This window comes from Endozoicomonas sp. ALD068 (genome assembly GCF_049310145.1).
GTDB lineage: Bacteria > Pseudomonadota > Gammaproteobacteria > Pseudomonadales > Endozoicomonadaceae > Endozoicomonas_A.
Window position 1 is genome coordinate 2,479,876 of the sequence record NZ_JBLYNU010000004.1, and the last position, 57,671, is coordinate 2,537,546.

At 47.5% G+C, this 57,671-nt stretch carries 28 protein-coding genes, 4 tRNA genes and 1 riboswitch (2 of these 33 only partly in view); of the genes, 17 read left to right on the forward strand and 15 right to left on the reverse strand.

Annotated elements, in window-relative coordinates; all coding sequences use genetic code 11:
• From ACO6V5_RS08675 to ACO6V5_RS08700, 6 genes are all read right to left on the reverse strand, one after another.
• Window positions 1-2,500 carry the 5' portion of a PEP/pyruvate-binding domain-containing protein gene (locus tag ACO6V5_RS08675; protein WP_422133438.1) on the reverse strand. It extends 1,085 nt beyond the left edge of the window, so 2,500 of the gene's 3,585 nt are visible here — the first part of the coding sequence; its start codon is at window positions 2,498-2,500; its stop codon lies beyond the left edge, outside the window.
• A 93-nt stretch (window positions 2,501-2,593) separates the two neighbouring features.
• Complete coding sequence (locus ACO6V5_RS08680) at window positions 2,594-6,256, reverse strand: DUF4116 domain-containing protein (RefSeq protein ID WP_422442402.1); 3,663 nt, start codon at window positions 6,254-6,256, stop codon at window positions 2,594-2,596.
• Between the two features lie 283 nt (window positions 6,257-6,539).
• Window positions 6,540-10,235: a PEP/pyruvate-binding domain-containing protein gene (locus tag ACO6V5_RS08685; RefSeq protein ID WP_422412862.1), complete on the reverse strand. Its 3,696-nt coding sequence runs from the start codon at window positions 10,233-10,235 to the stop codon at window positions 6,540-6,542.
• A 77-nt stretch (window positions 10,236-10,312) separates the two neighbouring features.
• Window positions 10,313-10,807 carry a hypothetical protein gene (locus ACO6V5_RS08690; RefSeq protein ID WP_422133435.1) on the reverse strand — a complete coding sequence of 165 codons (495 nt, stop codon included), beginning with the start codon at window positions 10,805-10,807 and terminating at the stop codon, window positions 10,313-10,315.
• 296 nt (window positions 10,808-11,103) lie between these two features.
• Window positions 11,104-14,337 carry a PEP/pyruvate-binding domain-containing protein gene (locus ACO6V5_RS08695; RefSeq protein ID WP_422412860.1) on the reverse strand — a complete coding sequence of 1,078 codons (3,234 nt, stop codon included), beginning with the start codon at window positions 14,335-14,337 and terminating at the stop codon, window positions 11,104-11,106.
• Window positions 14,338-14,411: 74 nt separating this feature from the next.
• Window positions 14,412-18,188 carry a PEP/pyruvate-binding domain-containing protein gene (locus ACO6V5_RS08700; RefSeq protein WP_422412858.1) on the reverse strand — a complete coding sequence of 1,259 codons (3,777 nt, stop codon included), beginning with the start codon at window positions 18,186-18,188 and terminating at the stop codon, window positions 14,412-14,414.
• 333 nt (window positions 18,189-18,521) lie between these two features.
• Here ACO6V5_RS08700 and ACO6V5_RS08705 point away from each other — a divergent pair, with 333 nt between their 5' ends.
• The 10 genes from ACO6V5_RS08705 to ACO6V5_RS08750 all read left to right on the forward strand — a co-directional run bounded on the left by ACO6V5_RS08705 (window position 18,522) and on the right by ACO6V5_RS08750 (window position 26,265).
• The gene (locus ACO6V5_RS08705) at window positions 18,522-19,202 is read left to right on the forward strand and encodes a response regulator transcription factor (RefSeq protein WP_422412856.1); all 681 of its coding nucleotides are present in this window, start codon (window positions 18,522-18,524) and stop codon (window positions 19,200-19,202) included.
• Window positions 19,203-19,408: 206 nt separating this feature from the next.
• Window positions 19,409-21,361: an acetate--CoA ligase gene (gene acs, locus ACO6V5_RS08710; protein ID WP_422412854.1), complete on the forward strand. Its 1,953-nt coding sequence runs from the start codon at window positions 19,409-19,411 to the stop codon at window positions 21,359-21,361.
• 147 nt (window positions 21,362-21,508) lie between these two features.
• Window positions 21,509-21,585, forward strand: a tRNA-Met gene (locus tag ACO6V5_RS08715).
• A gap of 46 nt (window positions 21,586-21,631) precedes the next feature.
• Window positions 21,632-21,708: transfer RNA gene (locus ACO6V5_RS08720), tRNA-Met, on the forward strand.
• A 47-nt stretch (window positions 21,709-21,755) separates the two neighbouring features.
• Window positions 21,756-21,832, forward strand: a tRNA-Met gene (locus ACO6V5_RS08725).
• A 47-nt stretch (window positions 21,833-21,879) separates the two neighbouring features.
• Window positions 21,880-21,956 (forward strand) — tRNA-Met (locus ACO6V5_RS08730).
• 110 nt (window positions 21,957-22,066) lie between these two features.
• Window positions 22,067-22,948 (forward strand): patatin-like phospholipase family protein, encoded by an 882-nt coding sequence (locus ACO6V5_RS08735; protein WP_422133430.1) that lies wholly within the window; start codon window positions 22,067-22,069, stop codon window positions 22,946-22,948.
• Window positions 22,949-23,156: 208 nt separating this feature from the next.
• Window positions 23,157-23,735 carry a DJ-1 family glyoxalase III gene (locus ACO6V5_RS08740; protein ID WP_422413319.1) on the forward strand — a complete coding sequence of 193 codons (579 nt, stop codon included), beginning with the start codon at window positions 23,157-23,159 and terminating at the stop codon, window positions 23,733-23,735.
• Window positions 23,736-24,017: 282 nt separating this feature from the next.
• Window positions 24,018-25,463 carry a hypothetical protein gene (locus ACO6V5_RS08745; protein WP_422413317.1) on the forward strand — a complete coding sequence of 482 codons (1,446 nt, stop codon included), beginning with the start codon at window positions 24,018-24,020 and terminating at the stop codon, window positions 25,461-25,463.
• 385 nt (window positions 25,464-25,848) lie between these two features.
• Window positions 25,849-26,265: a hypothetical protein gene (locus ACO6V5_RS08750; protein WP_422133427.1), complete on the forward strand. Its 417-nt coding sequence runs from the start codon at window positions 25,849-25,851 to the stop codon at window positions 26,263-26,265.
• Between the two features lie 83 nt (window positions 26,266-26,348).
• Here the strand turns inward: ACO6V5_RS08750 and ACO6V5_RS08755 are convergent, their stop codons facing one another.
• Entirely contained in the window at window positions 26,349-28,058 is a 1,710-nt protein-coding gene (locus ACO6V5_RS08755) for an AMP-binding protein (RefSeq protein WP_422413315.1), read from the reverse strand.
• 525 nt (window positions 28,059-28,583) lie between these two features.
• Here ACO6V5_RS08755 and sctD point away from each other — a divergent pair.
• The 4 genes from sctD to ACO6V5_RS08775 are packed head-to-tail and all read left to right on the forward strand — an operon-like array spanning window position 28,584 to window position 30,993.
• On the forward strand, window positions 28,584-30,077 hold the full coding sequence (gene sctD, locus ACO6V5_RS08760; protein ID WP_422137772.1) for a type III secretion system inner membrane ring subunit SctD: 1,494 nt from the start codon (window positions 28,584-28,586) through the stop codon (window positions 30,075-30,077).
• Window positions 30,052-30,312, forward strand: a complete 261-nt coding sequence (locus ACO6V5_RS08765) for a hypothetical protein (RefSeq protein ID WP_422133424.1) — start codon at window positions 30,052-30,054, stop codon at window positions 30,310-30,312. The genes sctD and ACO6V5_RS08765 overlap by 26 nt, the downstream gene beginning before the upstream one ends.
• A gap of 38 nt (window positions 30,313-30,350) precedes the next feature.
• A complete protein-coding gene (gene sctF, locus ACO6V5_RS08770) occupies window positions 30,351-30,590 on the forward strand; it encodes a type III secretion system needle filament subunit SctF (RefSeq protein ID WP_422133423.1) in 240 nt (79 codons plus the stop codon).
• Window positions 30,591-30,618: 28 nt separating this feature from the next.
• Window positions 30,619-30,993: a tetratricopeptide repeat protein gene (locus ACO6V5_RS08775; RefSeq protein WP_422133422.1), complete on the forward strand. Its 375-nt coding sequence runs from the start codon at window positions 30,619-30,621 to the stop codon at window positions 30,991-30,993.
• Here ACO6V5_RS08775 and ACO6V5_RS08780 read toward each other — a convergent pair.
• The 3 genes from ACO6V5_RS08780 to ACO6V5_RS08790 form a co-directional block, all read right to left on the reverse strand.
• Window positions 30,990-34,397, reverse strand: a complete 3,408-nt coding sequence (locus ACO6V5_RS08780; RefSeq protein WP_422442400.1) for a DUF4135 domain-containing protein — start codon at window positions 34,395-34,397, stop codon at window positions 30,990-30,992. The genes ACO6V5_RS08775 and ACO6V5_RS08780 overlap by 4 nt on opposite strands.
• A complete protein-coding gene (locus tag ACO6V5_RS08785) occupies window positions 34,394-34,822 on the reverse strand; it encodes a CesT family type III secretion system chaperone (RefSeq protein WP_422133420.1) in 429 nt (142 codons plus the stop codon). The genes ACO6V5_RS08780 and ACO6V5_RS08785 overlap by 4 nt, the downstream gene beginning before the upstream one ends.
• Before the next feature lie 131 nt (window positions 34,823-34,953).
• Entirely contained in the window at window positions 34,954-36,549 is a 1,596-nt protein-coding gene (locus tag ACO6V5_RS08790) for a Na+/H+ antiporter NhaC family protein (protein WP_422413708.1), read from the reverse strand.
• A 181-nt stretch (window positions 36,550-36,730) separates the two neighbouring features.
• A riboswitch (Lysine riboswitch) is annotated at window positions 36,731-36,923 on the reverse strand.
• A gap of 370 nt (window positions 36,924-37,293) precedes the next feature.
• Here ACO6V5_RS08790 and ACO6V5_RS08795 point away from each other — a divergent pair.
• Window positions 37,294-37,566, forward strand: a complete 273-nt coding sequence (locus ACO6V5_RS08795) for a HigA family addiction module antitoxin (protein ID WP_422413706.1) — start codon at window positions 37,294-37,296, stop codon at window positions 37,564-37,566.
• Between the two features lie 97 nt (window positions 37,567-37,663).
• On the opposite strand, the gene ACO6V5_RS08800 is transcribed toward ACO6V5_RS08795, so the two are convergent.
• The 5 genes from ACO6V5_RS08800 to ACO6V5_RS08820 form a co-directional block, all read right to left on the reverse strand.
• A complete protein-coding gene (locus ACO6V5_RS08800) occupies window positions 37,664-38,230 on the reverse strand; it encodes an REP-associated tyrosine transposase (RefSeq protein WP_422492089.1) in 567 nt (188 codons plus the stop codon).
• Between the two features lie 160 nt (window positions 38,231-38,390).
• A complete protein-coding gene (locus ACO6V5_RS08805; protein WP_422413702.1) occupies window positions 38,391-39,140 on the reverse strand; it encodes a metallophosphoesterase family protein in 750 nt (249 codons plus the stop codon).
• Between the two features lie 193 nt (window positions 39,141-39,333).
• Entirely contained in the window at window positions 39,334-40,911 is a 1,578-nt protein-coding gene (gene guaA, locus ACO6V5_RS08810; protein ID WP_422413700.1) for a glutamine-hydrolyzing GMP synthase, read from the reverse strand.
• Between the two features lie 130 nt (window positions 40,912-41,041).
• Window positions 41,042-42,511, reverse strand: a complete 1,470-nt coding sequence (guaB, locus tag ACO6V5_RS08815; RefSeq protein WP_422133414.1) for an IMP dehydrogenase — start codon at window positions 42,509-42,511, stop codon at window positions 41,042-41,044.
• Between the two features lie 897 nt (window positions 42,512-43,408).
• Window positions 43,409-43,570, reverse strand: a complete 162-nt coding sequence (locus ACO6V5_RS08820; RefSeq protein WP_422137765.1) for a hypothetical protein — start codon at window positions 43,568-43,570, stop codon at window positions 43,409-43,411.
• 439 nt (window positions 43,571-44,009) lie between these two features.
• Here ACO6V5_RS08820 and ACO6V5_RS08825 point away from each other — a divergent pair, with 439 nt between their 5' ends.
• Window positions 44,010-52,466, forward strand: coding sequence for a hypothetical protein (locus ACO6V5_RS08825; protein WP_422442398.1), 8,457 nt, complete (start codon window positions 44,010-44,012; stop codon window positions 52,464-52,466).
• Between the two features lie 395 nt (window positions 52,467-52,861).
• Window positions 52,862-57,671, forward strand: the 5' portion of a protein-coding gene (locus tag ACO6V5_RS08830; protein WP_422442396.1) for a hypothetical protein. The gene runs 3,671 nt beyond the window's last position; 4,810 of the gene's 8,481 nt are visible here — the first part of the coding sequence; the start codon lies at window positions 52,862-52,864; the stop codon falls past the right edge of the window.

The following is a 57,671-nucleotide window of genomic DNA, read 5'->3' on the forward strand; positions in this document are numbered from 1 at the left end:
ACCACATGCGCCGGAACTTGCCGGATATATCAAAATCATCAGATCTATCAAATTGATCAGAAAATGTCAGTCGCAAGGTTCGTTTTTTACCTCCCTCTGCGTGTTCAAGCAGCTCGACAAGGCTCATATGAGTGCCAAGCTTCAGGTTAACAATCAGAGCATCATCCATACTGACGACAGTCCCTGAGCGCCTTGATCCTTCAATGAATATTTTGTCGGACGGCTTCAATAACGGCGCCCCTGCGCCCGGACTCGTGCAATCAACATAGGTGATGTCGTTGATCGTAGATATCTCACCCTGACCCGAAGCCAGAGTGACCGGTGCCAGCGCTTTTACGAAACGCTGATGCAAGGCAAAAATCAGCTCATGAACACTTCGCACCTGCTCAGCGCTTTCAGGGTTGAGCGCTTGAAGACAGGATTGTAGCTGATGACAGTCTGCCAGCCACTGACGAAAGCTTACCGGGGATACCTTCTCTTCTTCGGCAGCTTGCATGGGAAGAGTGATACGCTCTAACCCGGATTCAATGGTCTGTTTCAACATCTCGAACCGGTTGCTCAGCAGCGGTAATTCTTGCCGCAATGACTCGACTCTGTCTGAACTTTGCTTAACAGCCAGTTGCAGGAATGCCCCGTACCCATCCAGCAGCGCTTGAGCCCCATGAACCAGTCGATTTACGCTGTCCAAGGTCTCTGCCAATAGCTTTGATCGTTGTGGTGACATGCTCAGTTTTACCGGGTTTGCCAGACAATCCAGCCCGCCGCCGGTGGCAAAAAATGCCAACAGGCGGGCATTTTGATCCGTGAGCCATTGAAATCCGCTGGCGACCTGACGGAGTGCGCCTTCTGAGAGGGACAATTCATCCCATGCAGGGATGGCTTTTGCTGAAGGCTCATCAGAAACAGCAGAGGATAGAATGCCGTGACTCAACAGTTTCCCGGTCATGTCACCGGCAACAATAAAGGCACCGGGCTTACCGTTAAAGCGGGCACAGGCCAGCGTCGCCTGTTGGCCAACCTGAGCGGCCACGGACTCAAACTGGTCACCGGCCAGCATCAGGGTTTTTCGTTGCTGTTTCATCAGGATCGCGACATGATCATTGAATCCGCCTGTGGCAGTAACAAAGCCTCCTGCCCGCTTCAGGAACCCGGGCTCAAGCATCCAGTCTTTAGCGTGTCGGGCCACGACAATGGCTCCCTCTGGCATAGAGTCTGCCGCTGATTCTTCAGCCAGCCAGAGTGGTCCCGTGCAATAGCCTTCGCTGACCCCCTCGCCAATGGCCAGGGTCTCTTCGGGTATGGGCATGGCGAAATCCAGGCCACCAGAGAGTCGGGTGACAGGACGCACCTGCAACAGGAACAGACGACCCTGATAGTTTATGGCAAACTCCACATCCACCGGACAGAGCAACAACTTTTCCAGCTTTGTCAGCATCACCCTGAGGTCTGCAACCATGTCATCAGTGAGTTGTTGTTCAACGTCGTTTGATTGGGCATCGGCATCATCCATTCTTATTTCCGAATAGCCGTTATTGTCTTTACGCAGGATGTAATGACTTGAGATGGTCCCGGGAAAGTATTGATAGCTGTCGGCGCCTTCCTTGCGAAAAATATCAATACGATGGGGCCTGTTACCGGACTGCCCGGCCACTATCCCTCTGGGCTGCCCCCGTGTGAACTCAACCCTGACGGTATCATCATCAAAGGATTGAAAACTCATGGCGACTCCGCCGTGCAGGCAGTCAATACACTCCTGGATAATCAGCGCCATGGGTTGCGGTATGCCTTCGGAACAGACTTCAGGCCGGTAAGCTGAGGCCATAACCTTTAGACAGGTTCGCAAAATATCCTCATCTCCCTGAACTTCCGAAAGGTATTTGCCCGCCTGGGCGTCGCCGTAGTTATCTTCATTGATGCCGGAACTGCGGACAATAAGCGGCCCTGATGTTGATAGTCCGTGATCCCTGATGTGTTGGGCCGCTTCAGAATCTCTAACCTGCTCATAAAAGTCATCACTGGCAATAAAGTTCGCCAGACCTGCCAGCCAGCTGTCTCTTCTGGCTTGCTCTGAAGGCAGCATCGCATTGAGGCATTCCCTGATGTTTGCCAGACTGATCTCCGCCTCCGGTTCATCGCCGATCCCGGGGAAATAGGGTTCCAGACGCTGGCTATCCAGAGGGTATTGTTCCAGCGCATTGGTGACCTGAGTTGTCACACACTGAAACGGTGGCACAGACAAACCGGCTGCTTTCATACGCTGCAAAAACATTCCCTTGCCCCCAACTAGTGCCCGGTTGGCAGGGGAACAATGATCAGCCTGATCTTGAACAGGAGAACAGCATTTGCGCTTGGCTAGTGACCTTGTGTCGGGAACGCCAGTGGCTTCAGGATCACCAAAATACCTTTTGGCTGAACGATCAGCCTCAGCCTTATGATTGGGGTCAATTGCCAGACTTTGAAAATCTGATCTGCCAATGGTTGCAGGTGGTAAAGGTAACATAAAGGTATCCCTCTCACGTTAATAATCACCCATGAATCAACGACTGGTCATTACCTTTACATTTGACAATAATATTTTTATAAAGTTCATAATTCAGGCTAAAAAATACCTGACGTATTTATCAACTTCGGGGTTTCCAAGCCTTGCTGAATCGATAAAAACCTGATCATTTTTAAGCCTGTAAGCCGCATGTTTGAAAGCTCCAGGATACTCTGCAATTAAGTCAAGCATATACTCGCGATCATTTAACAAGGTTTTACTGACATATCGCAAGTGACAAACGCCTTGTTTAATTACACTACTAATAATGCTTTTATCTCTTCGAATTCTTTCACTGGCATACTCCAGAGCATCTGGACTCTGTTTGATAGCGGCCTTGACAACGTCATCATCATCCTGAAGTTTCGAGCTGGCGTCGATCAGACAACAGCCTCTCTGAGTAACTGCGGCTATGACAACCTGTTTATCATTCCTCAGTTCCTGACTTGCATATTTCAGGTTAGATGGATGCCCTGTAACAGCTTCTAATACAAGCTCTTTATCACTTCGAATCCGTTGACTGACATATTCCAGTCCATCTTTCACCAGGGCTTTCTTCACCGTTCCTTTGATATCCGAAAGCGACTGAGACGGTGGAACATCAAATGTCAGCGTGTAATCCCGTGATGGTTTGATAATAAAGTATTGATCTCTCAAATGCGGATAAAAGTACTCAATCAGCCCTATAGAGTAATGGCGATTTGACAATAAAAAATGATGTAAGAGCTCCCTGCGGATATCCTCACTAATCTCAACACTCATTAAAATTTCCCTTAGACTATCCTCCGGTTTTTTCTTGGAATTTACTAACGCCAGACACTCCCCTAACTGCTCAGCATAATAAACAAACTGTTGAAGGTGGTTGCTTAGTAACTGGCAGCATTCGGGAACAAGACGGCATAAACGCAGATAATACATTGTGAAAAGACAATATTGAAAGGTGAATCTATCGGTTTCTGTCATAGCATCGGAATTAAGGCGTTGTGCAAGCAAGTTAAAATCCCAATGATTTTCTGCAAATGTCTTTCTGTCAGTAAAGAAAATATCAAGCTCAGACATATCACTTAACACAATCATCAGTTTTTCAAAGGCATCCTGCATGGCTTTGCATGATGTTATGCCGGAGTATTCGACGATAATTTCACCCGCCACGGCGTTACAACCCAGCTTCATGCTAACAGCCTCCTTACCCAGCTTGATCGTTTTCAGTAGCTGCACTAAAAACCACATACGTTTTAACTTACCGTGTTCATCACTGCCATCAGGGCTCCGAAACTGGTCAGAAAATTTCAGCCTCAAGGTTCGTCCTTTACCTCCCTCTGCGTTTTCAAGCAGCTCGACAAGGCTCATATGACTGCCAAGCTTCAGGTTAACAATCAAGGCAGTATCCATACTGATGACAGTCCCCAAGAGCCCTGATTCTTCAATGGATACTTTGTCGGACGGTCTCAATAACGGCGTCTTTGCGCCCGGTGTCGTGCAATCAACATAAGTGATGCCATTTGCCGTAGATACCTCACCCTGATCCGAAGCCAGAGTGACCGGTGCCAGTGCCTCCACAAAACGCTGATGCAAGGCAAAAATCAGCCCATGAACACTTCTCACCTGCTCAGCGCTTTTCGGGTTGAGTGCTTGAAGACAGGATTGTAGCTGATGACAGTCTGCCAGCCACTGACGAAAGCTTACCGGGGATACCTTCTCTTTTTCAGCGGCTTGCATGAGAGGAGTGATACGCTCTAACCCGGATTCAATGGTCTGTTTCAGCATCTCGAACCGGTTGCTCAGCTGCGGTAACTCTTGCCGCAATGACTCGACTCTGTCAGAACTTTGCTTAACAGCCAGTTGCAGGAATGCCTCGTACCCATCCAGCAGCGCCTGAGCCCCATGAACCAGTCGATTTACGCTGTCCAAGGTCTCTGCCAGTCGCTTTGATCGTTGTGGCGACATACTCAGTTTTACCGGATTTGCCAGACAGTCCAGCCCGCCGCCGGTGGCAAAAAATGCCAACAGCCGGGCATTTTGATCCGTGAGCCATTGAAAACCGCTGGCGACCGTATGGAATGTGTCGTCTGAGGGGGACAAATCATCCCGTGACGGGACGGCTTTTACTGGCGGCAGATCAGACAGGCTTCCATGACTCACCAGTTCCCCGGTAATGTCACCGGCAACAATAAAGGCTCCGGACTTTCCGTTAAAGTGGGCACAGGCCAGCGTCACCTGTTGGCCAGGCTTAGCGGCCACTGCCGCGAACTGACTAGCGGCCAGCATCAGGGCTTTTCGTTTCTGTTTCATGGCGATCGCTACATGATCATTGAACCCTCCTGTGGCAGTGACAAAGCCTCCTGCCCGCTTCAGGAACCCGGGCTCAAGCATCCAGTCTTCAGCGTGTCGGGCCACCACTATGGCTCCGTCTGGCATAGAGTCTGCCGCTGCTTCTTCAGCCAGCCAGAGCGGTCCGGTGCAATAGCCTTCGCTGACACCCTCGCCGATGGCCAGGGTCTCTTCGGGTATGGGCATGGCGAAATCCAGGCCGCCAGAGAGTCGGGTGACAGGACGCACCTGCAACAGAAACAGGCGACCTTGATGGTCTATGGCAAACTCCACATCCACGGGGCAGAGCAAAAGTTTTTCCAGCTCTGTCACCATCTGCCTGAGGTCTGAAACCATGTCATCAGTGAGTTGTTGCTCAACGTCGTTTGATTGGGCATCGGCATCATCAATTCTTGTTTCTGAATAGCCGTTATTGTTCTTTTGCAGGATAAAGTGACTCGAGATCGTCCCGGGAAAGAATTGAAAGCGGTCAGTTTCTTCTTTGCTATCCCCGCGATAAATATCGATGCGGTGGGGCCTGTTACCAGACTGCCCTGCCACTACGCCTCTGGGCTGCCCCATTGTGTACTCAACCCTGACGGTACCATCGTTAAAGGATTGAAAGCTCATGGCAACCCCGCCGTATTGGCAGTCAATGCACTGTTGGATGACCAGTGCCATGGGGGAGGGTATGCCTTCGGAACAGACTTCAGGTCGGTAAGCTGAAGCCATAACCCTGAGGCAGGTACGCAAAACATCCTCATCTCCCTGAACGTCCGAGAGGTATTTGCCCGCCTGGGCATCGCCGAAGTTATCTTCATTAATGCCGGAACTGCGGACAATAACCGGCTGTGATGTGCAGGTTCCATCCAGCTGACGACGCAGATCCCTGATTTTTTGAGCTGCTTCAGAATTTTTAACCTGTTCGTAACAGTCATCACTGGCAATAAATTCCGCCAGACCCGCCAACCATTTATCTCTGTTGGTTTGCTCTGAGGGTGGCAAGGTATTGAGGTATTCCCTGATCTTCGTCAGGCTGGTCTCTGCCTGCTGTCCATGGTCAATCCCGGGAAGATAGCGTGATAAACGACGGCCATCCAGAGAATATCGTTCAAGAGCACCCATGACCCTGGTTGTCACACATTGGAATGGCGGAACAGATAAACCGGTTTTGTTCATGCGCCACAAAAACATCCCCTTGCCTCCAAGTTGCTCCCGGAGTGTGTCAGCCTGGCCTGAAACAGACAAACCACAGAGACGCCGGGATAAAGGAGTTTGAATGGATCGAATGCCAAAGGACTGAGGGTCACTGAAATACTTTTCGGGTGAACTATCAGCTCGGTTATTCTGATTGGGAATCCTTCTCAGGATTGGAGGCTTTGATGTACCAAAATCAGCATTTAACATTATGACATCTCTCTTATGTTAATGTTTCTCTGTTGTTTATTAAGTACTCAGCCACACGGAATCGAATATTTCTGGCTTATTGGGCAGGTGCTCTGCAAGGCGCAACGACGGGAGCATAGCAAGCTATGTGACCAGAGTTGCAACGCAGTCAGAGTGCCTGAACAATAAGTCAGAAAATATGATTTCGTATGGTTGAGTACTTAGCTGACCCCGGAGTTTTTTATGATCTTACGACCAATAAGTTAGCAACGCAGCTTGCACTGGCCATTGCTGTCAGAACAGATCAGACACTATCTAAAAAATATCTGATGTATTTATCAACTTTGGGGTTTCTAAGCATTACTGAATCGATAAAATTCTGATCACTTTTAAGCCCGGAAGCCACATATTGGAATGCTTCAGGATACTCTGCAATTAAGTCAAGCATATACTCGCGATCATTTAACAAAGTTTCACTGGCATCTTGCAAGTAAAAAACGCCATGTTTAATCACACTATTAATAATGCTTTTATCCCTTCGGATTCTTTCACTGGCAAACTCCAGAGCACCTGGATTCTGTTTGATAGCGGCTTTGATAACGTCATCATCATCCTGAAGTTTCGAGTTGACGTCAAACAGGAGACAGCCTCTCCGGGTGACTGCGGCTATGGCAACTTGTTTATCACCCCTCAGCTCCTTACCTGCATATTTCACGTCCGATGGATGCCCAGCCAGGGCTTCTAATACAAGCTCTTTATCACTTCGAATCCCTTGGCTGACATATTCCAGCCCACCCTTCACCAAGGCTTCCTTCAGCGTTCCTTTGATATCCAACAGCGACTGAGACGGTGGAACATCAAAGGTCAGCGTGTAATCGCGTGATGGTTTGATAATAAAGTATTGACCTCTCAAATCAGGATAAAAATACTCAATCAGTCCTATAGAGTAATGGCGTTCTGATAATAAAAAATGATGCAAGAGTTCCCTGCGGATATCCTCACTAATCTCAACACTCATTAAAATTTCCCTCAGACTGTCCTCCGGTTTTTTCTCGGAATAGACCAACGCGCAACACTTCCCCAACTGCTCAGCATAATAAACAAACTGTTGAAGGTGGTTGCTTAACAACTGGCAGCATTCGGGATTAATACGGCAAAAATCCCTCAGATAATACATTGTAAAAAGACAATATTGAAAAGTGAATCTGTCGGCTTCTGTCATAACTTCGGGATTAAGGCTTTGCGCTAGCAAGCTAAAGTCCCAATGATCTTCTGCAAATGTTTGCCTATCCCTGAAGAAAAAATCAAGCTCAGCCATACCATTTAACACAATCATCAGTTTTTCAAAGGCATCCTGCATGGCTTTACGTGATTTCATACCGGAGTATTCGACGATAATTTCACCCGCCACGGCGTTACAACCCAGCTTCATGCTATCAGCCTTTTCACCCAGGTTGATCACTTTCAGTAGCTGCACTAAAAACCACATACGCTTTAACTTACCATGCTCACCACTGCCATCAGGGCTCCGAAACCGGTCAGAAAATTTCAGCCGCAAGGTTCGTCCCTTACCCCCCTCTGTGTGTTCAAGCAGCTCGACAAGGCTCATATGACTTCCAAGCTTCAGGTTAACAATCAAGGCATCATCCATACTGACGACAGTTCCTGAAAGCTCTAAACCTTCTATGTACGCTTTGCCGGATGGTCTCAATAGCGGTGCCTCTGCACCCGGTGTCGTGCAATCGACAAAGATGATGTCATCTACCGTAGATACCTCACCCTGACCCGAAGCCAGAGTGACCGGTGCCAATGCCTCCACAAAACGCTGATGCAGGGCAAAAATCAGCTCATGGACACTTCGCACCTGCTCAGCCTTTCCAGGGTTAAGTGCTTGAAGACAGGATTGTAGCTGATGACAGTCTGCCACCCACTGACGAAAGGTTACGGGGGATACCTTCTCTCCTTCGGCAGCTTGCATGGGAAGAGTGATACGCTCTAACCCGAATTGAATGGTCCGTTTCAACCTCTCGAACCGGTTGCTCAGCTGCGGTAATTCATTCCGCAATGACTCGACGCGGTCTGAACTTCTCTCAACAGCCAGTTGCAGGAATGCCTTGTACCCATCCAGCAGTGCTTTAGCCCCATAAACCAGTCGATTTATGCTGTCACAGGTCTCTGCCAGTCGCTTTGATCGTTGTGGCGACATGCTCAGTTTTACCGGGTTTGCCAGACAATCCAGTCCGCCGCCGGAGGCAAAAAATGCCAACAGGCGGGCATTTTGATCCGTGAGCCATTGAAATCCGCTGGCGACCTGACGGAGTGCGCCTTCTGAGAGGGACAAATCATCCCATGAAGGGATGGCTTTTGCTGAAGGTTCATCAGAAGCAGCAGAGGATAGAATGCCGTGACTCAACAGTTTCCCGGTCATGTCACCGGCAACAATAAAGGCACCGGGCTTACCTTCAAAGCGGGCACAGGCCAGCGTCGCCTGTTGGCCAACCTGAGCGGCCACGGACTCAAACTGGTCACCGGCCAGCATCAGGGTTTTTCGTTGCTGTTTCATCAGGATCGCTACATGATCATTGCATCCTCCTGTGGCAGTAACAAAGCCTCCTGCCCGCTTCAGGAACCCGTGCTCAAGCATCCAGTCTTGAGCGTGTCGGGCCACGACAATGGCTCCCTCTGGCATAGAGCCTGCCGCTTGTTCTTCAGCCAGCCAGAGTCTTCCGGTGCAATAACCTTCGCTGACACCCTCGCCAATGGCCAGAGTCTCTTCAGGTATGGGGATGGCGAAGTCCAGGCCGCCAGAGAGTCGGGTGACAGGACGCACCTGCAACAGGAACAGGCGACCTTGATGGTCTATGGCAAACTCCACATCCACAGGGCAGAGCAAAAGTTTTTCCAGCTCTGTCACCATCTGCCTGAGGTCTGCAACCATGTCATCAGTGAGTTGTTGCTCAACGTCGTTTGATTGGGCATCGGCATCATCCATTTTTGTTTCCGAATAGCCGTTATTATCTTTGCGCAGGATGTAACGACTCGAGATCGTCCCGGGAAAGAATTGAAAGCTGTTAGTTTCTTCTTTGCTATCCCCGCGATAAATATCGATGCGGTGGGGCCTGTTACCAGACTGCCCTGCCACTACGCCTCTGGGCTGACCCATTGTGTACTCAATCCTGACGGTACCATCCTCAAAGGATTGAAAGCTCATGGCGACCCCGCCGTATTGGCAGTCAATGCACTCTTGGATGACCAGCGCCATGGGGGATGATATGCCTTCGGAACAGACTTCAGGTCGATAAGCTGAAGCCATAACCCTGAGACAGGTACGCAAAACATCCTCATCTCCCTGAACTTCCGAGAGGTATTTACCCGCCTGGGCATCGCCGTAGTTATCTTCATTAATGCCGGAACTGCGGACAATAACGGGCTGCGATTTGGAGGATCGGTCCAACTGTCGGCGCAGCCCCTTGATGTGTTGGGCCGCTTCAGAACCCTTAACCTGTTGGTAATAGTCATCACTGACAATAAATAGCACCAGACCCGCCAGCCAGTCATCCCTTTTGGTTTGCTCTGAAGGCAACAGGGTATTGAGGTATTCCCGGATTTTCTTCAGGCTGGTCTCCGTCGCCGGTTCATAAACAAACCCGGGAAAATAGCGCTCTAAAAGATGGCGATCGAGAGGGTGTTGTTCAAGCGCATGCATCACTTGAGCCGTAACACATTCGAAGTGCGGAACAGACAGACCGGCTTCTTTCATGCGCAACAAAAACATCCCCTTGCCCCCGAGTTGTTCCCGTTTGGAGGGAGAATAGCCAGCAGCCTGATCTGAAGCAGGGGAGCGGCAGGTGCGCCTGGTAAGCGACGTTGGATCGCGAACGCCACTGGGATCAAGATCACTGAAATGCCTTTCAATTGAACTGTTGACCTCAGTATTCTGATTGGGAACGGTTGCCAAGCTTTGAGAATTTGAAATGTCAAATCTAGTTGCAGGTAACATCAAGATATCCCTTTCATGTTATGTATTCATTTCGCACCCTTTGACTGGCACCCGAATCGAAGGCACCAGACTCATCGTTAAAACGGGGGCAGACCAGCGTCAGGGTCCAGCATCAAAATTTTTCCTTTCTCTTTCATGAGGGTCGCTACAGTGTCAGTGATGAGTTCTGCTTTGGCCAGGACAAAGCCCCCTGCCCGTTTCAGGAACTCAGGCTCAAGCATCCAGTCTTCAATGTATGGGGCCGAGACCATGGCACCATCTGGCATAGATTCTGCCTCCCATTCTTTGGCCAACCAGATTGGCCTGGTGCACAAGCCTTCGCTGCCCCCCTCGCCGATGGCCAGGGACGCTTGGGAATGTTTAACCTGTTCGTAATAGTCATCACTGGCAACAGGTGGTGTCAGACCCTGGATATTGCGCTTGGATAGTGGCGTTGCTTCGGGAACACCAGTGGATTTAAGATCGCCGAAATGCCTTTTGTGTGAACTATCAGCCCCGGTATTCTGATCGGGGACAGTAGCCAGACTTTCAGAATCTGATCTGACAATGTTTGCAGGTGGTAAAGTGAACATAAAGACATCCCTCTCAGGTTAATATTCATCCATGACTCAATGGCGAGCCGCTATACCCATCGAACTTTCTAACGCCCTGCTGCACTGAAGATTTGAGCCTTAATCCTGCGTTGGCGATCGTCGCCTTGCCTTAAGGCTCAAATCTCCATGCTCATCACGGGCGTCAGAAAGCACGATTGGCATTACTTTAATTTGACAATCATGTTTTTATAAAGTTCCCCCGACAGCTTCAGGCACGCAGTAGTAAAAACAACAACAGGCTGGCAACAGGGTTTGCACCGGTAGAGTTTGCAAATTCACCGATCAAATAAAAACCAGTATTCTTTTCGCACCCTTTGACTGGCATGTTCGATCTCATGCTTCAGCAAGGCTTTTTCGACTTTTTCTCTATTTTGCCGCCAAAGCGGCTGATCCGGTGAAACAGCAAACCTCAGTTCGTAACCTTGTGATGGTTCGACAACAAAGTATTTACCTCTCAAATGGGGATACACATCCTCAGTCAATTGACTAGCGATGCTGGGCTTATACGTTAAAAGATGATGAAAGAGTTTCCTGCGCGTGTCATCAGCAATCTTGTCATTCATTAAAACTTCCCGAAGCTGGCGCACTGGTTTACAATCGTACTCTGCCAAGCGGCGAGCTTGATCAATAAACTGTTGGTAGGGGTTGGCTAATAATCGGTAGCAATCTTCAGTGATGTAATTTCGTGTACCATGAACCAGTACGAAGAGGCATTGTTGAAAGACGAATCTATCAGTTTCTGTCGTAACATCGCCATTAAGGCGTTGTTCAAGCAAGTTAAAGTTCCACTGATCTCTTTCAAAAATGACTTTTCCATTTAAATATAAATCCAGATTGCTAATGACCTTTAATGTCGTCATCAGTTCTAAAATAATATCCTGCCTGGTTTTAACCAGTGGCATTCGAGCGCATTCGACAATAATTTCTCCCACTACGACATTGCAGCTTAGCTTCATAGCATCAGCATTTTTATCCAGTTCGATTGCTTTCAGTAACCGCGCCAGAAACCACATACGTTTTAACTTCCCAGGTGCATCACTGCCATCAGGGCTATAAAATTTGTCAGAGAATTTTAGCCGAACGGTTCGACCTTTTCCCCCCTCTGCATGCTCGAATAGCTCGATAACAGTCTTATGATCACCAAGATCCAGGGTAACAATAAAGGCATCATCCATACTGACGACAGTCGCTTCAGACTTTAACTCATTGATGGATGCAACGGTCGGGCTCAATAGCGGAGCCTCTTCACCCCAGGTCGTGCAATCAGCATAGGTGATGTCATTTATTTTAGATAGCCTGCCCTGACCCGAGTCCAGAGTAACCTGTCCCAACGCCTTTACGAAGCGCTGATGCAAAGCAAAAATCAGCTCATGGACACTCCGGACCCACTCAGCCTTACCAGGACTGAGTGCCTGAAGACAGGATTGTAGCTGATAACAGTCTGCCACCCACTGATGAAATATTCCCGGGGATAGCTGTCCTTTGTCGGAGGCTTGCATGGGAAGAGTGATACGCTTCAACCCGGATTGAATGGTCTTTTTCAGCTTCTCGAACCGATTGATCAGTTGCGGTACTTCATCCTGCAATGACACGACACTGTGTGAACGTCTCTCTCCAGCCAGTTGCAAGAATACACCGTACCCATCCAGCAGCGCTTCAGCCCCATGAACCAGTAGATTTACGCTGTCACAGGTCTCTGCCAGTCGCTTTGATCTTTGCGGCGACATGCTCAGTTTTACCGGGTTTGCCAGACAATCCAGTCCGCCGCCGGAGGCAAAAAATGCCAACAGTCGGGCATTTTGATCCGTGAGCCATTGAAATCCGCTCGCGACCTGACGGAGTGCGCCTTCTGAGAGGGACAAATCATCCCATGACGGAGCGGCTTTTGTTGAAGGCACATCAGAACCAGCAGAGGATAGACTTTGGTGACTCACCAGTTTCCCGGTCATGTCACCGACAACAATAAAGGCACCGGGCTTACCGTTAAAACGGGCACAGGCCAGCGTCGCCTTTTGGCCAACCTGAGCGACCACGGTCGCAAACTCGCCACCCGCCAGCATCAGGGTTTTTCGTTGCTGTTTCATCAGGATCGCTACATGATCATTGAAGCCTCCAGTGGCCGTGACAAAGCCTCCTGCACGCTTCAGGAACCCGGGCTCAAGCATCCAGTCTTGAGCGTGTCGGGCCACGACAATGGCTCCCTCTGGCATGGAGTCTGCCGCTGATTCTTGAGCCAGCCAGAGTGGTCCGGTGCAGTAGCCTTCGCTGACTCCCTCGCCGATGGCCAGGGTCTCTTCGGGTATGGGCATGGCAAAGTCGAGGCCGCCGGAGAGTCGGGTGACAGGACGCACCTGCAGCAGGAGCAGGCGGCCCTGATGGTCTATGGCAAACTCCACATCCACAGGGCAGAGCAACAGTTTTTCCAGCTTTGTCACCATCTCCCTCAGGTCTGAAATCATGCCATCAGTAAGTTGTTGTTCAACGTCGTTTGATTGGCTATCGCCATCATCAATTCTGGTTTCCGAGTAGCCGTTATTGTCCTTATGCAGGATAAAGTGACTCGAGATCTTCCCGGGAAAGAATTGAAAGCTTTTAGTTTCTTCTTTGCTATCCCCGCGATAAATATCGATGCGGTGGGGCGTGTTGCCGGACTGCCCTGCTACTACGCCTTTGGGCTGACCCTTTGTGTACTCAACCCTGATGGTGCCATCCTCAAAGGATTGAAAGCTCATGGCGACCCCACCGTATTTGCAGTCAATGCATTGTTGGATGACCAGTGGCATGGGGGAGGGTACGCCTTCGGAACAGACTTCAGGCCGGTAAGCTGAAGCCATAATCTTGAGGCAGGTACGCACAATATCCTCTTCTCCCTGAACTTCTGAGCGGTATTTACCCGCCTGGGCATCGCCGTAGTTATCTTCATTGATGCCTGAACTGCGGACAATAACGGGCTTTGATTCGGAGGTTCGGTGCAACTGTCGGCACAGCCCCCTGATGTGTTCGGCCGCTTCAGAATCTTTAACCTGTTGGTAATAGTCATCACTGGCAATAAATTGTTCCAGACCCGCCAGCCAGTGATTCCTTATGGTTTGCTCTGACGGCGGCAAGGCATTGAGGCATTCCCTGATGCTCGTCAGGCTGGGCTCTGCCTTCAATATACAGCAAATCTCAGGGAGATAGGGGTCTAAACGATGGCTATCCAGAGGCTGTTGTTCAAGGGCATTCATGACTTGAGCAGTAACACACTCAAACGCTGGAACAGACAGACCGGCTTTCTTCATGCGCCACAAAAACATTCCCTTGCCCCCAAGTTGCTCCCGGTCGCAGGGAGAACAGTCAGCAGCCGGTGAACGGCAACTGCGTTCAGCCATTGGCGTTGGATCGACAACAACTCCGGGACCAACATTACCGAAATGTCTTTTGGGTGAACTATAAGCCCCGTTAATCTGATTGGAATGAGTTGCCGGGCTTTGAGGATCCGTTTTTTTTAAAAAAGTTGTATCTAACATCAACACACCGCCATTAAATAAATCGATTACTTAACTTTCGACAACGGTTTTTTTATAAAGTTCACCCATCGGCCTTAAGAAATACCACAACGCATTTCATCGACCCATGTTGTCAGAGTCAATCTGATATTCTCCAAACGGCCCCCGATGTATCTAATAACTTTGGGGTTTCTTAGCTTTGCTGCATCGATAAAAGTCTGATCATACATAAACTTGAGAGCCGCATATTCGATAGCACCAGGATCCACTGCAATTAAGTCGAGCATATACTCGCGATCACTCAACAGGCTTGCCTCGACATCCATTAAACATTCAACATCTATAGCAACCAGCTCTTTAATAAAGTCTTTATCGCTTCGGATTCTTTCACTGGCAAACTGCAGAGATCTTGAAAACTTTTTGACAGCAGCCTTGACAACATCATAATCATCCTTAAATTTCGGTCGGAGGTACCCCAGTTCACAATCACAATTAGACACTAAGGCGATGGCGACATCTTTATCTTCCTTCAGTTCTTCACTAAAATGCCTCTGTTTTTCCGGACTTGTTATAATGGCTTCTAATACAAGTTCTTTATCACCTCGAATCCTTTGGCTGACGTCTTTCAGCCCATTCTTCGCCAAGGCTTTGCTGACCTCTTCTTTAATATCCGAAAGAGACTGACTCGGTGGCACAGCAAACGTCGGCTTGAAATCGCGTGTTGGTTTGAGAATATAGTATTGGTCTCTATAACGGTCATAAAAATCCTCAAACGGTGGAATAGAGTAATGGGCTTCTAACAAAAAAAAATGATGTATCAGCTGCCTGCGGGTGCTCTCACTCAACTCATCACTTCTGAATATCTCCCTCAGACTGTCCTGCGGTTTTTCCCCGCGAACGACTAATTTCCGACACTCATGTAACTGCTCAGCAAAATGAACAATCTGTTGAAGGTGGTTGTTTAATAACTGGCAGCAAGCGGGACTAATAGTAAGGCGGTCAATCTTCAGATAAGGTATTGCGAAAATGCAGTGTTGAAAATTGAATGCATCAGTTTCTACTGTAACATCGGGATTAAGACGTTGCGCAAGCAGGTTAAAATCCCAACGAGATTCCTCCAGAATGACTGCTTTTTCAAAGGCTATATCGAAAGCAAATATAGCTTCTAAGACAATCATCAGTTTTTTAAAGGCAGCCTGCATAGCTTCACGTGTTTTCATTCCCGGATATTCGACAATTAATTCACGCGCCACAGGGTTGCAGGCGAGTTTCATGCCAGCAGCATTTTCATCCAGTTTGATCGCTTTCAGAAGTTGTGCCAGAAACCACACACGCTGAAATTTGCCATTACTATAAGCTGCATCAAAATCGTCAGAAAATTTCAGCCGCAAGGTTCGTCCTTTTCCACCCTCTGCGTTTTCAAGTAATTCAACAAGGCCCACATGCCCCCCTGCCCCTAATTTCAGATTAACAATCAATGCATCATCCATGCTGATGACAGTCGTTTCACGCGCTAACTGCCAGATGGATTCCTTGACGGACGGACTCAATAGTGGTGCCTTTTCACCCGACTTGCCCGGAGTTGTGCAATCAACAAAGGTGATGCGCTGTTTGTAGTTTGACCTATCCCTAACCCGCTCCTCAGTTAGCCTGCCCTGACCCGACTCCAAAGTGACCGGCGCCAGGGCCTCTATGAAGCGCTGGTGCAGGGCAAAAATCAACTCATGGACACTTCGCACCTGCACTGCGCTCTCGGGATTCAGTGCCTGAAGACAGGATCGCAGCTGATGACAGTCTGCCACCCAGTGACAAAAATCTCTCGGGTATGCCTGCCCCTTTTCAGCGGCTTGCATTGGCAGAATAATTCTCTTTAACACTGATTGAATGGTCTGTTTCAGCATTTCGAAACGTTTGCTCAGTTGCGGTAATTCTTTCCTCTTTGGCTTGAGCTGAGATAGATCACCGTTACCCGCCAGACTCAGGAAAGCCCCATACCCATCCAGCAGTGCTTCAGCCCCACCAACCAGTCGAATTACGCTGTCCTGAGTCTTTGCGAGTAGCTCTGATCGTTGTGGCGACATGCTCAGTTTTACCGGGTTTGCCAGGCAATCCAGTCCGCCGCCGGGGGCAAACAATGCCAGCAGGCGGGCATTTTGATCCGAAAGCCATTGAAAAGCACTGGCCACCTGAAGGAATGTGCCTTCAGGTGGGGTCAAATCATCCCTTGAGGGGACGGCCTCTGCTGAAGGTTCATCAGAAAATGCAGTAGACAGGCTTCTGTGACTGGCCAGCTTTCCGGAAAGGTCACCCGCAACGATAAAGGCTCCGGGCTCACCGTTAAAACGGGCGCAGGCCAGCGTCGCCTGTTGGCCATCCTGAGTGGCCAATGCCGCAAACTGTTCACCGGCCCGCATTAAGGGTACTTTTTCCTGTTTCAGGACGATCGCTACATGATCATTGAACCCTGCTTCGGCCAGGACAAAACCCCCTGCCCGTTCCAGGAATTTGCGCTCAAGCATCCAATCTTCAGCGTGGTCAGCTACGACAATGGCTCCCTTCGGCATAGAGTCTGCCGCTTGTCGTTTGGCCAGCCAGAGTGGTCCGGTGCAGAAGCCTTCGCTGATACCCTCGCCAATGGCCAGAGCCTCTTCAGGTATGGGCATGGCAAAAACCATATCGCCAGAAAGTTGGGTAACAGGGCGCACCTGCACCACGAAAAAGCCACCCTCAGGGTCGATAGCAAACTCTGCATCCACGGGGCAGAGCAATAGATTTTCCAGCTTTGTCAGCGCCTTTCTGATTTTAGAAACCATTTTATCAGGGAGTCGCTGTCCACCTTCGTTTGATTGGGCATCGGCATCAGCAATTCTTTTTTCCGAATAGCCGTTATTGTGCTTTTCCAGGATAAAGTGGCTTGAGATCCTCCCGGGAAAGTATTGCGAGCGGCCAGCCTCTTTTTTGCGATCCTCGCGAAAAATATCGATGCGGTGTGGTGTGTTACCAGACTGCCCTGCCACTGCGCCTCTGGGTTGACCGCGCGTGTACTCAAACCTGATGGTTTTATCCTGAAAGGATTGAAAAGTCGTGCCGACCCCACCATACAAGCAGTCAATACACTCCTGGATAATCAGCGCCATGGGTTGCGGTGCACCTTCGGGGCAGACTTCAGGCCGGTAACCCGAGGCCATAACCTCAAGACAAGTAAGTAAAACATCGTCTTCATTCTGAACTTTAGAGAGGTATTTGCCCGCCTGGGCATCGCCGTAGTTATCTTCATTGATACCGGAACTACGGACAATAACGGGCTTTGATTTGGAGGATCGGTCCAACTGTCGGCGCAGCTCCCTGATGTGTTGGGCCGCGTCAGAATCTTTAACCTGTTCGTAATAGTCATCACTGACAATAAATTGTGCCAGACCTGCCAACCAGTTATTCCTTTTGGTTTGCTCTGAAGGCGGCAAGGTGTTGAGGTATTCCCGGATGTTCGTCAGGCTGGTCTCTGTGCCCCATTGAGGGTCGATCCCGGGGAGATAACGGGCTAAACGATGGGTATCCACAGGGTGTTGTTCCAGAGCATTCATAACCTGGGCAGTAACACATTTGAAGGGTGGAACAGACAGACCGGCTTCTTTCATGCGCTGCAAAAACATACCCTTGCCGCCGAGCTGCTCCCGGTTGCCAGGAGAACGGTCAGCAGCCTGACGTGAGCGGCAGGTGCGCCTGGTGAGTGACTTTGGATCGGGTACGCCATCGGGATCAAGAACACTGAAATACTTTTTTGCAGGTGCACGATTAACCTCAGCAACCTGATCGGATTGAGTTGTCGGGCTTTGACGATTTAACAGGCCACAAGTAAAGGTAGATAGTTGCATCAGGATTCCCCCCCTATGTTATTGTTCTTCCCCGATTTAATCGCTACTGCAAAGAACGATTACTTATATAACTTTCGACAATGATTTTTTTATAAAGTTCACCCGTCGTCCTGAAGTACGCAATTTGATCAGGATAAAGAATCCAGTCTTCTGAATGCCAATGAAAAGACTCTTGAGAAAATCCCGACAGGTTCCAAAAACCAAAGATCCAAACAACTGCGGCCGATAGAAACATTGTTCAGGACGCAGCCGGGACTTGATGTCAAGGCCGGCTTCAAAACAATAACAACGGTCGGCCTCCACCACTGACCAGGTAATTGGCACTCTGAGTCCATGGAATACAAGATCATCATTGCAGACGACCACCCTCTGTTCAGGGCCGCATTACAGGCAGCTCTGCGTCAGGGGCTGGAAAATCCTGAAATTTATGAAGCCGGGTCCATCGCAGCCCTGCAGAATATCCTTGAACAGGTGCCATCGCCTGACTTGATCCTTCTTGATCTCAACATGCCGGGTGCTCATGGCCTTTCTGGTCTGATCTTTCTCAGGGGACAGTATCCGCAGGTCCCTGTTGTTATTGTTTCCGCTTCCGAGGATGCCCAGATCATCCATCGCTCACTGCATCATGGCGCTCAGGGTTTTATCCCGAAATCCTCACCTCTGGATGTTCTGAAGAATGCCGTGTCTCAGGTGCTTGAGGGGAAGACCTGGCTGCCAGAATCGCTGCCCGAACTGCCAGAACAGGGACAGCTGTCCGAACTGGAAGAAAAGCTCGCCACACTGACGCCACAACAATTCAGAGTTCTGGGCATGATTAGCGAAGGGCTGTTGAACAAACAGATTGCCTACGAACTGGAAGTATCAGAAGCCACGATAAAGGCACATATCACAGCTATTTTCAAAAAACTGGGCGTTCGCAGCAGAACCCAGGCTGTGATTGCCATGAACGAGCTGGAAATTGATCAGCCTTTCGCAGGTGACAACGGCTCGTCTGCTGTCCCTCCTCCTGCTTAATCAACTCACGGTCAAATATAGCCCTGACGGATACAGGCGCTGTGAGCGATGAGAATAGAATTATGGTGACAAAGTCTGATTTCTTTATGGAAGTATCGCCTTAAGATGACATTCAGACACCACAATGCTAAAAACTACAAACACCGTATCAATACACTGCCAGAAGAACAATCACAAGAACAATTAAAATAAACCAGGGATTCATTATGAACGAAGTGCGTGTGTACCCGGTAACTGAGGTCCAACGAGAGAATACATTGGCAGATAACAAACGTTATCTTGAGATGTACCAGCAATCAGTCGTCAGCCCCGAAAAGTTTTGGCGAGAGCATGGCAAGAGAATCGACTGGTTCACTCCATACACTCAGATCAGGAAGGTGTCGTTCGATCATGAAAATGTCGATATCAAATGGTTCTTCGACGGCACCACGAACGCCTCTTTCAACTGTCTGGATCGTCACCTCAACAAAAAAGCCGATCAGGTTGCCATCATCTGGGAACCGGATGAAGAAGGTGACGCCTCGAGAAAAGTGACATACGGAGAGCTTCATGAACAAGTTTGTCGGTTAGCCAATGGGCTTAAGAGTCAGGGCATTGGTAAAGGTGATGTTGTCGCCATATACATGCCAATGGTCATAGAGGCCACAGTGGCGATGCTGGCCTGTTCACGCATTGGCGCCATTCACTCAGTCATCTTCGGTGGTTTTTCTCCTGAAGCCCTGGCGGGAAGAATAATCGACGCCAACGCCAGGCTGGTTATTACCGCTGATGAAGGCATTCGGGGTGGACGGAAAGTCCCTCTCAAAAAGAATGTTGATCAAGCCCTCGAAAACCCGGAAGTGACCAGCGTTGAAAAGGTCATTGTTTTGCGACACACCGGTGAAACGGTTTACTGGCAGGATGGTCGTGATCTGAGCTGGCAGGATCTGACGACCATGGCTTCACCTCACTGCACGCCTGAAGCGATGAACGCCGAAGACCCACTGTTTATACTCTACACTTCCGGCTCCACGGGCAAACCTAAAGGCATTCTTCACACCACTGGCGGTTATCTGGTTTATGCATCCATGACCCATCAGTATGTCTTTGACTATCGGGAGGGTGAAGTATTCTGGTGTAACGCTGACATTGGCTGGATTACAGGCCATACCTATGTCACCTATGGCCCACTTCTGAATGGCGCCACCATGGTTATGCACGAAGGTGTACCCAACTACCCGGCCTGCAACAGAGTCAGCAAGGTCATCGACAAACATCAGGTTAATATTCTTTACACCGCCCCCACGGCAATACGGGCGCTAATGGCTGAAGGTGATGCGGCTGTTGCAGACACTCATCGCTCCAGTCTCAGACTTCTGGGCACTGTAGGAGAACCGATCAACCCCGAGGCATGGAACTGGTACTACAAAACCATCGGCAATGAAAACTGCCCCATAGTAGATACCTGGTGGCAGACAGAAACGGGAGGGGCCATGCTGACACCTCTCCCCGGCGCCACCGATCTGAAACCCGGTTCTGCAACTCGCCCATTCTTCGGTATCAGACCCGCCCTGGTTGATAACGATGGTCGTATTCTCGAAGGCGAACAGGAAGGTAACCTGGTTATTCTCGATAGCTGGCCCGGACAAGCCCGGACCGTCTTTAATGATCATGAGCGCTTTGTTCAAACCTACTTCTCCAGCTTTAAGGGTATGTACACCACGGGTGATGGCGCCCGCAGGGATGATGATGGCTATTACTGGATCACGGGGCGTGTTGATGACGTTCTCAATGTCTCCGGTCACCGCATGGGTACTGCTGAAATTGAGTCCGCTCTGGTTTCTCATCATGATATTGCCGAAGCTGCTGTTGTTGGCTTCCCACACGATATCAAGGGGCAGGGAATATACGTCTACGTAACACTGATAGCCGAGTCTGAGTATTCAGAAGAGCTACAGAGTGAATTAAGACAGTGGGTTCGCAAGGAAATCGGCCCTATAGCCTCACCGGATATCATCCAGTGGGCTCCGGGACTCCCCAAAACCCGATCCGGCAAGATTATGCGCCGAATCCTGCGCAAAATTGCCTCAGGGGACTATGAAAATCTGGGAGATACATCAACACTGGCAGATCCTTCTGTTGTCGAAACGCTCATCAGGGACCGCGCATTAGCGGGCTGACCTTGTTCCCGGACTGAGATTTTAAACCCACAGAGAGCTCTGCATTCCGGAGCTCTTTGTCTCACCCTTGGTATAGTTATTAACCGCAGCATTTTAATCTTTTATTGACTTTAGGGATCATCGTCCATACTATGCGCTCCTCGTTGATGCGGGGTGGAGCAGCCTGGTAGCTCGTCGGGCTCATAACCCGAAGGTCGTCGGTTCGAATCCGGCCCCCGCTACCAACAACAACGACAGTTGATTACCAGAAAACTGTCGGACAGATTTCGGTGCGGGATGGAGCAGCCTGGTAGCTCGTCGGGCTCATAACCCGAAGGTCGTCGGTTCGAATCCGGCTCCCGCTACCAACTTACAACGACAGTTGACCACCAGACAACTGTTGCACAGATTTCGGTGCGGGATGGAGCAGCCTGGTAGCTCGTCGGGCTCATAACCCGAAGGTCGTCGGTTCGAATCCGGCTCCCGCTACCAACTTACAACGACAGTTGACCACCAGACAACTGTTGCACAGATTTCGATGCGGGATGGAGCAGCCTGGTAGCTCGTCGGGCTCATAACCCGAAGGTCGTCGGTTCGAATCCGGCTCCCGCTACCAAATACAAGCCGGATTTTCCGGCTTTATTTTTTTTGCAGAAAAAACTTTTAATGCCTGCATCAGGCAGGGATAAAAGATTTCTCTTCCGTTCGTGACTGTTTGGGATCTCAATGCAGAAAAAAGAGGCCAGCTCACTCACAAAAACGGCACTTGTCGTTGAGGGCGGAGGAATGCGTGGTATATACTCCGCCGGCATTCTGGACGCCTTCATGGACAAACGCCATCGGCAGTTCAATGGCTTCTATGGAGCTTCGGCCGGTGCGCTCAACCTGGTTTCCTTTATTGCCGGTCAACGGGGTCGTAACCTCGACATCTACACAGGCGCCTGTCTGGAAACCCATTTCATCAGCCTCAAGCGCCACATGAAAGGCGGTAATCTGTTTGACCTCGACTGGCTGTTTGATCGCATCCAGAGACAGCACATGAATATTGACAAGTTTCGAAACCATCTTCGAGACAAAACATTCACGGTTGTTACCAGCTGCGCAAGTTCAGGTTACCCTATCTACCACAAGTTCGATGAATACTTTGAACTGGAACAACTGTTCACAGTTCTGAAGGCCTCCAGCGCACTTCCCATGATTTATCGTAGTACCATAACCATTAATGAAAGAAATCATGTAGATGGAAGTCTTGCCGACCCCCTGCCAGTTATGAAAGCTGCCGAGGATGGCTATGAACACATAGTTGTGTTGAGGAGTCGCGAAAGCCATTATCGCAAGAAGGCTTCGTCGAGCAATAGATTGCTGGCCTGGCAATTCCGAAAGCAACCTGAAGTGGCCGAGCTGATTCGCCAGCAGTACTCAATCTATAACGAAACTCTGGACAGCTTTGATCAGTTAAAACGTAATGGTATATCCATTACAGAAATTGCTCCGGATACTTCCCTGAGTTCAACCAGAAGCACGCGAGACCGTGCCAGACTGGTTTCCGACTACCACAAAGGCTATTCCGCAGGGTTTTCGTTCCTCCAACAGCTCAATCAGGCCTGACTGACCTGATCCTGGTGATCATGCCGATTTACAAACTCTGTAACATACTCTCTGGCTTTATTAACCATCCCTACTAGGCTTATGAATCTGTGGAACTGACGATTGTCTCAATCAGCTCGACAGGCTCAGCAGTGCCTGTTCTAAAACCGCCAGATTCAGAGCAGGTTGTATACTTGCATTCCGAAGGTTCAACCATAGAGGTTTCATTATGCCAAGGCAGATTCTCGTTCCGGTTGCTCATGGCTGTGAGGAAATTGAAGCCGTCACTATTATCGATACCCTTCGCAGGGCCGGAGCCCAGGTCTCTGTCGCTGCCTGCACTTCCGATGGCAACCTGGAAATTGAGGCATCCAGAGGTATCAAGCTGATAGCCGACGACCACATCGAAGTATTTCTCAATAAAAACTTCCACCTGATAGCCCTGCCCGGGGGCATGCCCGGGGCAGCCAACCTCAGAGACAACCCCCACCTTACGGAACTTTTGCACCGGCAACACAAAGCCCAACGCTGGTATGCCGCTATCTGTGCCTCATCAGCTGTTGTTCTGGCTCATCACTCACTTCTCGATAATGTGCGTGCTACCTGCTACCCCACTTTTTTTGATCAGCTGGAGGGGGCTCTGCCACAACCGGAAAGCCCGGTGGTCGTCGATCAGAAAAACCGGGTAATTACCGCTCAGGGGCCCGGCTGCGCCATGAATTTCAGCTTCGCTCTGATTGATGCGGTATACGGTAAAGACGCCTACCGTCCTATAGCCAAACAGATGCTGGCAGACTGGGCACTCTGAGCACAACATCCAGACAGTGGATGTTATGACATTAAGCTGCCATGAACAGCAGTGTATTTCGTTAAGCCTGAACTCAAAAAACTCAGCGCCCTCTTTCGTCCGGAAAAAGTATTCCCCAGTAAGCCACACCTCATAATGGCTTTCAGCTGCGCCGCAGGCGCTCTGAGGTAGAATTTTGTGTTTTATGTTCTTTCCAGGTGGTTAGTAAAACTCACACTTTATGAACTTTGGTTTGAGATCAGAGTCTAAATCATATATCTAATGATTAAAGGGTCTTGATATATGGATGGCATAGGAAAAGGAACTGATTTTCAAGTCGGAGTCATGAACAGCTCATTGCTCAGGTCATACAGAGATGAACCATTGTGGAATGGAATTCCTGTTTGCACAGTAAACTGTACAGAAAAACATATTTCATTTTGTCCAGACCACGAACACTCTACCCGCTTGTTCAATCGCTCAATTGAATTGTCTTTGAGTAATACTTGCATTGATTTCATCAAGTATTCTGTCGGAAACAAATGGCAGTTAATGGCATCATCTTTAGGTTTCACTGATACTGAAATTCAAGAACTTCAGTATACCTATCTCCGTGGAACCGAATCTCATCACAACAAGCTTCACTTTAAACTGCCTGACTTTGTTTTTTTAATTGAAGCTATGATACGAAAAGCACAAATTGATAAAAATATGGATTCAGAAGCTATCTTTAATGCTATCGAAAGAAGTGGGCATTTTAACAAAAAATCCTACCCATTTCGGGAAATACACAATCAAGAAAAAATCCAGACAAATCCTTTTCCTGATAAATCAGGCTGCTTTACATCATATATTTTTCTTATTTGGATTAAAAAAGATGAAAGCTCATTCGCTTTACCAAACACAACGGATTGCCCGGTAAAACAAAGATGTTATGACTGGGCTCAACACAATAACGATAAATTAGTTGTTTTATGGTACAGCTCATCAATGTTATATCGAAAAGAAGAAAAAAACACATTCTCAGATTTTCAAAGGAATATTTTATCTGATGGAATTAAAAATATATTGATCCTGGATATTGATAATATCAACTGGGGTGATGAGGAAAGATATACTTACTGGCATATAGGAAAATCCAGAATTTCTGAAACATTGGTTTTCAACAAGGAACTAGCGTTCAGTCAAGTTATAGATGGCTTAAGACCTGTGCTTTTATCAAAAGGAAGTTCTTATATAAAATCTGCGATGAGGGAATCACATATTCATGAAAAGCAAATTCCAACTATGGGGGCTTATTTTGATGTAGATTATATACCTGTCCCGTTCAAATCATTTTATCATCCCTATAGAAAGATTTGTAGAGACGGTACTTTTGATAAAATATTTTTTTTTGAAGGATCGCTTTCTATTAGTGGCATGGTGCCTAACAGCTTTCTTGCCACTTATGAAGATAATAATGATTTAATAACAGATTACCCAATGTGCGACGCATATGGAACCTTGTCTTTTTACGCGGATTACAGACCCCATCTTGTTGCAACAACCAGACTTTTCAGGATGTCTGATTGTATATATGATGACGATGGGCAATTACTGAAATGGGAAAGGCAAGCTACCTGGACTGAAAAATATTCAGACAAAACACTCTACAACAGCGCATCTAAAGATAAACCATCTTTACCTGACTACTTGGTAAAATACAAAGCATCAGGCAGCTCAGGATCTGACCCAATGGTGCAGGATTAATGTTGATTACATAGCGCCAAATTCAGCAGTAGAGCCACTTGCACTGTCTGCCGGAATTTTTACGGATTTGTTTTTCTCATATGCACCCTCATTTATGACAATGGTATGAAATTCAGGCTGGCCTTCAGCATTGATAAAATTCACTTCAACCCAACGCTGACCAAGTTATACCAGATTCGCTACAAAAATTGTCAATCTATCAACACTTTACTCTGAAGCCGTATCTTCTGATGCCTCAAGTAAATCTGAAAGTCATCGAAAACACTAATTACATAATCAATCATAAGCTTCCCTAAGCCAGGGATATATGGTTTGATTGAAAAAGAGGTTAGAAAAAGCAGGTAAGGACGCTTGCACTTATTAATAAAGCCTTGAGGTACTCATTATGGAAAGCGTAATCATTCTGTTCTTATGTGGACTGGCTCTCTATCAGTTGAGCCTGAGACAAGACAAAATGGCTGAACAGCTGATCGCTCAGACGTTTAACCGGTTTGAACGACGCTACAACGATATTACCTACTCCTGCCTGAACTCTACAGTTGTCAAAAAACAACTACATGGCTTCCCTGCAGTCCCCCTGGTACCATCTGTTAACTACACGGCCAGAGCCTTGTGTTATTCGGAGAATAAAAACTGGTTCTGGTTTGATGCCAGTATCCGCAACATGAAGCTCTACTCGACCAGCATCACTCCTGTTTCACAACCAGAAGCCTGCGATGCACTTAGCAATGATCCAGAGGTACTCAGCCAGTATTTTCCGGAGAATAAAGACAACGAATCCAAGGCTGAGACAAGTACCTGATAAACTATCTACTCAAAATATTTTCAGGTACTCATAAAAAAACCAGCGCAAAGCCGGTTTTTTTATGAGTACCTGAATGGATATCAGGAGTTTTTTTCCAGCTCTTCCTTACGCAAATCTTTCCTCAGAATTTTTCCGACCGGTGTCATGGGTAGCTCCTGACGGAATTCTATATCCTTGGGCACTTTGTATGCAGTCAGATGATCCCTGCAATAAGCCACCACATCTTCTTTCTTCAATTCGTCGTCTGCAGGAACCACAAACAACTTGATTCTCTCTCCGGTGACGTCATCAGGAATGCCGATGGCGGCACAATTCTCTACCCGGTCAAAGCTGGCCACTATATCCTCAATCTCGTTAGGGTAGACGTTAAAGCCGGAAACCAGGATCATATCCTTGATTCTGTCGACAATTTCAACAAAGCCGTCTTCTTTAATGACAGCCACGTCACCGGTTCTCAGCCAGCCATCCTCAGACAGCACCTCGGCAGTGGCTTCTGCCCTTTTCCAGTACCCCTGCATGACCTGGGGTCCTCGCACACACAGTTCCCCCCTCTCTCCTACGGCTTGAGCTTCGCCGCCATCATTAATCACTTTCAGTTCAGTACTGGGCAATGGCAGCCCGGCAGTGCCCAGCTGGGCAGTATCGCCAAAAGGATTCATGCAAACTGCTGGAGAGCACTCCGTCAAACCATAGGCTTCCGAGACATAACATCCGGTAAATTTCCGCCAGCGAATTCCGGTTTCTTTCTGCAAAGCCGTACCACCGGAAAGGGTAAGTTTTAGTTTACTGAAATCGCACCCCCTGAAGTCTGGGTGATTGAGCAAACTGACAAACAGCGTATTCAAACCAATGAAGCCAGTAAACTGCCAGGGCTTAATAAATTTGATAAAGGTTTTGGTATCCCTGGGATTGGCAATCAGGACATTCTGATTTCCCATATACGGCATGCAGAGCAGATGCACGGTAAACGCATAAATATGATAAAGAGGCAGTGGCGCCACGAGAATTTCATTGCCGAGCTGCTGTACCCGCTGACCACTTTCATCCAGCTGTGAGAGAGCTGACGCGGCCTGAAGCATATTGGCAATCAGGTTGCGTTGAGTCAGTACCGCCCCCTTCGCAACCCCTGTGGTTCCGCCCGTGTACTGGAAAACAGCAGGGTCCTCAGGTGCAGGAGGATTTTCAAGAGGTACAGCCTGAAAGGCTTCGCCTTTTGCCAGTGCATCCCTGAAAGACACCGCCTTTGGCAGATTAAAAGGCTCCACCATCTTCTTGACATGTTTTGCAGCAAAGTTAATCAGGGTACGTTTTGCAAATGGCAGCATGTCGGCCACGCGGGTTACAATCAGGTGCTCAATGCCGGTTTTTTCTACAACCTCTTCAACCAGATGGCCAAAGTTGTCCATAAACACCAAAGCTTTGGCACCGGAATCATTGAACTGATGCAACATTTCCCGATCGGTGTAAAGAGGGTTGGTATTAACTATGACAAGACCTGCTCTGATGGCTCCGTAGACGGCTATAGGATACTGAAGCAGATTCGGCATCTGGATGGCAATTCTGTCACCAGGCTTCAGGGATGTGTGCTCACGAAGATAGTTGGCAAACTGCTGACTGTAGCGGTCCAGATCACCGTAAGTCAGAGTATACCCAATACCTGTAAATGCCGGTCGGGAAGCATTTTTTTCAAGAAGCTCCTCTATAATCGCCAAAAGATTGGGGTAGCGATCGGGATCAATAGTTTCAGCAACGCCAGCCGGACGCTTATCGCTCCAGAAAGATGCTTCCATAAGTACCTGCTCTCTTCTTGTTATCATGCGACGACTTCTGGCGCACACAAGTGATCGTTCGCCTGCTGCCGCATACATCACCATTTATATAAGAGTGTTCGCACTTTTGGGTCTGGCCGACTTCTGTCGTCAACCGTCAACTACCAGCCCCATAGGCTCTTTGCTCTTACAGCCGCTTTGGTGCATTTGTAGGGTAAATACGCTAAAAATGCACCTGCACTCATATAGCCGCTAAGGGAGTTTTACCAGCTTTTCGTGGTTGATACTAACCTTATCAGCACTTTGTTCGAAGATGTAGACCAAATAAAGAACTCTGGAAAAGATAGGTAGTTTCACTTAACCTAGGATTTAAATCACCTGAAAATCAAAGTTTATAAAATCTTTATCAGGGGAAAGATAGCCCAAAAAAACCATTTCATTTTTTAAACTTAAGAACGATGAAATGAGATAGGCTCTGGGAAAGTGAAAATAACCATTAGCCCACGCAGAACCATCAGCTAAGGAAAGCATTTCGGGTAGACGGCCATGATCGAGTTTTACCTTAAAATACTCTCTGGCAATCACCAGGGGGCTGAAATTCCACTTGAACCCGGAAGCTACTCTCTGGGCAAAAGCGATCAGTCTGATCTGGTCCTGACCGATGAATCACTCAGTGATCTGGAACTTATAATAAACATCAGCCCGCAGGGTCAAATCAAAATATCCAGCCAGTCTAAAGACGGATTACTCTATAGTAACGGCCTGCCCCGGGGCTCAGAGCTAAACGCCAGTCATTTTGACATCATAACCTCCAGTCAACTGTTTTTTTCTCTGGGTCCTGTAGATGCGGATTGGCCCGATCAACCACTGCCAGAGCTTCAGAGACCTGACCCGGAACCGGAAGAACATCAGAACAAAGGCTCTGAGCAAGATGAAGATGATGAATTCCCCGATGCTCCAGACATCCTGACGGAGGATGGGGATGAAGAGCTTGACAGTGATGACCTCAATAACCTGAACAATGATCTGGATGACATTGGCGACTCTCTGGCAGATGACGAAGAGGCTGAAGACGAATCAGAGGAGTTTGAGAACCCCCTGAAAAATATTGACCGGAAATGGCTGATAGGAATCCCGGCAGGCATATTTGCACTTTTCCTGCTTCTTATTATTTTACTTTCAGGTGGCTCTGATGAAGCGCCTCCTGAAATAAGCCATCTTGATCAGGCCAAAGAGATCCGCAATCGACTGAACCAGAAAAACATCAAACTGAAAGAGCTTCCTGACCAGAGCATCCTCATCTCTGGCTACACCCTGACAATGAGTGATAAACAGACAATCCAGCGTGAACTTCGTGAGCAGGGGATTCCTTTCAGCTCACAGCTGGTGGTCATGAGTGAATTAAGGGCTAATGCCGATGTGCTTTTAAAGAATCAGGGGCATACGTCTCTCAGTCTGGAGCTGGATAACTCGCCTGGTTCACTGGTTATGACCGGTTATGTTGCCTCCTCAGAAGAGCTTCAGAAAATCACTGCCGCTCTGAAACAGGAGGTTCACGGACTGGTTTCCATTGTCGATCAGGTAGAAAATCAGGCAGGTCGTCTTAACACGCTCAAGTCCATGCTCAGGGAGAAAGGCCTGAGCCCCCGCATACATTTGATACAAAAACCTAATCAAATCACTTTAGAAGGCCACCTCTTGGACGATGAACAAGTATATAACCTGAACGATGTGGTCACACGATTCAGAAAACAGTATGGCAATCAGCCCCAGCTGAAACTCGCTACCAAAACAGCTGGAGCACCTGCCAAAGTATTAAACACCCCACTGGCCCCTTCTCTGAAGATTCGGTCAGTGAGTATGGGAAGGGTGCCCTTTGTAACCATGGAAGATGGTGCCAAATACCTGATCGGCGCAAAGCTGGCCAACGGGTATATAATTGAAGATATTAATCTTGACTATCTTTTATTATCTAAAGGCACAGATCGGATCAAATATCGTCTTGGAGGCAACAGTGAAGGACCCACAAACCGACAATGAGAAAGTCCATCTCTCCGACCTCGAAGATCGCCTGATTCAGGACACTGACGGTGAGCTCAAGGAGCAGGTTCTGAAGGAATTGGTGGATGAAGCCTTGCGCCTGAAGTCGGAACGGGACAAAGGGCTTTCTCCTGATGAGTTTGAAATCAACGACAAGATGATCACTGCCCTGATCGCCGCTGCTGAAGTCGTTGACAAGACCTGGAATACTCATCACAAGAAACGCGCTGATTAAACACCTTCTGACAGCTACGTCCGACAGGGAGAGGGATCATGGCAGAGCAGAGAGCCAACCATTTAAACTTCGATCATGTACAGAACGTATTTGGTAAAACGGCCGAAAATCTTGATCAGGCCCTGAAAAGCAAAATATCGAGCATGGACCCGAACAATACCAAAGACATGGTGGAGTTTCAGGTTGAGTTCAATAAATACATGATTATTGAGGGTTTGAGATCCAGCATCATCAAATCCATCAAAGACACACTCCAGAGTATTATCCAGAAGTTGTAAGCCGGGTAAACAGCAAGAGGCCTGAAACATGACCGATGAAAAAATAATCAAAACCCTGGCAGATGTAGGCTTTATGGCCTCCAGCGTGGGTATGTCAAAACATGCTTTCGGTATTTTCAGCGCTCTGGAGAAAGCCAGACCTGAGAGCATCCTGCCTACTCTGGGCTTTGCCTTGACCTTCATTAATAAAAAGATGAATCAGGAAGCCCTCGAGATTCTTCATAAGGAAGCCATCCCAAAAGATCCTGACAACCCGACGGTTAAAGCCTTTATCGGTATGGCTCTGATGATGGAAGGAAGAAATAAGGAAAGTGAAGATTACCTGACCACGGCCAACAAAGAAGGTGACCAAGAGACCACCATCATGGCCAAAGAGCTATTGGAGAACATCAGAAAGGGTTAAGTCTTTCTCTCCCTGTCAGCCAACGCTTCCAAAACCCCATGCCTGAGCTCTTCAGGCATTCCTTCTCCCGCATTGATATGTTGCTCAAACCAACCTTCAATCATCTGCTGACAGGCATTCAGGAATCGATCCCTGAGCTTGTGATCCGCCAGGCTGGCAATCAACTCTGACTGTTTTTCTATGGTATTTACAGAAAAGTAATGACGACTTATTTCATCCAAAGTTCCATCGTATCGCTGGACAAATACCCCGGTCTCTCCAAGCTTTCTGACAAATTCACGCTGCTCCAGAGCCAGCCACCCATCCGTCACCGACTCAGCCAGAACACTGACCGGCTCCTGCCACGGAGCATCAAGCCAGCGCTGACTGACCTCGGCGGCCAGCGTGATGCGCCTTGCCAGACGCAGAAAATAACCTCTGCGGCGCTCTCTGGAAATATCCTGCAACTCTCTGGCGACATGAAGGTCACGAAACTGTTTGCGAGCCTCATTGAGATTCCAGCGCGGCTGATACCTCACCTCACAGCCTGCCATCGACTTCAGGTAATCACACCACTGCTGTGAATGTTGAGAAATAGCAGACACTGAACATCGAAAGCCTTCCACAAACGCTTTGCTATATTGAGAGGCCACTGACGGATGACGATTATCCAGAGAGTGTCTACCCTCTTCCATCAGCAGGTGATCCAGAAAAGGAGTGATTTTTTGCGGTTGTTCCGCCACCAGCTCACCATTTTCCAGTTTGACGGAACGGTAATGAGTCTGACAGGTATGGAAATTTTCCCAGATTTTCATCAAACCGGTCTGGCCCAGGCTGGAATCCCGAATGCCTCTTAAAAAACCCAGCTCGGGATTTTGCAACTCTGCCTGCAATTGCATAATCACAGCACTGTGAAGTGCTGTCTCAGCATCAATAAGGTAAGGCTTGTTACCATTGATATGAAGATTTTTGCTGTGAATATCTGCCAGACCCGACATAAGACAGAAGCCGCCCGCCACACCCATGCGACGATGGTAAGTTTCTGGATCATCACACTCAGAAAGAGTTTCCGGAGCAATAAACTCAACATAACCGTAGGAAGACTTATTCAATATCCTGAATACACCCAGAGCTTCCGAGTCCTGCAACCAGCCATTCAGTGACTGGGCCATGCTCCGCTTATCACCCAGTAATAACTGGTCAATGGCAAGATCCCTGAGTTTGTATACCAGGTGCTCACCATTGTTAAACGCCAACTGGTAAACGGGCGATCCAGCATCTGATTGCAAATGACGAATAGAAATCAGACCAGAAGCCAGTTTACGGCTCTCTCCAAGCTGAGGGCTCCCTGAAAAAAAGTAATGATTGATCTCTGACAAGTCCTGCTTTACCCGACTCAGCAATGAACGGATCACTCTGACTTGCTGGAAAAACTCTTTCTGAATGTTTCGATACCAGTGAGGATAGGCTTCAATCAGTGTCTCCATCCCTTTGGATTCCAGTAGCTTTAGCACTTCACCGTAGCTGGTCAATGTGTGATCTTCTGCAAACCAGCCAATAGCCTGCAGCAACCTGTCATCCATCCATTCAATGACTGACTGGGCAATGGATTGAATCAAGCTACTTTCTGAACCCTCTTCAGAACTATCAATGTCATTCACATAACTCTGAATGAGTTGGACGTATTGAGTGATAACGGGCTTGATCCATTTGGATCTCAGCTGCTCGGGAAAGACCAGGCCACACACCGGGCAGGGATCTTCAACCTTGAACCAGTCCGGTAATCCGGGGAAAGAGGGCTTGCGCCCCTCTGCCTCATCGGAAAAAGAGACCAGCTGATACTTCAACATCCAGGATAATAAAAATAATAAGGTCTGCCTTTCAGGAAACAGCTTCTGCATGTTGCTGACGCTTTGAGGTGTCACCAGTTTCCTGATCACCTCTCTTATTTCGTTTTTATCAAGGAGATGATTCAGCTGATTGAAAAAGAAACCTCTCTCCGACATCAACAGAATCCGGAGACCTCTGTCGGTGGCTACAAGGAAGTCCGTTTCCTGCAGAGCCACAGACGCATAATGCCCAAACACGTCCTGGTAGGGCATACCCACTGCCCTACCCTGATGATGTCGTATTCTTGATGCTTCCAGCCTCAAATCGTCTACCAGCCGGTGATACTGATCAATCAGCAAAGGCCAGCTGAAGGTTTCATTCACCCTCCGGATGGCCGCACCGGACATCTCTTTCCGGATAGATTCATCCATTAATAATGTCGACAAGGCTGTTTTCAACGCTTCTATATCTACAGCGACTCCCTGAGCCTGAATCAGCTGAGCCTGAGTTTTGCTGACAAGGCTGAGAGAGCGGGAAATATCATCATGGTCAGCCGATGTGGTTTTGATCAGGAAACCTTCCTGCCCGGAAACAATCAAGTCTCGATAGCCATTCCAGTCTGAAAGAATCACCGGAATACCTGCCCTCATTGCTTCTAACGGAGCCAGCCCAAAGCTCTCCTGAACATTATCTGCAAGAGAAACAAACACATCCGCTTCAGCCAGCAACTGCTCCCGCTTCTCATCATCAACGGAGAGTTCAAAGCGAATACAATCTTCAAGATTGAACTCATAGGCCTGAGCCAGTAATGAGCGAACATATTCGCCGGAGGCATCACCAGCCCCGGCAATCACCAACTGAAACCGGGAAACGGTTCCTTCCTCAAACAGATCATTCAATGCCAGTAATAATGGATGAAGGTCCATTTTATCGGCTGCTGATAGCCTGCCAAGACAGAGTATCTGAAGCACATTACCTTCTCTGGAAGGGACAGCCTCTTGTCTGGCCGGCTCAATACCCAGCGGAATAAGACTGACCTGCCCACGATAAGGAACAGCCCTGCCCACAGTATCACTGACACTGGCACTGGCCGAAGAGATCAGACGCTTCATCACGGTTTTCTGAGCTGTGGAACTACAGAGGATGGAGTCACAAGGTTTAACGGGAGAGAAGATCAAATCCCTGACCCGGGATAAACGGGCATCATCACTGAGACTGTGAGCCCTGCCAGTGATAGGAAATATACTGGACGCATGTCTTTCTCGCAGAGCGGCCAGGTCTGATATGTAGGGATCGCCGCAATGAAAAACGCTATAAGCATGCCTCTGAAAACAGGAAGGCAGGTCATGAACCGGCAGAATATTGATATTTTTACCCGCCCCGTACTGGTGCAGGTATTCTTTCCAGTCTTGCCTGAAAGCAGGAATCTGCCCTTCATGAAGAAACAGATGCAGTTCGTTAAAACGGCTGTATCGAATCACCGCCTTCAAAAAGGCTTCATTGGCCTTACGGAGTCCGTTATACCCATCGATTGAGTTCTCTGCCCAGGTGACAAGACAACCGAATAAAGAATGATTAGAAACCGGATCCATCATGGCATGATCATCGTTGGCATGGTCGGCATAACAGTCTGCTCCTGACCGACTTCTTTGAGGTAATACTCAAAGTTATTGGCAAACTCAGCCAGAGCTTCCTCAAGGAGGTTGTCATCCATCCCCTGAAGCGGGCGGGAGTAATGTAAAGCTAACGCATCTTTCTCAGGCTCTATGGACAAAATAACCCGCTGGGTAGTCGCCAGACCCACAGTTTTGGTCATCAGATTTCGGAGGATATTTTCCCGATCTTTTTCACCAGGTGGCAGCTGGGCAATGACGCCATGGATAAAGAATCGCCCATTGGCCTGAAAACAGGTGAACTCAATGCGGCTGTCGATGGTGAGGTAATAGCGGTTATCGCGAAAGTCCAGTTCACCCAGCTGATTATTGCGGGCAACGGCTTTCATAAGATTGTCGAAACTCATAGCTTCCCTGCTCCGGGTGAAGGCATCCATGCCTTCTGATGGGGTATTAATTACAGTTTACTATGAAATACTGTTTCGGCAGGTAGCGGAAAAAATCTCCCGGGATTATAACTTGTAAATACCGTCTGAGCTTATTCTGCCAACAGGTGATCTTCAGATTTGGCCATCTGCCCGGGGGACATCTTGCGAAAGACAAGCACAAGCAAAATAAAACCGGCTCCGGAAGCAAGAAAGCCCATGATTGAAGAATCCGTCAGCCCCATCACCAGATAGCCCAGCATAGCCACAACAGCAATACTGAGGGCATAAGGAAGCTGAGTCATGACATGATCAATGTGGTGACAGGAGGCCCCTGTAGACGACAGAATCGTAGTATCGGAAATCGGTGAGCAGTGATCGCCAAACACCGCACCGGCCAGAACAGCGGCCAACATCGGCAGAATCATGGCAATATCTGCTGCTGCAGCCATATCTCCCGCTATGGGCAACATGATGCCGAAAGTGCCCCAGCTGGTGCCGGTTGAGAAAGCCATAGCGCCGGAGACCACAAACAGGATCAGAGGTAAATAGCCAGTATCAATCTTCGAGCTGCTGACCAGGTGAGCCAGGTACTTGCCGGTTTCCAGAGAGCTGATGATATCCACCAGCACCCAGGCCAGCACCAGAATGTAAATGGCAGGCAGCATGGAGCGCGTACCTTCCACAATCGCCTTACCCCAGGTGGAGGCATCCAGATTATGGCTGAGCATTCTGATCGCCGTGACCAGAAGGCCAGCAAGACCACCATAGATAAGCGAATTGACCACATTGGTGTTTTCAAAAGCGCCCAGAATAGAGAATGGCGTACCGGCTTCCTGAAGCGCAGAAGCGCCCGTAGCAATCAGGGAAGCGGTCGTCGCGATCACGAGAGAGAGAACAGGAATCACAAGATCGGCAACTGTTCCTTTTTCACTGCTACTGATGGCCTCAGAAGATCCCGGAGGTGTCCCCTTTCGGCTGTCATACAGTTCACCGGCTCGAGCACGGCGCTCATGGGTCCGCATAGGACCGATGTTTAAATCCATGGCCGCAGTACAAAACACCAGTGCCAGAGCAAAGACAGCGTAGAGGTTCATCGGCACCATACTGACAAAAGCACCAATAGCAGTGACATCGGTCACTTCATGGGCCACCAGAATAGTGCCAATCAGGGCAATGATGTAGGCACCCCAGCTGGAGACAGGTGTAATGACACAGACCGGTGCCGCCGTTGAGTCAATCAGGTAAGCCAGCTTGGCTCTGGAGACACCCTGACGATCTGTCATGGGACGACCAATATTGCCAACGGCCAGTGCATTGAAGTAATCATCAATAAAGATAATGATACCCAGCAGCACAGTCACCAGTTGTGATCCCTGCCGGGATTTTACTCTCTGACGAGCCCAGTCACCAAAGGCTCTGGCGCCACCAGAAACATCTATCAGAGTGGTAATGATGCCAAGTATCACCAGAAAGAACAGAATAAAGACAGTGCCTGTATTGAGACCATTATCCCAAAATATCCCGGCAAAACTGTTAAGCAGGTAAGAAAACGTTCTGCCGGCGCTGAAGTCAGTCAGCAGCAGCGTACCGGCAAGGATACCTGCGCCAAGAGAAAACAGGACGTGACGAGTCAGAATCGCCAGGATAATAGCCACTGCCGGAGCGACTAATGACAAGGATGATGTGCTGTAACTGAGTAATTCCATAAATACTGATCTTTTGGGTGAACACGTCCGGAGGGCAGAATATTCATGACTGCCGACTTTAAGCTTAATTCACGAGACAGGATCAGGAGGGCAATGGATTGAAGCAGAATACGACCGGATAGATCCCGTATCTGCCTGTTGCTGAGCAACCTGCCTTTTGGGCAAAGTCCTTCAGAAACGATTGTCCAGTAGCGCTCCACAGTAAAAACTGTGACAGTGATACACCTCTTCGATGTACCACCAGCAGATGAGTTTGACGACGACTCTGCTTCGGCACCTTTTCCTTTCATCCGGCTCTCTGTCCTGGTCAATCCAGGACATACGGAGTCACCCTGCTACGGATTACTGATAAACGGTGCGCCTCTACTTTTAGTCTTGATCCATGGATTCCAGAGATCAAGGCTGATTATTGTGGGAAATTCCTCTGCCATTTGCAGAGAAACACCCTTTCACTCATAACCGCTCTCTTACAGGCTCTGTAACCTGAAACGAACCCGGCTTATGGTGTTTATTAAGAGGATCACAGGCAGAAGTGTAGCGACATCATCCTGCCACGTCACTCCTGCTGATGGGCGGTAATTATGCACATCGCTGGATGATTGACAATTGTGAGATATAGTTAGTGAAGTTCTGCTCTTAATGGAAACAGATTCTTCAGGTTCTCATCTCATCCGATGCTCTTGGGTTTGACAAACATTAAATTACTGCAAGGTCACAGCGATTATCACAGGGGAGTAATTCATTATGTTCAACCCAGTGCACCCCGGCAAGGTTCTCAAAGAATCTTATCTGGAGCCACTGAATATCAGCGTAACGGAGGCTGCCAAGCATCTGGGAGTTGCGCGTAAAACCCTGTCTGAGCTCGTTAACCAGAGATCAAATGTCAGTGTAGAGATGGCTTACAAATTAGCTAAGGCTTGCAATACCTCTCCAAAGCTGTGGCTGAATATGCAGGTTAACTACGACCTCTGGCGCAACAGGGATATGGACAAAATCCAGGTCGCTGCCTTTGCTTGATGACTAAGACAATTTCTCTGGTTCCCACACACCAGTGTTTAATCATGGCTTTTGCATGACTCGTTCCCACGCTCCAGCGTGGGAATGCATACCTGACTCACCATAACCGATCCACCTCCAACAAACCTTCAACGCCGACGTAATTACTTGCGCTGGAATAACGCCAGTACTCCGCCCTATCGACATAACCTCTTTTCACCGGGTTTTGATGAATATATTCAACTTTCTGTTTCATCATGCTTTCACTCTGGATTAACTCAGGATGTACACCTTCCTGCCAGAATTGATAGGCCCTGTCGCCCTTGTGTGCTTTTTTGTAGAAAGCCAGCTGATCCAGTAATGTTGTTACATTCCGCTCTGTCAACCATTTGAGCAGTTGTCTGGCTGTATATGCTTTGAATTTTGCTATGTCTCTATCCAGCTCTTGGCTTTGAGCTAGAAGGTGAAGATGGTTTTCAAGAATCACATAAGCGTGTATTTTCATCCCCTGACTCATCATGTACCTCATTGAGTCGAGAAGTATGGCGACAGTCTCAGGTCTGGTAAAAACTGAGATCCAGTGCAAAACGGTTATTGTCATAAAATGAGGTTGGTCTGGCTCCGTAAATTTGTATCGACTTCTACCCATATTTAATTCCGAGTGAACTGTCAGTCTGATATGCATTCCCACGCTGGAGCGTGGGAACGAGCCATAGTAAGGAATCTTTTGAAAGCTCTGTTTAGCTACTTCCGATGCTGCTTATGAGAATGCCCTACCCTATGATTTCTTCGGTTCCCAGGCTCCAGCCTGGGGACCAGACACAATTCACCGGGATTCATAATATCTATATGACAGCCCTTCCACTCTCCAGGGCTATCGCCCAGTCCAAGCGATTTCTCTGCTTTGCTGCCTGAACAGCATTCTCATATTTATATGGAATTCTCATATGTTCAACTTGCCAACCAGATGAAGTACTTTCAACAATGCAGTACGAAGCCAAATTGGAATAGTTTTCCATTTTGTGGGGAATTGGCTCATCATCAAAATAGGCGGGTAATCCGACGCTTCCGGGGTTTACAACAAGCTGGCCGTTACTGAGCTGCACAGAGCGTGGAATGTGGGTATGACCACATAAAATCAATGATTCTTTGACCCCTGCCAGTAATCCCAGGATTTCTGTATCTGATCTCACTCTGGCATAACCTTGAGCAACATCCTCAAGCATGTAGACCAGGTCATTGTCTGGAGTGCCGTGACAGATGAAAACATCATTATCCAGAGATTTTGCTTCTGGTAATCCCCTCATCCATTGGAGTGGCTCTTTACCCAATTCGGATAAGATAAACTGCATTGTTGGATTTGAAGAGATCTCTGATTCTGTAGCCTGATAAATTTGACGGTCCTGATTCCCTCGAATCGTTATTACTTCTTCTGTTTGGAGAAGATCATAAGTTTCTCTTGGAGCCAATGGGCCATATAAAATATCTCCAAGATTTATAAGGCCATCAACGCCTTTGCGTTTTGCATCCAAGAGAATGGCTTCCAGAGCCCATACATTGCTATGAATATCAGAAAGTACTGCAATTTTTTTCATATTCTTGGTTCTGCAATTTACTCAAATGTTTGATTTGGCCATGTAACAGCTTACTTGCCGACTCAGTTTCGCATAACACACTTAGTGTGAAAACCAGAGTTTTTCGGCCCCCTGTGGAGCGTGAGAACAACTCAAAAAAAACGGCTCATCCTTCGACAAGCCGCTCCATTTCACTTAACCGGTCAATCCGATGCTATTCCCACTCAATCGTCGCAGGTGGCTTGCTGGATACGTCGTAAGTCACCCGGGAAACATGCTCTATCTCGTTGATGATCCGGCTGGAAACCTTCTCCAACAGTTCATAAGGCAGGTGGGCCCAACGAGCCGTCATAAAGTCGATGGTTTCTACCGCGCGTAAAGCCACCACATACTCGTAACGGCGACCGTCACCAACCACACCTACGGATTTAACCGGCAGGAAGACAGCAAAGGCCTGACTGGTCTTGTGATACCAGTCGGCTTTATGCAGTTCTTCAATAAAAATGGCATCTGCCTCACGGAGAATATCGCAGTACTCTTTCCTGACCTCTGCCAGTACCCTTACGCCCAGACCCGGGCCGGGGAATGGGTGACGATAAACCATGTCATAGGGCAGTCCAAGCTCAAGACCAATCTTGCGCACCTCATCCTTGAACAGTTCACGCAGAGGCTCAACCAGCTCCATCGCCATATCTTCAGGTAAACCACCCACATTGTGGTGTGACTTGATGACATGGGCCTTGCCAGACTTGGCGCCTGCTGATTCGATTACATCAGGATAGATAGTGCCCTGAGCCAGGAACTGGACATTATCCAAGGCAGCAGCCTGCTGATCAAAGACTTCAATAAAGGTGTTACCGATAATTTTTCGCTTGGCCTCAGGGTCCTGAACACCTCTTAGCTTGTCCAGAAAAAGCTCTTCAGCATCAGCGCGAATAACACGTACCCCCATGTTCTCAGCGAACATGGCCATCACCTGATCACCTTCATTCAGACGCAGCAGACCATTATCGACAAAGACACAAACCAGCTGATCACCGATAGCCTTGTGCAACAGCGCTGCCACAACACTGGAATCCACACCGCCAGAAAGACCCAGCAGTACGGTTTTATCACCCACCTGTTCCCGAACGCGGGCAATGGCATCCTCAATAATTTGTCCCGGAGTCCAAAGCTTTTGGCAGCCGGCAATATCAATGACAAAACGTTCCAGGATGCGACCGCCCTGTTTGGTGTGAGTCACTTCGGGGTGAAACTGGACACCATAGTATTGCTTCTCTTCACAAGCTATGGCTGCAAAAGGACAGGAATCGGTAGAAGCCGCTACCACAAAGCCTTCAGGCAGCTGGGAAACCTTGTCGCCGTGGCTCATCCAGACATCCAGACTCAGACGACCCTGCTCATTCACATGGTCTTCAATGCCATCGAACAGTCTGACCTTGTTTTCCAGATTCACTTTGGCATAACCGAACTCACACAGATTTGAGGTCGATACCTTGCCACCCATCTGCCCTGCCATAGTCTGCATGCCATAGCAGATACCCAACACAGGAACCCCCAGATCAAAAACAGTCTTCGGCGCGCGAGGCGAAGCATCACCAGTCACGGATTCAGGCCCACCGGAAAGAATCACCGCCCTGGGGGCAAACTCGACAATAGCCTGCTCATCCATATCATAGGGATGCAGCTCACAATAAACGCCTATCTCACGTACACGACGGGCGATCAGCTGTGTGTACTGGGAACCAAAATCCAGAATCAGAATTCGTTCGGCGTGGATATCCTCTAACATGTGTCTTCTCAAAATTAGATAACTGCTACGACAAGCAACAAGCGGTCTTCGAGGTGGATGAAGGCCTGTTACTGATACGACATTCGTTAAACTGCGGATGATAGAGCCAACAGTTCAAGGGATGATCAAATTAACCCACCCGGTAATTGGGTGCTTCTTTGGTAATGGTTACATCATGGACATGAGACTCTTTCATACCCGCATTGGTCACCCGAACGAACTCAGGCACCGTGCGCATGGTCTTCATATCTGCCGAGCCGGTGTATCCCATTGCAGCACGCAGACCGCCTACCATCTGGTGAACAATGGCATTCAGCGGCCCTTTGTAGGGTACACGACCTTCAATACCTTCAGGGACCAGCTTCTCGGCACCGGCTTCCGCACTCTGGAAGTAACGATCACTGGAGCCGGAAGCCTGAGCCATGGCACCCAGGGAACCCATGCCACGATAGGCTTTGTAACTTCTGCCCTGATACAGTTCAACTTCGCCGGGAGCTTCCTCGGTACCTGCCAGCATACTTCCCAGCATGACCGCACTGGCACCCGCTACGATGGCTTTAGCCAGATCACCGGAGAAGCGAATCCCGCCGTCGGCAATCACCGGAATACCCGTTCCTTCCAAGGCTGCCACAACGTTGGCTACCGCAGAAATCTGCGGTACACCGATACCGGTCACGATGCGAGTAGTACAGATTGAGCCGGGACCGATACCCACTTTCACACCATCGGCACCTGCATCAGCCAGGGCCCTGGCTGCTGCACCGGTAGCAATATTACCGCCAACAACCTGAACCTGTGGATAGGTTTCCTTAACCCAGCGAACCCTCTCGATAACCCCTTTGGAGTGACCGTGAGCGGTATCTACGATCACAACGTCAACACCAGCATCGACCAGAGCAGCGACTCGCTCCGGGGTTTCAGGTCCGGTACCAACTGCCGCACCCACTCTCAGCTGACCATGGGAATCTTTACTGGCGTTAGGGTAGTCCTGGGCTTTCTTGATATCTTTTACGGTCATCATACCGACCAGATTAAACGCCTCATTAACCACCAGCACTTTCTCGATACGATGTTTATGAAGCAGCTTGCGAACGGCCTCCTGGTCAGTCCCTTCCTTCACAGTGACCAGTCTCTCTTTAGGGGTCATGATATCAGCCACAATCTTGTCCAGATTGGAGACAAAACGAACGTCACGGCTGGTGACAATACCGACCAGATCACTGCCATCCAGGACAGGAACTCCGGATATCTTATGACGACCGGTCAGTTCAAGAAGATCTCTGACCGACGCTGCCGAGTCAATCGTAATAGGGTCCTTGACCACACCACTTTCATGCTTTTTAACCTTGCGAACTTCATTGGCCTGTTGAGCAACAGTCATATTCTTGTGAATGATGCCAATCCCACCCTCCTGAGCCATGGCAATGGCCAGACGAGCCTCGGTCACGGTATCCATGGCTGCCGAGATCAGGGGGATTTTCAGCTCGATTTCGCGAGTCAGTTTTGTGGTCAGAGAAACATCTTTGGGGAGAACTTCTGAATATCCGGGCAGAAGCAGGACGTCATCGAAAGTGAGGGCTTCTTGGGCGATTCTCAGCATTACCTGTTACCGATCCGAGTGTATTGAGTGGATGGAAAGAATCCCGAGGATTATACATCAAGATCATTATCAATAAAACAGAAAATCCATTCAAATAGTTTGAATGCGCATACAAAAATACCAAGAGGCGGCTCAAGATCATTTTCCCTTGAGAAATCAGGGTATAAGAGGGTAGCACCCCGGCAATATCAGCCGCGAACAGTGTCAGCTTCTTCTTGCTCTCGAAAGCGCTGCAGACAGTCAGGTCCTGTACCATCGATCTTTACAATTTTTTTTTGTTCTGTTCTGTCTACGTCTACACAAACGTACACCGACTCAGATTTTGAGAATCCGGACTATCGGCTGGTCTGCTAAACAAGATAACCGACACAGTACATGAGTTTACGATTATTGATCATCACCCGAAGGTGTTGTTTCAAGAAACGTTTGGTATTTTCATCAGGATTTTTGCAAAGCTAAACGACTGACTGTTGCCTAAATTGAAAAGTGTCATCAATGCGTTAACCCCATTCTGGAAAAAGCAGACTCAGTGGACATCCCTTTGGTTACTTTTGACTCTGATGTTAATTCTGATATTCCAAAAACATGTATCGCAGCTCACAATAAAAAGACAGGACCAATGGCCCTTGAAACCTTAGCTGAGATCATTAGAGATCAGACAAGTTAGCCATTATTTTTCGCAATGCCTGCATTTCGTCTGCTACTAATTGCATTGAAAATTTTGTTAAGCAGATCAAAAAGAACTTCCCATCTATCGAGCTGATTAGTTTTCTTTATTCAAATAGAGAACCACAAAAAGTAATGAACCAGACAATGAAAACTGTTCTTATCAGTCCTGACCTGAAACCAATTTATGCCAGTAATAAGTGGTACTTATTCAGATGTAGCCAGTGCCAATCAAAGCCGATGACTGGCTGGAAAAATCAAGTTAGCTGGTTTTGATGTCGTTGATGCCGTCATTAACTTGGTTTTAACGTTCCGCAGGGACTCATTATTCAGGATACCCATCATAATGACTTCCTTGACCTTACGAACTTGAATATTGAGAAGGTAATCCATGTATCTCCAAAACTTGTAAACATTAGAAAAACACGCAGCCCTGAAAAAAATAATTTTATCAAGCCATCAGGTTAATAGATTACAAACTGTTAAAGAAAAAATATCCTCCTCCGGCTTTTCTATGACTACCGGCATTCACTAGCCGTTCTGACATCAATCGATTTATTCCTGATCGGGATGGTGAATATCACCGGTTCAAAACCAACACCCAAACTACATACAGAGCCAATCTTGCTACATCCTGAACCCACTGCTATTTTTTCTCAGACTCCATGGATATCAAAACAATACAGTCGGTAAAAATAAAAACTGTTATTTAACAGGTCAACTTTGATTGACAAATTAATAATTATCAAATGGGATCTACGGCAATTCTATGCTTGTTTGTCACAGAAGACTGTTAAAACTTCTCTTAATTGCCCTGCTATTCATAATTGAAATGAACGTACAATCAGGTCATACCTCCGGCCACCAGAATGAACCCGGGCACAAGGCACCAGAAATCCGCTTTTTGGGTCTCTACGCCGGATTTAAAGCCAATAATTTCCACCTCAAGCTGGGTAACCATTATCACGTAATACACGACGTTGGCAGCCCCAAAAAGCTGTCCCTTTTTTTCCAGAATCAATGGTTGAGTCATCTGCCCGGGTTTCTGTTAGCAAAGCTGCTTCCTCCTTCAACCGTACCCTACCCTTCTTTCAGTCGCGGATTTCCCTCACTGTCCCGGGCTTTTGGTGATACCCCCGATTGCAACCCTCATCCGGTGATGATCGATCACTCTTTGCTGAAAGGCCAACTGTCAATTCAAACCACTTGTATCGAAAATCATCCTGTCTGGCAGATTACGGCCTCACCCTCGACATCATCGTCAGAGACTCAGGCCGTCGAGGGTGATTCTTTGTCTGCCTGGCTGTCGCTTTGGAAACTGCTAAACGACACCCATACCAGTACCCTTTTCCTGCGTCCCTGGCGAGAAAGTCAGCAGAATCGCCTGCAGGCCATTATCTGCCAGACCAATCCGCTTACAGAGCATAAAAAGTGTCAGAGCGTTCTTATTGATTTCCCGCTGAATCACGCAAAACCCTGGCTATTGCCCGAACTGGCTGGAAAAGACAGTATCAGCGCTGACGGGCAAACCGCTTTGGGCAGTAGTTATATCAAGCGGGTCAATCAGGCTATTCACTGCCTCTCTTCCCACGATAAGTTGTTTGGAGAATCCAATAAAAGCAAGCCAGCTGACAAAGAAAAAATACACGCTTGCCAAAATAATCACTGGCTTTATCAGTGGTCAGATCAAAACTGGGTTTATCAACCTGGCATTCCCGAGACTGCAATAAACCCCGGTCCGGCACTCATGACCGGGAAGTACTTTAACCTCTGGGCACTGGAAAAGGTATCGCCCGGCAATGATACCTACCCGGCCTGGTCGAGATCTTCTTTGTTCATCGCCCGCAACGACAGACATCGGAAATACCATTTCTGGGGAGCAGGTGACCCGGTGCTGCTGATGCGGTTCGCTGATGCCCCTTATAATGTCGAGGATCATTACGCCGGTTGGGATGGACCAGAGATTGGCACCCTGGTAGAAAGTGAGCATCTCAACCTGGCTGCCCTGCTTATGAGCACGGTGACCAATACGCCCTTTAATCTCTATCAGTGGCGGGGAATTCTCTCAGGGTTCACATCACCCATCCCGAAAAGCCTCAGTGCCCTGGTAAGGGAGCAGATTCTGAGCGACCCTGGTTCACTTTACCAGTTTGTTAAACGGCGGCCTGAGTTACTGAACAATGTGTTGACCTATTTAAACCGTGAGTTTCCGGGCCACCCTGTCCACTCATACTTTTCCGGTCGTGTATCACCTTTTTTTAGACATCAAACAAACGGAAACCCATTGGCTTTGGTGCCCGAAACAAGCAACGTGTTCGACCGTTTTCTTACCCTTGCCCCCCCTCATCAATCAGATGCATCACTCCCTTCAACAGAGTTTGCTTCGGGCATAATGACTGTTTCTGGTATTCAAGGGAGTAGTGAGCCGCCTGTAGCCCAAGCCTGCCCAGCTTTTTGCTCTGACCAAAAAGCGCAACAAGGCGGCAACAGAAGTCAACGAAGTGCTAAATCGGACACCAGGAAAAATAACGATAATGAGCCGCCACCACCGGACGGCAACCATCCGGTCACACCAGCAGACGCAGTGTACTCAGCCTCCCTGCTTAAACGTCTATTGTATTTGTACAGGTGCTCCGGGCTTCGGCCTGAAAGAGTGACTCAAAGATCAGACTTTCTTTCAGAACAGCTTGGTGTCACATCCAGGGAAAAATTTGAAACCCTGCTCCGTCTGTGCCAACCACCCGATTGTGGAAGTGAAACATTATATAACCAGATGCTCCGGGGTTTTGACCCAAAAGACCAACAACACATGATGCTGGCATCAAAAGCTTTGCAAAATTCGATACAAGTCATCGTTCATGATGGTCAGGAATATCGCTGCTATGACCATGATAAAAACCACGATCATGCTCCTCGTCGGCTTCTGGAAAGGCTTGAAGATCGCTATATCTTCCTGTTTCACAACAATCACGCTGTAAAACTGTCTTCTCACAGTGACAACAAACTATGGTTCACTCACTTCCTGACCAACTCCCGCTTAAATACTGAGGAAAGTGACTGGCTGGCAGCCAATTGGGTTGAAAAGGCTTTATGGGATCTGTTTCCACAATGGCAGAAAGATGTCTTATTATGCCGGGAAAGTCTTGAAAAACCATCCATAAAATTTGCCAGCGAAGCACTAAAACGGGCATTTACTTCACCTGCTGAATTCATGCGGGGAGGACACGAAAATAACCAGTTCAGGTTTTACAATAAATTAGGCCTTGTTTGCTACCCCTTCGAGGATACAGAGAACCCCGATGGAATGTTTTACATTAGTAAAAACGTGCTTGGAGCAGTGATTTTTTTCTGGGAAGACTCTGCCAGCAAATATATTTCCTTTATAGCGCCGGATCTCTCCACATCAGCAATAAACGACAAAATACAGTCTTTGGATACTCATTTAAAAGATTATTCCGAGGGTGCATTTTTAGTAAAAAAACAGGATATCCGCTATGTAATTCCTGCACTGATAGTGCTCGCACCTGTTTTTAGAAAAACCTATACAGAAGCCGAAAAAATTATATCCGATACTGAAGGTGCTCTCGTTTACGGTGGTTTAGCCAGGTGGCAACACCTCAGGTCATCGGTTAAACCCACTGAATTGGGCAAGGTACCTGTTACCAATGATATTGACCTGGCAGTCAAAGATACCACAAGCCTGGAAAACATTTCGGCTTCTATGGAGGCAAAGCTAAGAGGTGTCCTGCCTGGCACTACCGTTAGACGCAACAACATTTACGGTACGGTTTTAGACAGCCCAAAGATCTTGCAGCGCCAAGGGCTACTGCACACCTTAAAGATCAATTGCTTTCCCGATACGAACGAAGAAAACACCATCGGGTTCGCCAGTTACGAGGCGAAAAAATGGCGAATCTTATCAATCGATATTTCTGCCGGTCCTGAAGGGTATTTCGATTTCATACATGTAGAACCTTTTGCCACAGGCTCCAGACTGGCTATGCCAAACCTGCCCACAATGGTTGAAAAACTGTTGCAGGATACCCAACTCGATCAAACCTACCCGGGTATTGATTCAAAGCGACGGATGAAAAATGCTCAAAATGCATTAAAAATATTGCTATCAAGTGACACTGAGCAACAGGTACAGACAATGATTCAAAAGTCGGTATTCAGCAGCTCTTCAGAGTCATCCGGGTTACCGGAATTTCTGCATCCGTATATCAAGCCTGAACCCGAAAATGAACAGAAAAGCACTATTGAGTTAGAGAATAAGGCAGAGAATAAGGCAGAGAATAAGGCAGAGAATAAGGCAGAGAATAAGGCAGAGAATGATGCGAATAATCAACATCCTTTAGTTGCTGCCAAAACCAAAACAACAACTCCCGCTGTCAATGAGCCTCTGAAAGACAATATACCGGGACAGACAACTATTGCCGCACATGCTGCAATTGCCAGTACTGCTAATGTCAAAGGTACAGAATCGATAACTCATGATCCGACTTTAAATTCCCGTAGGAAGAAAAAGAAACAGAGACAAAAGCTGAAAAAAACGGTTCAGCCAAAAGCAGGCAACATTGCAACTGCGACAGACGAGGGCGATATCAAAGTAGAAGCCAGCCCTGATAATCAAAGCGCTACAGTAGTTCATAACAGCAAGACAACAGCCCCTGATACTACTGAACGCTCAAACAAAAGAAAGAAGGAAACCGTCGCCCAAAAGCCAATCTCGAATCTGATCGACTTAGAAACGGCACTGTCCTGGTCCGTAGAAATATCAAACTGGCTTAAGGAGATGGAATATAACTTTTCGGGAGAGCTAAACAAGGCAATAAAGACACGACATTGTGGTCCCACTGAAGAAAGGGAAGCCTCTGATGAAAACAAAGCCACAGCAGAAAAACCTGCCACCAATACAGAACTGGATACACTGCAAAATCAACTGCAGGAGGGAAAAGCAAAAATCTTGAAAATACTGGCCTGTACCGGGGCCTCTGCTGATACATCCGGATATCAACCTTTCATCACCATCAATCTGACTAATACCCTGAGTAGAGAGCAGCACATAGAGTTAAAACAGGCAGCTTATGAGGACCACTTTCCCTATGCCCAACTGGTTCAGGCGTTGTTCATTTTGAACAAAAAATTACCCTCTGGAAAATCAGAAGCACTTCAGATCTATGAACATGCCTTCGAGCTATTGTTACCGGCAGCTATTGCCGGTATACCACTTGCCTATCAATTATTAATCGCAATGCAATTGCACAGCCACCATCCGGCGGGCTGGCCCCAGATAGAACCTGTAAACCGATTGTTACGTAGTATGACTTCCAGAGAGACAAGCTTGAACCAGGTAAAGATTGAAGGCTTGTTGAATGGTGGATTTCTGGAACAGCTCTATCAGGATACAGATGTTACCGCCCTGTTAAAGATTGAGCAGGGTTTCGCCAAAGCGTCAGACCTCTCAGGCAGAGGCAGAGAAGTGAAGGCCATACTCAATGCCCTGAGAGAACCGGATACCCCCTCTACATTAAAAGCCCTGAAAGCTGTCCGCCCCGGAACCCGGGAACTGCAACAAACCATCGCTTCACTGAAACTGATTCTGGAAAGAAAAAAAGAACCAGCGGCAGGTCAGATACATAGTGAGCTTTGGGCCTGCACCCTCAACACCCTGCAGATCCAGGGAGCCTCCAGGAAAAAAACTCAGTTCATTGATATAACGAGTTTCCCGCAGGTGCTGGCGATGACTGACCTGAAAGTATTCACGGGCGCTGAGCGTACCGGACAATCGTTCAGAAGTAATCAACCCAAATTCATAGCTTTTTGGAAAATGAGTTTTTGGGAGGACTATCTCAAAGCTTCGTTGAGCAAAGACAGGAAGAATGAAAGGGAAGTATTTGAGGAGTATCATGACAAAATAGGCCATAAAGCGACTGATAAATTCAGGCCCTATTTAATTAACGACTGGATTCTTGCCCGATCTTTTCTGTTTTCAAGGAGCTTTGTTCAAACCAGAGAAGTTCCGGTTTCGATCTCCTCCACTCCACCAGTCATTTCGAAGCAAGTAACTTCTGGATCAGGCACAAATTCTGGAAAAACAAAAAACTCAGCCAGACCGTCAAAAGGACCAAAGCCAGGCATCAGAATATCAAAAGACCAATTCAATGAACACGCTCACATCCAGTATTTATTACAGCTGGATATAAATATTATTCAGGAAGTCAGATTTATTCAGGAAAACCCGGAAAATTTTTTGCAACAGGTAGAAAAGCAGATCTCTGCATTCAGAAGGTCTTTACTAAAAAACAAAAATCCAACAAACGAGCTGGGAATAGGATATTACTATTTTCTAAAGGCACTCGCACTGATGAGGGCAAAAGTGTCAGGTGATAACAGAACCATTGAATTGTCCTTTAGCCCGGAAGTCAGGCTCAACGCCAAAAACATAAAGGAAACTATTATACACTCTCAACATTTCTACTTCCCTTATGCAAGGATGCTCATGCTGTTTTTCGATTATGCTATTAAAGGAGAGCCTGACGTTAAATTACAAGCCTGTATCTCTGCATTCTCCGGGGTGTCACAGTCTATTGAGATTTTATTAGAAATGGAATCAGATTCAGCAGCTCTGGCCGGAATCTTACTCAAGTGGCTACTGCTGATTCCAAAGCCTTTCGAACTGAGACTGGCCCTTGCTGCAGATATTAACCTGAAAAACCCGCAAAGCAAGATTCCGGGCAGGATAACACCTTCCATACTTATAATCAGAGAGTTTTTGGATCAGCTTCCGCTAAAAAGCACTGATGACGCAGTTGATCTTGCCTTGAAGCGAATAAGCGAGATGTTTCTGAATATCCAACAGCTGCCAAAAGGACAGCACGAACAAATGCTGGCGGTAGCGGCATGTTTAGCGGCAACGGAAGCAGCGCAAATGGAATCGGCGGCAATGAAAGCGCATGAGGAAGCACAGAAGCGTGCAGATACAATCAAAATCAATGAAGCAGCGTTGGCATTTGTGGTAGCGAAAGCAGCAGCAAAAGAGGCATCGGAGGCTATAGCAGAAGTGGAAATGCGAATGGAAATAGAGGTAGGAGATGGTTCTAAAGCGGCAGCATCAGTGGCAGCTCAATCGGAACTGTCAACAGCGGCAATATTGAGACTGGAAGTGGCATCGGAGAAAGCAGTGGAAGCAGAAAAAGTAATGCAAGAGGAAGCGAAAAAGGAAGCAATATTAAAATTGGTGCTGCACTTTGCCACTGATCGAATAGACTTGCTTCACTTTAATAGCCTGGATTTATCCTCAGTTATCTTGCGTCTTACTGTGCCAGGCATTCTTTACGCAACCTCATTGGGATCCGCATTCCTCACCAAAAAAAAGGCGCAACTCGCTGAAGATATTAATCCAGAGAAGCGGGCAATTGCAGACATCATTAAACTTGCTTTTCATCTGATCGGTTCACCTGAAGAAGTAGAGCCCGTTTTTCCTCATCTTGAAGCCCTTCCCCTCGATACCCAAGTCAACTTAACCGCTAATCATTTTGGCCATGACATACAACTTCTAAAAAAATTAATTAGCTTATTCCCTGAACTGGCTGCCGAGAATAAGCTACAATGGTACAATATTTATTTGCTGATTCACGAGTACACGATCAGGCAGTTCGGTGGCAATGCAGAACAGGTAAAACAACTGCAGAATGATTCAGAAGATTGGAAAAAAACACGTAAATGGCTTGAAAACCATATATGGTATAAGCCATTCCAAACGGGTGATACTTATTTTACACCAAAGAACGTCGACTATGCTATTTTTGACACTACTTTGATTAAAGAGTTCAAAAGTGGGGACGAAAGAGCTTTTATTTTTGCTATTGAGCAAAGCAGCAGAGTTGGCTATCAGAAATTGTCACAACGGATAAACCAATATAAAGATAAAAATGACCCTGAATCAGTAGATATTTTAAGCTGGCTTCATTGCCTGGCTGGCTTGACACTTCTGGAGGCGGAAATAAGTTCTGATCACCAGCGGGTAATACTAAACGGCCACAAAAGAGTCCTGCGCATTGCTTATGATCATTTCTTCAAGTCACGTAAAATTGGCTTTCAATATGCTGGTTATCTGGAATCACTGGTACTTATGCGACTAATAAACCACTACCAGCATTATCAGGGCGAGACATCCGAAGCCTGGCAAACTGACTCGATCAACAAGCCTGTTACTGAATATGCATCGACCAAAAGACCGGAGGAAAAAATCTTTATTGAAGCGGATAAGATTGTTACGGAAGTTTTGCCTGGCTTGTTATCAAGCTCTATATTTGGTGTACGTTTTGCCGCTGAAACAGCCATCAGAATATTTACTGACAAACGCTTTAATCTTCTGCATATCCCACAGGCTGGCTGGCCGGCAATGATCATAAGACATCTTCTGGTTACCCCTGTAAATCATCACCTCCAGTTTCTGTTCAGCAATGGTGAGTCTGAAGCTGAAAAAGCGTTATTTCCCATGATAAGTGACCCAGACAGTATTGAAGGAATACTTATGAAACCACTGGAGGAAACAAGGCAGGTAACCATTCATGAAAGACTGAAAGATTATGGTATTTTCCTGGACAATGAAATCGAAAATAGCAACAGGCCAGAAAATATTAAAAAGTATTTAAGTCTTGTCAAGGCTTTTGTATTGGATAAACCAGAGGTTCTGAATACAGCATCCGAGGCAACAGCCTCTGATAGTGATCAACTCTCAGAGAATATTGCAAGCTATGAGTTAAGCCGTTATGACTATACAAAATTGTTTGAAGCACTTCAGGAAACACCACATCCTGAAACCGGTTTTGATGAATTCGTTTATAACCTGCCCCAGCTGGAATCTCACCCAAATTATGAGGCTATAAGCAATGCTCTTTTGAAGAAACATCGCACAAAGTCAGCCTTGGTTCACTATTATTTATGGGCTTATGAGACCCTCAATGATAACAGTGATAACGAGCGAGACCTGTTCTGGGATGGGATAATGACACAGGAGATTGAAAAAAATGAACCAATGAAAAGAGCTTTTCTTGCACTTCTGGCAACTGCCGATCTAACTGTTATGTATGAAGAGAAGCGGGAAGCCATGATTACCGCATTCAAACGATACAATATAGATATTGCTTCCTGGTTGGCCTTTTTACACTCGATTACAGCCACTTCCGCCTTCCTTCTGGGAGAGAAGCAAAAAGCAGATTTCCATTTCAAGCGTTTTTCAATACAAAAAGAAATATTACCTCAAACCGGATTAATATATTAAGTACCTAACCAGTAAGAGTACCAATAAGGCCAAATGCTTCGGTTCGACAACCCGGCACCGGGCATCCGGCAGATTAACGTATCACCTCTAAGAGTCTATTCGCACAGGTACAAAGCCATCAGGTTCATAGCTTATAAACTGACCGGAGATATTTATTCTCCGACTTTTCAAGAACTACCAGCGTTGACTGACCGGGATGGTGAATATCTCCGGTTCAAAACCAACACCCAAACTACATTCAGAGCCATCCTTGCTACATCCTGAACCCACTGCTATTTTTTCTCAGACTCCATGGATATCAAAACAATACAGTCGGTAAAAATAAAAACTGTTATTTAACAGGTCAACTTTGATTGACAAATTAATAATTATCAAATGGGATCTACGGCAATTCTATGCTTGTTTGTCACAGAAGACTGTTAAAACTTCTCTTAATTGCCCTGCTATTCATAATTGAAACGAACGTACAATCAGGTCATGCCTCCGGCTACCAGAATGAACCCGGGCACAAAGCACCAGAAATCCGCTTTTTGGGTCTCTACGCGGGATTTAAAGCCAATAATTTCCACCTCAAGCTAGGTAACCATTATCACGTAATACACGACGTTGGCACCCCCAAAAAGCTGTCCCTTTTTTTCCAGAATCAATGGTTGAGTCATCTGCCCGGGTTTCTGTTTGCAAAACTGCTTCCGCCTTCAATCATACCCTACCCTTCTTTCAGTCGCGGCTTCCCCTCACTGTCCCGGGCTTTTGGTGATGCCCCCGATTGCAACTCTCATCCGGTGATGATCGATCACTCTTTGCTGAAAGGCCGACTGTCAGTACAAACCGCTTGTATCGAAAATCATCCTGTCTGGCAGATTACGACCTCACCCTCGACATCATCGTCAGAGACTCAGGCCGTCGAGGGTGATTCTCTGTCTGCCTGGCTGTCGCTTTGGAAACTACTAAACGACACCCATACCAGTACCCTTTTCCTGCGTCCCTGGCGGGAAAGTCAGCAGAATCGCCTGCAGGCCATTATCTGCCAGACTAATCCGCTTACAGAGCATAAAAAGTGTCAGAGCGTTCTTATTGACTTCCCGCTGAACCACGCAAAACCCTGGCTATTGCCCGAACTGGCTAAAAAAGACATCATCAGCACTGACGGGCAAACCGCTTTAGACAGTGGCTATATCAAGCGGGTCAATCAGGCTATTCACTGTCTCTCTTCCCACAATAAGTTGTTTGGAGAATCCAATAAAAGCAAGACAACTGACAAAGAAAAAATTCACGCCTGCCAGAATAATCACTGGCTTTATCAATGGTCGGATCAAAGCTGGCTTTACCAACCGGGTATTCCCGAGACTGCGGTAGAACCCAGCCCGGCACTCATGAACGGGAAGTACTTTAACCTCTGGGCACTGGAAAAAGTATCGCCTGGCAATGATACCTGTCCAGCCTGGTCAAGATCTTCTTTATTCATCGCCCGCAACGACAGACATCGGAAATACCATTTCTGGGGAGCAGGTGATCCGGTGCTGCTGATGCGGTTCGCTGATGCCCCTTATAATGTCGAGGATCATTACGCCGGTTGGGACGGACCTGAAATTGGCACCCTGGTAGAAAGTGAGCACCTTAACCTGGCCGCCCTGCTTATGAGCACGGTGACCAGTACGCCCTTTAATCTCTATCAATGGCGGGGAATTCTCTCAGGGTTCATATCCCCCATCCCCAAAAGCCTCAGTGCCCGGGTAAGGGAGCAGATTCTGAGCGACCCCGGTTCACTTTACCAGTTTGTTAAACGGCGGCCTGAGTTAATGAACAATGTGTTGACCTATTTAAACCGGGAGTTTCCGGGGCACCCTGTCCACTCACACTTTTCCGGTCGTGTATCACCTTATTTTACCCGTCAAACAAACGGAAACCCACTGGCTTTGGTGCCCCAAACAAGCAACGCATTCGACGGTTTTCATCCTCCTGCCATCCCTCATCAGCCAGATATGTCACTCCCCTCTATAGGGTTTGCATCAGGCATAATGACTGCTTCTGGTGTCCAGGGGAATAATGGACCGCCTGAATCTCAGTCCTCCCCGAGTAATCCCTCTGCACAAAAAGCCGAACAAAGTGGCAACAAAAGTAAACGAACTGCCAGCTCTGTCGGTAGGAACAATATTGACGACAATGAGCCACCACCACCGGGCGGCAAGCATCCGGTCACACCAGCAGACGCAGTGTACTCAACCTCCTTGCTTAAACATCTATTCTATTTGTACAGGCGCTCCGGACTTCGGCCTGAAAGAATGGCCCATAGATCAGACTTTCTTTCAGAACAGCTTGGTGTCACATCCAGGGAAAAATTTGAAACCCTGCTCCGTCTGTGCAAACCGTCCGATTGTGGAAGTGAAACATTATATAACCAGATGCTCCGGGGTTTTGACCCGAAAGACCAACAACACATGATGCTGGCATCAAAAGCTTTGCAAAATTCGATACAAGTCATCGTTCATGATGGTCAGGAATATCGCTGCTATGACCATGATAAAAACCACGATCATACTCCTCGTCGGCTTCTGGAAAGGCTTGAAGATCGCCATATCTTCCTGTTTCACAACAATCACGCTGTAAAACTGTCTTCTCACAGTGACAACAAACTATGGTTCACTCACTTCCTGACCAACTCCCGCTTAAATACTGAGGAAAGTGACTGGCTGGCAGCCAATTGGGTTGAAAAGGCTTTATGGGATCTGTTTCCACAATGGCAGAAAGATGTCTTATTATGCCGGGAAAGTCTTGAAAACCCATCCATAAAATTTGCCAGCGAAGCACTAAAACGGGCATTTACTTCACCTGCTGAATTCATGCGGGGAGGACACGAAAATAACCAGTTCAGGTTTTACAATAAATTAGGCCTTGTTTGCTACCCCTTCGAGGATACAGAGAACCCCGATGGAATGTTTTACATTAGTAAAAACGTGCTTGGAGCAGTGATTTTTTTCTGGGAAGACTCTGCCAGCAAATATATTACCTTTATAGCGCCGGATCTCTCCACATCAGCAATAAACGACAAAATACAGTCTTTGGATACTCATTTAAAAGATTATTCCGAGGGTGCATTTTTAGTAAAAAAACAGGATATCCGCTATGTAATTCCTGCACTGATAGTGCTCGCACCTGTTTTTAGAAAAACCTATACAGAAGCCGAAAAAATTATATCCGATACTGAAGATGCTCTCGTTTACGGTGGTTTAGCCAGGTGGCAACACCTTACGTCATCGCTTAAACCCTCCGAACTGGGCAAAGTACCTGTTACCAATGATATTGACCTGGCAGTCACGGATATCAAAAGCCTGGAAAACATTTCGGCTTCTATAGAGAAAAAGCTAAGAGGCGTCCTGCCTGGCACTGCTGTTAGACGCAACAACATTCACACCTTAGTTCTAGCCAGCCCGGGAGAATTGCAGCACGGAGGGCTCCTGCACACCTTAAAGATCAATTGTTTTCCCGATACAAATGAAGAAAATACCATCCGGTTCGCCAGTTACGAGGCAAAAAAATGGCGAATCTTATCGATCGATATTTCTGCCGGTCCTGAAGGATATTTCGATTTCATACGTGTAGAACCTTTTGCCACGGGCTCCAAAATGGTTATGCAAAGCCTGCCCGCAATGGTTGAAAAACTGTTGCAGGATACACAACTTGATCAAACCTACCCGGGTATTGATTCAAAGCGACGGATGCAAAGTGCTCAAAATGCATTAAAAATATTGCTATCAAGTGACACTGAGCAACAGATACAGACAATTATTCAAAAGTCAGTATTCAGCCGTTTTTCAGAGTCGTCCAGGTTACCGGAATTTCTGCATCCTTATATCAGGCGTAAACCTGACAATGAACAGAAAAGCACTATTAAGGTAGAGAATAAGGCAGAAAATGATACGAATAATCAACATCCTTTAGTTGCTGCCAAAGCCAAAACAACAACGCCCACTGTCGATGAGCCTCTGAAAGACAATGCACCAGGACAGACAACTATTGCCGCACATGCTGCATTTGCCAGTACTGCTAATGTCAAAGGTGCAGAATCGATAACCCATGATTCGGCTTTAAATTCTCGTAAGAAGAAAAAGAAACAGAGACAAAAGCTGAAAAAAACGGTTCAACCAAAAGCAGGCGACACTGCAACTACGCCAGACGAGGGCGATATCAAAGTAGAAGCCAGCCCTGATAATCAAAGCGCTACAGTAGTTCATAACAGCAAGACAACAGCACGTGATAATGCTGAACGCTCAAACAAAAGAAAGAAGGAAACCACCGCCCAAAAGCCAATCTCGAATCTGATCGATTTCGAAACGGCATTGTCCAGGTCCGTAGAAATATCAAACTGGCTTAAGGAGGTGGATTATAACTTTTCAGGAGAGTTGAATAGAGCAATAAAGACACAAAATTGCGATGCCACTGAAGAAAACAAAGCCACTACAGAAAATCCTGCGCTCGAAACAGAACTCGATACACTACAAAAACAACTGAAGGAAGGAAAGACAAAAACACTGCAAATACTGGCCAGTTCCGGAGCTTCTGCTGATACATCCGGAGACCAGCCGGTCATTACCATCAATCTGACTAATATCCCGGACAGTCAGCAACGCAGGCGTTTAGAGCAGGCGGCTTATGAGGACCACTTCCCCTATGCCCAACTGGTTCAGGCGTTGTTCATTTTGAACAAAAAATTACCCTCTGGAAAATCAGAAGCACTTCAGATCTATGAACATGCCTTCGAGCTATTGTTACCGGCAGCTATTGCCGGTATACCACTTGCCTATCAATTATTAATCGCAATGCAATTGCACAGCCACCATCCGGCGGGCTGGCCTCAGATAGAACCTGTAAATCGATTGTTGCGTAGTATGACTTCCAGAGAGACAAGCTTGAACCAGGTAAAGATTGAAGGCCTGTTGAATGGTGGATTTCTCGAACAGCTCTATCAGGATACAGATGTTACCGCCCTGTCAAAGATTGAGCAGGGTTTAGCCAAAGAGTCAGAACTCTCAGGCAAAGGCAGAGAAGTGAAGGCCATACTCAATGCCCTGAGAGAACCGGATACACCCTCCACATTAACAGCCCTGAAAGCTGTTCGTCCCGGGTCTCGGGAACTGCAACAAACCATCGCTTCACTGAAACTGATTCTGGAAAGAAAAAAAGAACCAGCGGCAGGTCAGATACATA

What these genes read in the sequence shown, in the direction of transcription:
- ACO6V5_RS08680 (WP_422442402.1), bottom strand. Translation starts at nt 6,256, where the DNA reads ATGTTAAATGCTGATTTTGGTACATCAAAGCCTCCAATCCTGAGAAGG.
- ACO6V5_RS08685 (WP_422412862.1), bottom strand. Translation starts at nt 10,235, where the DNA reads ATGTTACCTGCAACTAGATTTGACATTTCAAATTCTCAAAGCTTGGCA.
- ACO6V5_RS08690 (WP_422133435.1), bottom strand. Translation starts at nt 10,807, where the DNA reads ATGTTCACTTTACCACCTGCAAACATTGTCAGATCAGATTCTGAAAGT.
- ACO6V5_RS08695 (WP_422412860.1), bottom strand. Translation starts at nt 14,337, where the DNA reads ATGTTAGATACAACTTTTTTAAAAAAAACGGATCCTCAAAGCCCGGCA.
- ACO6V5_RS08700 (WP_422412858.1), bottom strand. Translation starts at nt 18,188, where the DNA reads ATGCAACTATCTACCTTTACTTGTGGCCTGTTAAATCGTCAAAGCCCG.
- ACO6V5_RS08705 (WP_422412856.1), top strand. Translation starts at nt 18,522, where the DNA reads ATGGAATACAAGATCATCATTGCAGACGACCACCCTCTGTTCAGGGCC.
- acs (WP_422412854.1), top strand. Translation starts at nt 19,409, where the DNA reads ATGAACGAAGTGCGTGTGTACCCGGTAACTGAGGTCCAACGAGAGAAT.
- ACO6V5_RS08735 (WP_422133430.1), top strand. Translation starts at nt 22,067, where the DNA reads ATGCAGAAAAAAGAGGCCAGCTCACTCACAAAAACGGCACTTGTCGTT.
- ACO6V5_RS08740 (WP_422413319.1), top strand. Translation starts at nt 23,157, where the DNA reads ATGCCAAGGCAGATTCTCGTTCCGGTTGCTCATGGCTGTGAGGAAATT.
- ACO6V5_RS08745 (WP_422413317.1), top strand. Translation starts at nt 24,018, where the DNA reads ATGGATGGCATAGGAAAAGGAACTGATTTTCAAGTCGGAGTCATGAAC.
- ACO6V5_RS08750 (WP_422133427.1), top strand. Translation starts at nt 25,849, where the DNA reads ATGGAAAGCGTAATCATTCTGTTCTTATGTGGACTGGCTCTCTATCAG.
- ACO6V5_RS08755 (WP_422413315.1), bottom strand. Translation starts at nt 28,058, where the DNA reads ATGGAAGCATCTTTCTGGAGCGATAAGCGTCCGGCTGGCGTTGCTGAA.
- sctD (WP_422137772.1), top strand. Translation starts at nt 28,584, where the DNA reads ATGATCGAGTTTTACCTTAAAATACTCTCTGGCAATCACCAGGGGGCT.
- sctF (WP_422133423.1), top strand. Translation starts at nt 30,351, where the DNA reads ATGGCAGAGCAGAGAGCCAACCATTTAAACTTCGATCATGTACAGAAC.
- ACO6V5_RS08775 (WP_422133422.1), top strand. Translation starts at nt 30,619, where the DNA reads ATGACCGATGAAAAAATAATCAAAACCCTGGCAGATGTAGGCTTTATG.
- ACO6V5_RS08780 (WP_422442400.1), bottom strand. Translation starts at nt 34,397, where the DNA reads ATGATGGATCCGGTTTCTAATCATTCTTTATTCGGTTGTCTTGTCACC.
- ACO6V5_RS08785 (WP_422133420.1), bottom strand. Translation starts at nt 34,822, where the DNA reads ATGAGTTTCGACAATCTTATGAAAGCCGTTGCCCGCAATAATCAGCTG.
- ACO6V5_RS08790 (WP_422413708.1), bottom strand. Translation starts at nt 36,549, where the DNA reads ATGGAATTACTCAGTTACAGCACATCATCCTTGTCATTAGTCGCTCCG.
- ACO6V5_RS08795 (WP_422413706.1), top strand. Translation starts at nt 37,294, where the DNA reads ATGTTCAACCCAGTGCACCCCGGCAAGGTTCTCAAAGAATCTTATCTG.
- ACO6V5_RS08800 (WP_422492089.1), bottom strand. Translation starts at nt 38,230, where the DNA reads ATGCATATCAGACTGACAGTTCACTCGGAATTAAATATGGGTAGAAGT.
- ACO6V5_RS08805 (WP_422413702.1), bottom strand. Translation starts at nt 39,140, where the DNA reads ATGAAAAAAATTGCAGTACTTTCTGATATTCATAGCAATGTATGGGCT.
- guaA (WP_422413700.1), bottom strand. Translation starts at nt 40,911, where the DNA reads ATGTTAGAGGATATCCACGCCGAACGAATTCTGATTCTGGATTTTGGT.
- guaB (WP_422133414.1), bottom strand. Translation starts at nt 42,511, where the DNA reads ATGCTGAGAATCGCCCAAGAAGCCCTCACTTTCGATGACGTCCTGCTT.
- ACO6V5_RS08820 (WP_422137765.1), bottom strand. Translation starts at nt 43,570, where the DNA reads ATGGATTACCTTCTCAATATTCAAGTTCGTAAGGTCAAGGAAGTCATT.
- ACO6V5_RS08825 (WP_422442398.1), top strand. Translation starts at nt 44,010, where the DNA reads ATGAACGTACAATCAGGTCATACCTCCGGCCACCAGAATGAACCCGGG.